The sequence below is a fragment of the Sapientia aquatica genome (assembly GCF_004358105.1).
GTDB classification, from domain to species: Bacteria; Pseudomonadota; Gammaproteobacteria; order Burkholderiales; family Burkholderiaceae_D; genus Solimicrobium; species Solimicrobium aquaticum.
The window spans coordinates 1-57,671 of sequence record NZ_SMYL01000014.1; the positions used below are offsets into that span (position 1 = coordinate 1).

Genomic DNA, 57,671 nt, shown 5'->3' on the forward strand with positions numbered 1-57,671 from the left:
CCGTCCATGGCTCTTGCATCCCCAGCAACGCCTGATACAAATCTTTGCTTTCCATCGCGCTCTCCGTTGGCTAAACCTGCGCGATAGCGTACTCTTAACCCACAGAAAAGTCTGAAGAACCAAAAATATTATCCGCCGCACCCGGATCAGCACCTTGGCCATTGTTTTCACAGCAGTTCACGTAGTTGATATTGGATGACTGTACGTTGTTGCGGGATAAGGTGGCGTAGTTATAACCATACGATTGCGAGTTCGCTTTAACACCGTCGTAAATGCGGGTGTATTCAAAATGGTTGTCATCGTTCAGATTGAAATCCAACTTAACCAAATAACGCAAGGTATCCGAACTACTTTGCCCCCATCCGCCCGGAGAAGTCGGATTCGCCGAAGTCGATCCCACATAACCTGAGCTGGAATGAGTATCTTGCACAGCGCCGAACAAAAACAATTTATCTTTAATCAGCGGGCCACCCAGATAAGCGGCCGATAAGTGCGAATCGGATGTGTTCGATTGGTTGTAGCGATACAGCTTGCCATCGGTGAGTGGATTGGCGCCGGTATTGGGGTAGTAAGTATCTAATGGCTTAGCCCGCAGCGATTCTGGCGTGTATTCGTATTTAGCACCAACTTCCCAGGTATTGGTTCCGCTCTTGGTTGTGATGTTCGAGACGCCACCGGTCGAATTACCAAATTCTGCGCCATAGCCGCCAGTTAAAATCTGGGCATTTTGAATCGCGCCAAAAGGCAAATCGGTAAAGCCGATTCCTGAGCGTCCATTCACTACCGGAAAGCCATTGATGTAATAAGCATTTTCCGACGCGCCAGCGCCACCAAAACTTGGCGCCGCCGAATAATTTCCGACCGAGGCATTCGTGCCGGGAGCCAGCAAAATAATGCTCCCTGTGCTTTGCCCCATCGGCAAATTATCCAATTGTTTGGCAGTAAACACCGCGCCATTATTGGTCGTCGAAACGTCCACTCCACGCGGCTTACTGGTAATTACAACGGTCTGAACTTTGTCCTTATTTTCAACGAATGAGGCTTCGACACCGCTACCAATGACCGCTTCCACTTCTAGCGTGGTTTCTTCTTTATCCGCATTCATTAGCCGGACTTTGTAGTGCCCCGGCGGCATTGAGGTAGCTTGGTATTTACCGGATGCGTCAGGCGTGATTTTACGTTCAGTACCAGTTCCCAAATTCTCTAAAATCACCGAATACTGGGACGCTGTCGAGACTGGAACTTGCCCATAAATCGTTCCGGTCGTATTCGATTGGGCGTAGCTAACAGTGGGCATTAGACTAACAAAAGCTGCCGTGCCAAAGACGACCGAAATAGCATGCGCTACGATATTCTTTTTAAATCCATTCGCTGTTTTCATCGTACTCTTTCATAAAATGTGAACGCCCTGCATCGCAAGCGCGTTATCACCACATCAAAAAATAAGTAAAAAGATCCCCCGCCAAGTGGAATAGAAATTTTTTCTATCTTGACTTGAACTAGGTCTAGATCGGTGAAGTAAAACGTGACTGCTGGCTGGGGTGGTATTCGGATAAAACACCGCAGCCAACATCGTTGGGTTGAGCGATTAGCTAGGCAACTCTTTCATTGATATCTCCCTTAAATTTTATTTTTGCTTGTAATGTGTCATGCACTGAATCATTTTTGATGATTGCTATCATCGATAAACCAACTGCTATTTTCTTCGACTACGCACTCGGTAAAGTGAAGCGCAACTCGACCAAGTGCTAAACCAACTTCGTTCATCATTTAACGCTATCGCCTTTAAATCCAATTAAGGACGCATTAGCCCAATTGGCGCAAACCGCTTTGCTGGACTTATCGAACGTCACTGTTTTAAGACTTAATGCGGTGATGCCGCGCACATCCAATTCTGGCTTCACAACAGCCGGCGCTTTGATTTCGCCACTGCTAAATAACAATTTACCGTCGCCCCACACTTGGAAAATCAAGCCACCCGCATCACGGCAGGCATCATCAATACCAACATCCGCACGGAAGGTTTGCCAATCGCCAGCCAACTTAAAGTCCGCTTGACTTGCCCCCATAACACCTATCCCTTTATGAAAGCGCAAACCGTTCATTTGCATTAAGTTTTCAGCGTTCGTTGGTTTAACTGGCTTCATAATTTTGGCGTGATCTTTGGCAAGCCCAGCCGACTTTGATAAGGCATCAGACAAATACACTTGTTGCTTGGCGCGATCCGGTTGTGGATATTCCAGGACATGAAATTCGGAAATCGTAATCGGCGAGACTGCGCTAGTTTGTTGTCCGTTATAAGCCGCATTGGCGCTCGAAACCGAGGACGCGGCTAACACCATAGGATCAATCGCGTTACCGTCATCGTCTTGATCCCAAGTGCTTAACACACGGAAGCGGAACAGGCGACCGGCTTTGGCAGGGAACTCGACTTTTTGCAGTTCTTCTTGCTTTTTAAGACTGCCTTTAAAGACTGGCGTACCCCAATCACCGTTGTTATCGCTCAGATACACTTCCACATCACGCGCTTGACCGTAGGCCCAATTTTTGTCGTTGCGCGGCGCGATCTCAAATCCGCTAATCATGCGTCGTTCACCCAAGGCCAAGGTAAATTCATGCGGACCGGTTTTTTGCGATTGATCCCGTACCGAGCGGAACCAGGTATCTGGCTTGCCATCGAAGGCGTTTTCCAACGGATGACCAGGTTCCTCTGCGGGGCGATTAAGCACAGTAATATTATCGGCTGGAATTGTATTGCCTAATTCTGGCGCGGCTGGATAGCCTGCCGTGGCGACGCTTCGGTCCGCTGCAGCACCGCTAAACGTAACGCTAAATTGGCGCTCAGTGGCGACATTCACTTTGGCAGTTTTAATGTGCAGCAAGCCGTATTTTTCAGCCGCATCAAAATACCAACCGGCAGCAGTTTGATCGAATTCTGCTTTGCTACTTAGTTGCGCCAAGGTCTGTTTATCCAAGCTAACCGAATCCGGCTTTGCTCGGCTATGCACTTGTAATTGATAAACGCGCTCAGCATCCATGCCTTTAAAGCTGCCTTGTGTCGCACCCAGCGTAATTAAGGTGGTGCGCGATGTTTTGGCTGCATCAACAGATTCATCCACGCTGATTGTTTGTTGGCTAAAACTACCCTTCTGATAGTCGCGTGTAACGCCGTCATCTTCGTACAAGTTAAAGTCCGAATGGCCTTGGGTTGGATAAATATCCAAGGTCAACACGTCTTTAGCAACCTGTCCGTCATACAACGCGGTCGGGTACATGGGAATAATTGCGCCAGCGCGCACTAGCACGGGCAATCTATCTAAGCTAACTTGGTAGTCGATCACTTTGCCTGAAGCTGGCGCATCCACCACGCGCCCATCCCAATAATCTATCCATTGCCCTTGCGGCAAATAAATGCCCTTACGCCAGCCTTTACTTGCCACTTGGCTGCGGAAAACCGGCGCCACTAAGAAATCTTTGCCTAAGAAAAATTGGTATTTAAAGGCTTCGTTATTGGCATTTGGATCGCTCGGATGATCCCACATCAGACCACGCACAATCGGCGCGCCGGTGTCTTCTGCCACTTTGGCGTAGGTGTACATATAAGGCATCAAGCGCATTTTGAGCTTGAGGTAATCGCGGTTGATACTGCGGTACGGCTCATCAAACCACCACGGATGTTTGCGCTCGTTTTTAGACCAGCCCGACATGCCCATCAACACCGGGGTGAACGTTTTCCATTGCAAATCGCGGGTGTAGGTTTCTGGGCTACCGCCAAAAATCCCATCCACATCACCGGTCGCATACGCTTGCCCTGATAAGCCTGAACCAATTAAGGTCGGAATATGCCAACGAATATAATCCCAGCTACCCGATTGATCGCCAGTCCACGTCACCGCGTAACGCTGCGTGCCAGCCCAACCCATTACCGTCCACACAAAAGGACGTGAATCGGAATTATCTAAAATACCCTGTGCGGCGGCCATGTTAGCGTCGAGCGAAAACTGGTAACCCTGCCCAGTCCATGCCACATCCAATTTTTGCGCCCGCGTGCCAGCTTGACCTACTTCCCACGCAATTTTGTCGGTGCCGCTTTCGGTCCATAAGCCAGTATGGAAACCGTATTTTTTTAAACCGGCGACCACATCTGGCAAATCGCTATAGCCGCATCCATAACCATCGTTCGGCAAAATCCAGCCACCGGGCATATCGTATTGACGGTATTTGGCGGCGACCGATTGGATGACGTCCGGTGTTTTACCCGTTGGGCCATCAGTCCAGCCAGTTGGCACGGTACCGGGCTTTTTAATATTGTCGCCATCGTTGTAGCAATCGGCGTCACCATATTCGTAGGCCCAACGCGGCAACATACGCGCGCGACCAGTTAAGTCGGTGTAACTGGCCAACACTTCTTTGATACTGTCGCCCACGAAGTAATAGGCGTCAAAGCGGTTTTCAATATGGCTGGTCGTGATGTAATCGTCGGAGCGGAAATCGTAGCTACCGTTGCTCCACGTATTGCGTAATACGCCATAGCCTTTGCTGCTCATGTAAAAAGGCGCGGGGCTTGGGCGGTCGCCTTCTTCCCAGCCGCCGGAATAAGACACTTCGAGCATTTTCCCTTTAAAGGCATACGCACCGTTTTGCTGACCGCCTCCAAAAAATACCTCGTCGGCCGAACTGCTCAACGATTGGAAGCTCGCTTTTTCGCTCAATTCCAAAGGTTGGGTTTCTTGCCATAACTGAGTTTTATTGTCGGCTTTGTACAAGGCCAAACGTAGCGGTTTCTTATAAATACGCAAGGCCATGCCACTGGTTTGCAGCAATTGATAGTCGCTGTGATCGCTTAACTGGTATTCGACTTTGGCATACGAATGCGGCACTACAATGGGCGCAGCTTTATCGCCCGACTCTATTAACTTCCCACCTACGCCAGCCCACACACGCAACAAATCTGGCTTCAACAAACTTAACTGCACCACGTTAGCGCTATCAGTCGTCAACTGAATTTGGCTAATTGCTTGGGCGGATAGTGCCTCGATCTTTTTGAGGTTACCAATCGGTGCGGCATGCGCTGATTGCGCGGCAAAACTGGCGCAGATTAAGGCCGCGATCAACGTTTTGCGTAACGATGAACTAACAGGTGAGTAGGAAGGTGCGGGCATTGGTGTCTCTTTTAATTAAACAGTGTGATGCGCTGGTCTAGGTTGAAATTGCTCTTGGTCGTTTGTTTTGGCGCGCTTTGCCTTAACGAAAACCAAGCAACATTTGCAGCATTTTTTTGACTGTAACTTTGTTGAATTTTTTATGACAGCGATTTTTATTGCAATGAGTCATCAAAAATTATTTAACGAATCAAGCCCGCCCTAGGCGAACTGAGGCGATTAACTCTTGACCTCATCCAACAACCATTGATGGAAAGCCTGAAAAGCCGGATTTTCCACCATGTCTGTTGCATAAATGAGAAAGTAATTCAGGCGCAGCGGGCTATCTAGATGAAACGGGCGCATCAAACGACCCGCCGCAATGTCGTATTCCACCAACAACGATTGCCCCAATGCGATTCCATGTCCGTCAATGGCGGCCTGCATTGCCATCAATGCCAAGGTAAATAACGGACCTTGCCGCGCATTGTTGTGCGCCACACCTAGCGCCGCGAACCACGCTTCCCAGCTCGGATAATCCGCATCGTTCATCGAGCGTATTTCGTGCAACAAGGTGTAGCGACTCAGGTCGGTGGGCGACTTTAAGTTCATGCCCAATTGCGGACTGCAGACCGGAAAGACTTCGGTACTGATAAACGATTCGATCTTGAAATCGGCAAATTGAGTGCGGCGAAAATCAATCGAAATATCGCAATTGGAATAATTACGGTCCTGTTCCGACACAATTTCCACCCGAATATGCGGATGCTTATTAATAAAGCGGTACAAGCGTGGCACTAACCATTTGGAGCCAAACGAGGGCGGCACGCCTACGCGCAATAAAACGTTATTCCCATTAAGCAGCATGTCGGTGGCTTGTTGAAAAATCTTAAAGCCTTCTTTGATGCGCGGAAAATACAACTCGCCCGCTTCCGTTAACGACAGCACATTGTTTTTCCGTTGGAACAGCTCTATCCCTAACTCGTCTTCGAGCAGCTTAATTTGATGACTCACCGCCGCGTTAGTGACGTGGAGTTCTTCGGCGGCACGAGTGAAATTGAGCCGCCTTGCAGCGACTTCAAATACTCGGAGCGAATTGAGCGAAGGCAGACGTCGGGCCATAGAAATCTCATCAAAAAATTGTAAGATATCAGAATCTCATTTAATAAAACTTAATGAGAAGTAAAATTTTACTCGCGGTCGGTGCCAACAAATTCAGGCATGATGTGCGCCATAGCACTCAATTAACGAATTTGTATTTTTTATATTACTTATCCGTGGATGACGCTAATGCAGCGGCGCATGAAGTATTGACCAACAACTTTCCTATATTTTTATTTAATGACGCCTAAAAATATAATCACTAGCAAGTCCCACATCGCTACATTAAGCTTCTAAAAAATTCATGGAGATGCGCCTCATCAACTCTTATTTGCGGAATACCTAGCCAACTTATCGGCACCTAAGCCCCTTAGCAATTCACAAACAACGATAAACAGAGACAGCGCAGCGCATCACCCAACAAAGCAACCATCAACGACTAACTATGACTTACATCCTAACTATCGACACCGGCACAACTAACACTCGCGTTAGCTTGTGGAACAACGCAACCGTCATTGCCCATTCGGCCAATGAGGTCGGCGTGCGCGATACCGCCATGAGCGGCAGTAAAGACAAACTAGAACAAGGTGTTAGGAAAACGATTTTAGATACGTTAGCCAAAGCCAACGTGACCGAAGACGAGATCGATTTGGTCTTGGGCTCGGGCATGATTAGCTCCAACGTTGGCCTATTCGAGCTACCCCATATTCCGGCCCCGGCTGGGCTGCAACAACTAGCACGTGGCATGGTCGCGGTTACCATTCCGACGGTGTTTTCCAAACCGATTTATCTCGTTCCTGGTGTGCGTAATGTGGTTGAAAATATTGGCCTACATAATTGCGAAGCAATGGACATGATGCGCGGTGAAGAAGTCGAAGTCATGGGCGTGATCGATCAACTCGGCATCACTGGCCCGGCAATGCTCATCATGCCCGGTTCACATTCTAAATTTGTCTGCATCGACGAAAAAAATAACATCCTTGGCTGCGTCACCACCTTGGCTGGTGAGCTGTTATATGTGATTACCCACAACACGATTTTGGCGAAATCATTGGACTCCGATTTTGCCGAATTCATTAATCCAGAAATGCTCTTGGCCGGCGCACAATCCGCGCAAACCATCGGCTTGGGTCGCACCTGCTTTAATGTACGCACCCTAGATCAATTCACCATTTATCAACGCAATGACCGCGCCAACTTCTTATTGGGCGCGATCTTAGGGGCCGATTTATTGACCCTGAAAAACAGCACAGCCATCAAGATGATGCCCGGCACGCCCGTCATTATTTGCGGCAAGCCGATAATGAAAGAAGCCTTGGCCTTGTTGATTAAAAACGATGACTACTTCTCCGGCAAAGTCACTGTGGTATCCAACGAAATGCAAGAACATTTGGCAGGCTACGGCGCGATCAAAGTCGCCACAGCTCGTGGATTGATTAAATAACGATCCGTGCATTCTGATAAAAATAAAACGCCCCATCGGAGACCACATGCCAGCCACGTTCAACAAAAATTCTGTCGCACGACTCGGAACACAATTCGTCGTCGCCCTCGCAGTTAGCTCGCTATATTTCAGTAGCGCCAGCGCCGAAACCGTGCGCATCGCCGTCGCGCATTACAGCGATCAAACCCTGCCTTATTTTCAGAAAATGGCAGCTGATTTTAATAAAGCGAATCCAACGATCACGATTAAAGTGGAAGAAATTAATTGGGATAATTTGCAGCAAAAACTGCAGACCGATATCGGCGGCGGCACCAATCCCGATTTATCGATAGTTGGCACCCGTTGGCTGCTCGATTTGGTCAAAGACGATGTACTAGAACCGCTGGACGGGCAAATGTCGCCAGCCTTTAAAGATAAATTTATCGGTAATTTTCTCAACGCGGGCAAGATTCAAAATCACTATTACGGCTTGCCAATCGCTGCCTCCGCACGCGGCCTGTTTTATAACAAAGCGCTGTTAAAAGACGCTGGCTTCCCAAACGGCCCGCAAACTTGGGACGATGTGTTTGCCGCGTCAAAAAAAATCAAAGCTAGTGGCAAATATGGCTTCGGCATTCAAGGCAAAGAAATCGAAACCGAAGTCTATTGGTTTTACAGTTTATGGGCGCAAGGCGGCGAAGTGCTCGATGCCAATGGCAAAGCGGTGTTTGATTCCAGCGCCGGAATTAAAGCCGCCACCATCTATAAAGACCTCATCGATCAAGGCCTAACCCAACCGGGCGTAACCAGTTACAGCCGTGAAGACGTGCAAAATTTATTCAAACAAGGCCGCCTAGGAATGGTAATCACCGCGCCTTTCTTAGTTAAACAAATCCAAAAAGAAAATCCTAGTTTGCAATTTGGCGTCGCCGCAGTACCGCGCGGCGTAGCTAGTGCGACCTTTGCCACCACCGATTCGTTAGTGATGTTTAAGAACTCCAAAGTAAAATCTGCGGCATGGAAATTTGCCGACTATTTATTCAGCAAAGCGCCGCGCGTCGCATTCACAAAAGGCGAAGGGGCGCTGCCGACCACCAAAGAAGAAGCCGCCGATCCTGCTTTTGCCGATCCGGTGACGCAAACTTTTATCGGCTTTTTACCAACAGCCAAATTCCCGCCTATCGTCGCGGGTTGGGAAGATTTATCCAAGTCGTTAAGTAATGCTCTGCAAGCGATTTATTTAGGCAAGGCCAAACCAGACGCAGCGCTGAAAGCCGCAGCAGCTAAAGCTAACCAAGCACTCAAAAAATAAGCGATGCCTAGCTCCCATTCCTCGTCGCGCTTTTCGCCTTGGCTTTTGATTTTGCCCAGCTTTGTGTTGGCCTTATTTATTGTTAGCTATCCGTTTTTTACCATTGTGTATCAGTCGCTGCATGACGTATCGCGTTTTGGCGTGGTACGTGAGTTTACCGGCACGGCTAACTTTGTGACGATTTTTACCGATCCGGTGTTTATGCAAACCTTGTATCGCACCTTGATTTGGACCGCCTGTGTCGTAGGCGGAACGATAGTCGTGGCGGTGCCAACTTCGTTAATTTTGTCGCAGGATTTTTATGGGCGCGGTATCGCTCGCGCCATCAGCATGTTGCCGTGGTCGATTTCCTTAACCATGACCGCCATTATTTGGCGCTGGGCCTTCAATACGGAATTTGGGATGATTAATTTGGGCTTGATGCAGCTTGGACTTATTCAAGAACCGGTGCAATGGCTGGCTGATCCTGAGTTGGCTTTTCCGGTCGAAATTTTGATTGGGGTTTTGGTCTCGGTGCCTTTTACTGTCACGATTTTTTTAGGTGGCTTATCGTCGGTGCCGCACGACATTTACGAAGCGGCGCGTATCGAAGGTGCAACCAACTGGCAGCAGTTCACCAAAATCACCTTGCCGTTGCTGCGCCCTTTTATCAATATCGCGCTGGTGTTAAATGTGATTTACGTTTTTAACTCGTTCCCAATTATTTGGGTAATGACCCAAGGTGGGCCGGACAATGGTACGCATATTTTGGTGACGTATTTATACGAATTAGCTTTCCGTCTTGGTCGCCCCGGCGAAGCAGCAGCGGTGTCCTTGGTGATGCTGGTGATGTTGTTTGCCTTTACCGCGATGTATATGCGGCTACAAGGCAAGGAGGAGGAACATGCCTAACGCTATCGCGCAGAACGCCGAGAAAACAGCCAAAATTCGGCGCAGCATTATTTGCTGGCTTGCGCTGTCACCACTCATCGTTGTGGTGTTGTTTCCCTTCGTTGTGATGTTGCTGACCGCGCTGAAGCCGCAAGCGGAAGTATTGAGTTACCCAACTCATTGGTTACCCAGTTATTTTGCGTGGCAAAATTTTGGCGATATGTGGGAGGCAACGCAGTTTGGCACGGCGTTAAAAAACAGCTTACTTCTCAGCTCGCTTTCGACTGTGTGTGGCGTGGCAATTAGTATTCCGGCGGCTTATGCGCTGGCACGCTTTCCATTTAAGGGCAAAGGATTGTATCGCCGCTTTTTACTCGCCACGCAAATGCTCTCACCTATTTTGTTGGTGATTGGTTTATTTAAATTGGCGGCTAGCATTCCTTATGGCTATGGCAATTTGGTCGATTCACACATTGGCGTGATAGCGACTTATACCGCGTTAAATACCGCGTTTTCGGTTTGGATGTTGCAGTCTTACTTCAGCACGATTGCACGCGATATGGAAGAAGCGGCGTGGCTGGAAGGTTGCGGTCGGGTGCGCGCGGTGTACCAGATTTTTCTGCCCTTGGCGCTTCCTGCAATTGTGGTCACCGCTATTTTTGCTTTCATCAATGCGTGGAATGAATTCGCGGTGGTGTACACCTTAATCCGCTCGCCAGAGAACAAACCACTTACGGTGCAAATCGTTGATTTAGTCGCGGGACGCTATTCGGTGGAATGGCATCAAGTGATGGCAGCAGCCTTGTTGGCCACCTTGCCGGTTGCGCTGCTGTTTTCGTGGTTACAAAAATATTTTGTGCAAGGGCTGTCTAGCGGCGGCGTTAAATAATATCTCCCTTTTTTAAAGAGTCTCGTCATGAGTAAACAAATTACCCGTTTTGGCAATATCCCCTCTGGCGCTGGCGGTCAGCGTCTGCCTTTTTCGCCTGCAGTACGCGCTGGTGACTTTGTATTCTGCTCTGGACAAGTCGCCATGAAAGAAAACGGCGAAGTCGAAGATGGCGGCATCGAAGCGCAAACACGCCGCACGTTTGAGAACGTAAAAAAAGTATTAAAGCTTGCCGATTGCACTTTAGAAGACGTTGTGAAAGTCACCGTTTGGCTAGACGACACGCGCGACTTTTGGACCTTCAATCGAATCTATATGGAATATTTTGGCGAAAATCCACCAGCCCGATCCTGCGTGCAATCAGCCATGATGGTGGATTGCAAAATTGAGATTGAAGTTACCGCCTATAAACCGCTCTAAGCTAATTAATTACTCGCCATGACCAAACCATATCGCTCACTGTACACCTACGCTTGGGACGTGCTCGACATCGGTGTGAATGCCTTTGTCGAACAGGCGTTAAGCCTGGGTATTAGCGATGTTTCGTTGGCGACGAGTTATCACGCCGGCAAATTCATTCGCCCACACGCTAAGCATGCGCCCAAAGTTATTTTTCCTGAGGATGGCGTGGTGTATTTTGATCCACAGCTGACTAGATATGGCGCAATCAAACCTCAAGCGCATAGCGACGCTGCGCTACGCCAAGTATTGCCAGATTTGATCGCCGATGGTCGGCTGCGCGTGCATGGCTGGACGGTGTTATTGCACAATAGTCGTCTTGGCAGCCAATATCCTCAATATTGCACGCACAACGTGTTCGGCGATGCTTATGTGTATAGCGTGTGTCCGATGCAAACAGCGGTGGCTGAATATGCGGTTGCATTATGCGCTGATTTAACTGCTCAACATCCGCTAGCAAGCATCATCTTAGAAACGCCGGGCTGGTTGCCGTTCGCACATGGATATCACCACGAGTTTGCACAGCTTGCCATGAGTCCCGCGATGGATAAGGCGCTTGGATTGTGTTTTTGCCGTGCGTGCCAAGCACAAGCGCAATCTCTGGGAATTGAAGTCGATGCCTTACAACGGCGGCTGCAACATCTCATCACCGACTTGTTCAATTCAGCGCCGAACAACGAGCAAACTCAGCAAGCCATTGAACTCGCATTTGAACAAGACCGCGATTTAATCGCCTACGTCAAAATGCGCCAGCAGTGTGTGACTGACTTGGTCAAAAGCATTCGCGCAGCAATTCCGACCAGCACCAAACTTGCTGTGATTCCTAGCGTGCAGCGTCCCAGTTCTTTGTGTTGGACTGAAGGCAGCGACTTAACTGCGCTGCTTAGCGAAGGCGCAGCCGACTATTTAGAAATTCCGTTTTATGAAGCCAATGCCGAATTAGTTCGCAACGACGCGGCATTTTGTTTGGCGCACGCCACGTCAGTCAACCAGCTGCGCGGCATCTTGCGCCCAGGTTTTCCTGATCTCAATAATGGCGCGGAGTTAGCCGATGCCTTGATCGGATTACAGCAAGCGGGTTTAACTGATTTTGCGTTCTACAACTACGGATTATTACCGCGCCAACAGCTCACGCACATGGCGAACTGTCTCAATCTTTTGAAAGCACCGACATGAAAAGAAACGTCTTAATTACCGGCGCTTGCGGTGGAATCGGGCGCGTATTGTGCCAACGTTTTATCGCGGCGGGCGACTTTGTGTATGCGCAAGATATCAATCGCGAACAATTGACAGAATTGGTCGCGGAGTTCAACGCCAGCGCACGCGTTTGCGCTGCAGTTGTGGCTGATCTCACCGATGCCAGCAGCTTCAATTCGGCCTTGGCAAAAGTGGTCGCGCAACATGGCACGGTCGATGTGCTGGTCGCCAATGCTGGCGCGGCACAGGCTTTAACGCTCAAGAGCACGACCGAGGATAGCTGGAAGCAAGACATGGATTTAAACCTCAACGGCACCTTCCACAGCGTTGAAGCGGTGCGTGCGGCAATGCAGGCCAAAGGCAAAGGCAACATCGTCATCATCGGATCGGTGAATGGTTTGTCCTCTTTTGGTCATCCGGCATACAGCGTTGCTAAAGCGGGATTAATTAGCTACACCAAAGCATTGGCGATGGAATTTGGCAAGTTTGGTATCCGCGCCAACATCGTTTGCCCGGGTACGGTAAAAACCCAAGCTTGGCAAGCGCGCGTTGACAAAAATCCGCAGGTTTTTGAGGAACTCAAAAAATGGTATCCGCTGGGCGACTTCGCCACCCCCAACGATATCGCTGATGCCGTGTTGTTCTTAGCTTCCGATGCAGCGCGAGTAATTACCGGCGTGGTGTTGCCAGTCGATGGCGGTTTGATGGCTGGTAATCGCGTGTTTGCGGCTGAGCTGACACAAGACGATATTTAATCCGTAATCCATCTCAAAAAATTAGTAAGGAAGTGCAATGGCGTCGGTGCAACTCAAACAAATTTATAAACAATACGAGCAAACTCCAGTCTTGCATGGCATCGACTTGCAGATCGAAGACGGTGAATTTATCGTTCTGGTCGGCCCATCTGGCTGCGGTAAAAGCACGCTCATGCGCATGGTAGCTGGCTTGGAAGATATTAGCGGCGGCGACTTTTATATTGACGGTGCACGCGCGAATGAACTGCCGCCGCAACAACGCAATATCGCAATGGTATTCCAGAGCTACGCGCTCTATCCGCATTTAACCGTGTATGAAAATATCGCGTTTGGCCCGCGCTTGCGCAAAGAACCGGAATCCAGCTTTAAACCGCGTATTGAAGCGGCAGCGGCCATGTTGAACCTAACTCCGTATTTGCAACGCCTACCAAAAGCGCTCTCTGGTGGACAACGGCAACGGGTTGCAATGGGGCGTGCTGTGGTGCGCGAGCCAGCGTTATTCTTATTTGACGAACCGCTATCGAACCTAGACGCTAAGCTGCGGGTGCAAATGCGGGCTGAAATCAAAGCGCTGCATCAACGTTTAAAAAATACCGTGATTTACGTCACGCATGATCAAATCGAGGCAATCACAATGGGCGACCGTATCGTCGTGATGAATGGTGGAAAAATTGAACAAGTCGGCAAACCGTTAGACATTTATGATCGTCCGGCTAATATCTTTGTCGCTAGTTTTATTGGCTCACCGAGCATGAATTTTATTGAAGGCACCGTGCAGCTCAAAGACAATAAAGAACTGCTCGTGACTGAACAAGGAATTGAAATTGAATTGCCGCTGTGCGAGCTGATCTTGGGTCAACAAATCACCATTGGAATTCGTCCTGAGCACATTGCACTGAGCAACCAATTGGAGAGCGGCATTGAACTCAGTTTGGATTTGATCGAACCCACTGGCGCAGAGACTTATTTATACGGAAAAATAGACCGCTTCGCTTGTTGCATCGCATTGCGTGAACGGCAAAACCTAGCGCCGCAAGACAAGATCAACGTGCAACTACCAAAACAGCACCTGCACATTTTTGATACCGTCAGCACACTGCGACTCAATTAATCGCACTAATTAAATCATTACGTAAAAAAGATTATGCTGAATTTAACTTCCCTCGCCGAGCAAATCCTGCCCACCGGCACTAAAGGCTTAGCGCTTAAGGCGCCAATCAAACAAACCGACATCGGCGCGCAGAACTGGAATGTTCTTAATGGCGATACCAGCTTTCCGGTTGCGGTATTGAAGCAAAGCGCTCTGCAACACAATGTGGAGTGGATGAAGCGATTTTGCGAAGCTAAAAATATCGTCTTGGCGCCGCACGGCAAAACCACGATGAGCCCGCAGATTTTCGACATGCAGTTAAGCAATGGCGCTTGGGGCATGACCTTGGCGACGGTGACTCAATTACATATCGCACATCGATTTGGCGTAAAGCGCGTATTGATCGCCAACCAATTGATTAATTTGGCCGACATTAAATCGGCGCTGCATTTGCTCAAGACTGATCCTGATTTTACTTTTTACGCAATCACCGACAATCTCGATAACGTCCAAACTTTAGCAAAAGCAGCCAAGGAAGAAGGACTTACGCGCCCGCTTCCACTAATGGTCGAGTTGGGCTTTAACGGCGGACGCACCGGATGCCGCAGCATTGCCCAAGCGATGACATTGGCACGCGCAATCCATGCCAGCCCCTATTTAAGCTTGGCGGGCATCGAAGGTTACGAAGGATTATTGGTTGGTAAAAATCGCACTGAAGATTTAATCAACGTGCATAACTTCATCCAGCAATTACGCGAGCTCACTAAACAAGCCGATCAAGAGCAGCTATTTGACGGCGGCTCGATTCTATTATCCGCGGGCGGGAGCGCCTACTTTGATTTGGTCGCCAATGGTTTCGCGGACGATCAACATTGGTCGCGTCCCTTGATTTCCATTCTGCGTAGCGGTTGCTATGTCACACACGATCATGGCTTTTACCATGGTTTGGTCGTCGAGATGCAAGATAGAGAGCCAGTCGGCTTGCTACCGGCATTAGAGGTCTGGAGTATGGTGCAATCGCGGCCAGAACCGGATTTGGCGATTCTAACGATGGGTAAGCGCGATGCGTCGTATGACATTGATTTGCCGCTGCCGATTTTTACCCACAAGCTTGGTTCGGGTGTGCAGCCAACGCCGCTACCGTCTGGTTTTAAGATCGAAAAAATGAACGACCAACATGCGTACTTACGTATTCCCAAAGACAGTGCTTTGTGCACTGAACTCAAGGTGGGCGATTTGGTTGCTTGCGGTATTTCGCACCCGTGCACGACCTTCGATAAATGGGCGCTGATGTTGATTGCCAACGACAACTACCAAGTTGTTTCCGCCATCAATACCTTTTTTTAAAGTTGAGCCAGCTCACTATGCAATTCGATATCGTCATCAGAAACGCCACCGTCATCGACGGCACTGGCAGCCCTGCCTATTTGGCTGATCTGGGTATTAGTAACAAGAAAATCGCCGCCTTGGCGCAGCCACAATCTAAATCGATCAACGGCGCTGTGATTATCGACGCAACCGGCTTAGTAGTGAGTCCAGGATTTATCGACGTACACACCCACGATGATCGGGAGCTAATCGATCATCCCGCCATGCTACCTAAATTGACACAAGGCGTGACCACGGTCATTACCGGTAATTGCGGCATCAGCTTAGCCCCGTGGAAAGCAGATCGCGAAGTGCCCGCGCCCTTAAATTTAATCGGCCAGCAAACCGACTATCGCTATGCCAGCGTCGCAGACTATTCGGCAGCAGTGCGCGCCGCCCAACCGGCGATTAATGTGGGCATGTTGATCGGCCATTCCACATTGCGCGTGAACGCGGTTAACGAGTTAACTCGCGGAGCCAATGAAGCTGAAATCGAAGCGATGCAAGCGCTGCTCGAAGAAGGCATGCAAGCCGGAGCGCTAGGATTTAGTTCCGGCTTGTTTTACCAAACCAGCAAAGCTGCCGATAATAACGAAGTCATCGCATTAGCCAAAGTCGCCGCGCAAGCAGGTGGCGTGTACACATCGCATATTCGCGATGAATACAACGGCGTGATGGCATCGTTAGCCGAAGCCTGCGACGCCGGTGTCGCTGCCAACTTGCCAGTAATCTTATCGCACCATAAATGCGCTGGCCCCGCCAATTGGGGCCGCACGACAGAGACGCTGGCCTATATCGAACAACGCCGCACACAACAAGCATTAGGGCTTGACGCCTATCCCTACACGGCAGGCTCGACCGTGCTCGACCCTGCTTATGTCGATGGCATCATCCGCATCATGGTGAGTTTTTCTAAACCGTTCCCTGACATGGCGGGGCGCGATTTAGCCGACATTGCTGCTGTGTGGAAGGTAGACCAACAAGAAGCAGCACGCCGTTTGCATCCGGCTGGCGCGGTGTATTTTCAAATGCGCGAAGACGATGTGCAGCGCGTATTGAGCTACCCGCACACGATGATAGGCTCGGACGGATTACCGCACGATAGCCATCCGCACCCGCGTTTATGGGGCGCATTCCCGCGCGTGCTTGGTCATTATTGCCGCGACGAGCGTTTGTTTAACTTAGCAGATGCGGTACACAAAATGACGGGACTGTCGGCGAAAAATTTTGGCATCAAAAAGCGCGGTCAAATTGATTTGGGTTACTGGGCGGACTTAGTTATTTTTGATCCTACTACTATCTCAGATCAGGCCACTTTTGCCCAACCTAAAGTGGCGGCTAAAGGCATACATTGGGTGCTGGTCAATGGTGAAATTGCGCTAGATAATTCCGGCCCAACCAAGACACGCAACGGACAAGTTTTGCATCGTCAAAACGATTAATTTATTTCGTTCTCACAAATTCTCAATTCCTATGACAAGCGCACCTTCACTCGCCTCCTATTTATCCCCCATCCCCTTGGTGGCAATTCTGCGCGGCATCCAAACGCACGAATGCCAAGCGATTGTCGATGTGCTATACGAGAGCGGTTTGCGTTGCATCGAGATTCCATTAAATTCACCGGACGCGATTCGCAGTATTGAAGTGCTGGCTAAAACGATGCCAGCCGATTGTTTATTAGGCGCGGGTACGGTTTTAACTTTAGGCGCACTCAACGACGTCGCAAACGCGGGCGGTAAGTTAATCGTGATGCCGCATTGCGACCCAGAGCTAATCACCCATAGCGCGGCTTCTGGCTTGTATTCGATTCCGGGTGTGGCGACAGTGAGCGAAGCATTCAGCGCATTAAAACACGGGGCGAATGCGCTCAAATTATTTCCGGCTGATTCGGTTTCACCAACTGCGTTAAAAAACTGGCGCACGGTTTTACCGAAAGAGACTATTTGCCTGCCAGTCGGCGGAATCAGTCCCGACAATATGGACGCTTACTTTCAAGCGGGAGCCAATGGATTCGGCTTGGGCGCAGCCCTGTATCAGGCCGGAATGAGTGCAGAGCAAGTTAAGTACAACGCGCAACGATTTATTGCTAACTTGCCCCACACAAGGAATTAAAAAATACCCATCATTTTTTGAGCGTTGCGCCGATTTCCTTAATCCGTCGCTCGCCAATCGCCAGCCGCTCGTCCGAGGAATGCACTGAGTAGTAACCCATCGCTAGCTCTTGCGGCGCTTTGACTGCCGAGGCGACCAAAAAGCCTACATTGGTAGCGGCTTTAAATTCCAGCGCGCCGTTGCCTTCTTCGAATACCGCCAACTCGCGCTCAAGCTGTTCGCCGTTGACCACAAGCTGCCCCGCTTGCGCGAAAGTCCATGCGATGTTGTGTTGACTGACGGGTTGGTAAGTCCATTTGTCGCCGGCTTGCAATTCAACCCACAAATAACACACATCAAACGGCGCGGCGATTTGACTCACTAAGTTGTGATATTGGCCCATTAACAACGTCACCGGACCAGCAGTCGGAACGTTCGTCGGTTGCAAAAATTGCGCGCTCGGCTCGGCCAATTCGTGCGAGGGCGGCAAAGCAAACCACGTTTGAAAACCTTGCATCTGCGTGCCATTAAGGGGTCGGGCTTTATGCCAAATTCCACCACCTGTCATCACCCATTCAACGCCGCGCTGCTTGACTAAATCAACCTGCCCGCTAGAAGTGGTGTGCTCCATATCAAACGTCAGTGGAAAGGTCAGCGTGGCAATACCGGAATGCGGATGAAAGCCGAAATTAGGCCCATCACCAACCGCATCCACATAATCCAAAAAAATAAACGGCTTGAGCAATTGCCCCAAATCGCCGGGACTCATCAGCCGCGTAATTGGGCCGTGACGATTTCCAGCGGTACGCGCAACGATTTTTCGTGGACTGGTCATGGAAGTCTCCTGGGTTGTGTAGCGGCAATTTTACCAACATTAGATCGATTGGATTAATCTGAATCCAAATTGTGTTGCTGCCCAAAGCGATTGAATTTGGCTGACTGAATTATGTTGAACCCTACCCGCGTTGCGTTGCTCACTTCGCGCAGCGATCGACAACCATTCCCGTGACAAGGCAATGACAGAATCAATTTAGCAGCAGATTATGACCCGTAACTTGGTTGCAAATCCCCTAGCACCGATCTAGTGTTTTGGATTTAGGCGACTACAATACCCTCCGTATTACCGAATTAATTCGGCACCCATCGCATCCAAACAGACCGCAATGAAATCACACCAAAACCATGCTTCGCAGTTATCCAGCACACTAAAAGTAACAGCACAACTAGCCGTTGCCTTAACGATTACGAGCGTGAACCAATACGCCATCGCAACGGGCGATGCGATGGCTGGCGATCCGGCGGCGGGCAAAGCCTTGTTCAACAGCTTAGGTTGCGCGTCCTGCCACGCAATCGGCCCCGGCGCGCGGGCGGGATTTGGCCCTCAGCTTAACGGAGTGATAGGACGGGTTGCTGGCAGCACCGTGGACTACCAAAGCCGCTATTCTGCCGCCATGAAAAAATCCGGCATCGTTTGGTCTGAGCAAACTCTAACGAAATTCATCAACTCACCAAACGACCTCGTACCGGGCACAAATATGCGGTTTTGGGGACTGAGCAATGAAACCAAACTCGCCAATTTACTCGCCTATTTAAAAACCTTCCCCGCCAACCCCAAATAGCGCCCAACAATTCCAACTCAACATGACCGCTTTATGACAAAGCGCATGCTATCCCCATTATTTTTTGCTTTTATGAGGGAATGCGAATAAGGTTACAAAAAGTGTCTTTAAGCAACATTGGTTGACCATATAATAAGCGGCGCAATTGCCACATGACCACAACCAATATCAATTAAACCCCTCAGGGAGACACGCATGACCACGCCGACTAGCTACGATTCAAAGACCATTTTCTACCACTGGATTAGCGTTCTGCTGATTTTGACGCTCTGGATACTAGGCCAAAATATCGACAACTTCGCCAAAGGCGACCCGCGCGTTATCGCGCGCAGCATCCACATTACCTTAGGCGTACTACTCAGCGTGGTGTACGTTTTACGCATTAAATGGAAATTTACCGCCGCGCAAAAGCTACCCCAAGCCACCCCCGGCACCGCAGGAAAGCTCGCCATCGGCGTGCATCATTTGCTGTACTTAATCCTTGGCTTGATTTTGATTCTCGGCATTGCAGCGGTATGGATTCGTGGCGATAACATTTTTAATTTATTCCGCGTTCCAGCGTTCCCAACCACGGACAAAGAATTACGCGAAACCGTGACTGATATCCACGGATTATTGGCGAATGCCTTGCTGGTGTTAGCAGCAGGACATGCGTTGATGGCGATATGGCATCAGGTGATTTTGAAAGACGGTGTTTTGAAACGGGTGTGGCCGTCTTTGAAATAAATGTTGGTTCAGTGGCGCGGGCAACAGAGCGATTTGCTTAGTCCGACCCGCGCCACTGTAGTTTGCCTGCACTTACATTTGCTGAACTGAATTTGCCGACGTCATGAATGGGCGCAGTATTTACAACGTCGCCCACGCCAACCAAACCGATCGAGATTTTGACACACCGCAGCCAGTCAAATCCGCCCTGTAATCCGCAATAACATCACGCTACTCGCCACCAACAAGCCACTCAGTAAATAAATAGCGAGATCCATACTGCCAGTCGCCATTTTGATTTGACCGATGACATACGGACTGACGATTCCACTGGTAATGCCTACGCTACTGATTAATGCCACGCCGCTGGCGGCCATGTTGTTGGATAGGTGGGACGTGGGGATGGCCCAGAATATCGGTAACGCTGCAAAGATCAGTGTTGTTGCCACCGACAGCAGCGCCATCGTCAACACAAAGTTGGCGGGGTGGGTTGTTAATAGCACTAGCGCTGCTGCACCACCCAGCGCGCAGCAAACAAAATGGCCTACCCGTTCATTCTGGCGATCAGAGCGACGCGAAATCGCAATGATGCCAATGATAGCCAGCGCATTAGGAATGACTGAATAAAGACTAATCGACACCACATTCGTGACACCAAAATCACGGATCATGGCGGGCATCCAAAAGCTCAACGTGAGCGATGCGCAGGTTAGGGAAAAATAGACAAACGCAAATAAATACACCCGCATCGTCGTAAGCAAGGCCAGCAAGGTCGGCGTATCTATCTGAGCCGAACCAACATTATCAATGGCAAGGTTGTCGGCAATGCGCTGCTTCTCGGCCTGATTCAACCATTGGGCGTCGTGCGGTTTATCGTCCAAATAAAAATAAGCAATGAGCGCCAACATAATCGCTGGCGAGCCTTCGATTAAAAACATCCATTGCCAACCAAACATACCCAAAACGCCGCCCATGCTTTGCATGATCCAACCCGACACCAAGCCGCCGAGCACGCCAGCGACTGCCACCCCAGCAAAAAAAACCGCAAGCACCGCAGCGCGTCGGGTGGGTGGAAACCAATAAGTGAGGTACAACACAATGCCAGGGAAAAATCCGGCTTCAAACACACCCAGCAAGAATCGCAGCGCATAAAAATCAGTAGCGTTCCTCACAAACATCATGCCAACCGAAACCAAGCCCCATAACAACATAATGCGGACAAAGGTTTTGCGGGCACCGATTTTTTCTAGCAGCAAATTGCTTGGCACCTCAAACAGCACATAGCCAATATAAAAAACCGCTGCGCCGATGCCATACATCGCATCGCTAAATCCTAAATCAGTCTTCATCTGCAATTGTGCGAAGCCGATATTGATGCGATCTAAAAATGAAACCACGTAACAGACAAATAAAAACGGAATGATGCGTAGGGCGATTTTTCGATACAGCTTATTATCGAATTCGCTGTCTTTAATGAGCGCCGAAGTGGCATTGGGGATGGGAATCGATTGTTCAATCATGGCAGTCTCGCGTCATGTTTTTTGTTGGATGATGTTTAGCGCGCCCGCACCGACGTCGGCGCGCGCTAACTGCTTTGGTTCAGCAATCACGCACGGCTTCCCATGCGGATTATTTTGCTGCGCATCGACCGGCATCCTAACCCTGTGCCAGTTGCGGAACACGCGGATTCACCTCCTCCCAATTTGGGCGGTTTGCTTTTTTTGGATGCCTCCGATCATTTGGTCGCGCAACGCTATGACGCGAGCGACGGCAGCTTTTATTTGATTCGACCAGACCAGCATGTTTGTGCGCGCTGGCGTCAGGTGAATTTGGCGCTGATCGAACAAGCGCTACTCCGAGCCTGCGGCATTAATCATTCCGTTTAGCTGACGCAGAAATGCTGCGTCGCCCTCATCTCTTTTAGTAACGTCAACGCATCGAAAGGACAATCATGTCGATTAATACCGCCGCCAATATCACCAATCACGATTTATTTTATGACTGGCTAATTCAATGCCACCGTGATTTAAGTGACGCCCAAAGTCAGGCGTTGAATGCGCGCCTGATTTTGATTCTTGCTAACCACATCGGTGATCTAGCAACACTTCTGGACGCTATGAGCACTGCGCGGGAATCCGATAGGTCCGGCTAGGCCTACCAACGTACCTAAATATACAAAGAGGTATTCCATCCAGATTGGACATTGATAGCTGTTATGGATCAGTTTACGGTGGCTACCCAATGAGTGACCCACCAATAAAACTAACCCTGTACTTGCGACGAAGAGCGTTATGGCAGTCAAAGAGCATGTAAAAAAGCCGCCTACTACCGCGCTGACTGCCATGACTAAAAACCATATTGACTTAATGAACGAATAGCGAACTTGCCCGACAACCACACTCAAATTAGATCTCGATTGAACCCGGTGAGCGAGCAGATTTTCATGACTATTTTGCATAAAGGACTCCATTCTGTAAGAGGGAAATTCGCATTGCTATTTCATTTAATTTGATTCAGATTATTGATGTAGCGAATACCGAAAATTTTCAATAATGCTGCTCTGAATGCCTTACAAATTGGATAAAAAATCTGTGCGCCAAACCTAGTTCTGAATACGTAATAGTTGATCGTGTTGAATGCTCCAGAGGCTGAACTCAAAAGCGTCAACATGTGAATTGCGTCTGGCCCATAATAAATCGCGCCATCAAACTTAAGAACCATACCCTGATCGATATCCAATCCAGCTGCGGTAATTTCAGCTAACAATTGGCTTGGTCGACGTGCGTCAACCAAATGCAACTCGCCTACTGCTGCACGAATACGAATATATTTGCTATACATTTTGCAGACGGGACATTCACCGTCATACACTAGCCAAACGTCTTTCGCAGATGAATTTTGGTTATCCATGCGTGATCCTTTTGATTCAAGAGTTAAGTGGCGCGTTTGGTGGTATAATACATCGTATTTAACTAATTAGCTAAATAAAATGAAGATCGATAAAATATTTGAAGCTTTAGCATCAAATCCACGCCGTAAAATTTTGGCCTACTTGTCCGAATCGTCTATGACCGCAGGAGAAATTGCTGAACGGTTTGAGATGACAAAACCGTCGCTTTCTAAGCATTTGAAGATTCTAGAAAGTGCTGATTTGATCAAGAGTGAGAAAAAAGGGCAATTCGTCCACTACAGCTTAGCGGATGATAATTTGATTGGGACGCTCCATAGTTGCTTAGCCACAGTGTGCCCAGTTGGAGGGCCATTAGTTAGGGAAAGCGCTGCAAAAGCGAAGAAAAATGCAGAAAGAACTTAGCTATTAGTGAACACGGCTACATCAATAAAACTTCAAATGCCAAACATTTTTTCCACTTAAGTTGGATTTCTGCCTATTAACCTAGGGTCGAAAGTCGGTTTCCGGTTGAAATAAATTTTGGCAAGCATAAACCTAATAATGCACCAATCAGATGGGCCTGCCAGGCGATGTTCACCCCAACAGGAAGACTAGAAAAAACTGACTGCGTATTAGTGATGTCGATCCAAGTTTTTAGTATCGCTAACCCACTAACTAGAGTGACGACAATCTTCATGCTACTGCTTTCTCTCCAAAAGACGCTGCCAGCATAAACACCAATTGCCGTTAAAACTCCAGATGATCCCCTGTAAATGATCAATTCAGGAAAAGCTATTAGTAACGATAGCGAAATAAATGTTGCGGATAAAAATACAAAAAATAAAAAATATCTCCGCGACGTCGTTGACTCGACTGTTCGGCTGACTAAATACATTGAACTAATATCGATGATGGCATGCTGGGCAGAAAAATGAACCAGATGACCGGTCCAAATCCGCCAAAATTCCCCTCCCAAAATAGCTCGCCGGTCAAATTCTAATGTTGCACAATACGTCTCCGGTGCTATCGCTAGTGCAACGCAGGCTAACGCCAAAAATACGGAAGCTGGAAGAGATTTAAGCACGATGAGATTTGATTTGGAAAAGCACCGCAAGCGCCATCGCAATCAATAAGCTCAACCAACCCCAATCTCCACCGCTGCGATAGCCTGGCTTATTTTCAACCCTAATTGAAGAGTCTGTTTTGATGCGCTCCCGGAACTTATCAAGTTCATTTTGCAACTGAGGGATTAGATTATCAACGGCCTGATTGAAGCCTTCCAATCGACCTATCCGAGAACTCTCGCTGAACCCAGACATCGACGCGCTACCTTTGATCTGGCTTGTTCCTGGCGCTCTAAATAAAAGCTTTCGGCTTTTAACATCAAAAACAGAAGCGTCGAGTAGAGTTTGAATATCGTATTTATCGCCATGTACAACGTAAGCGCCAATAATGGTCCAATAGAGAACCGATAATTCATTAGAATCGTTGAACTGGACTTGGTCATAAGAAAGTAACGCAACCACCTCGACGTTGAACATTCGAGCAACCTGATCAAGATTCTCAAATCCACCTTTAGCGCGCAGATATTGAGTCGGAATAATTTCTATGGTTGAGATGAATTGTTGATTCCCAAATGCTGCCTTTACACGCTCAAGCAGACGACTTTTATCAGCTTCACTCGGCCCACTACCCCAACCAGCGCCCGGAACAAAAGCCACGCCAACGCGAACCGGTGGACGGAGATAAGTCACTGAAGGCTGCATTTGAGGTGCGGTTTTGGCATCCGGATATAGATAATCGACAATGCTTCCCGTCTGTTTCACTTCACCATGTGTCACCATTGATGCACAACCGACCAAAACGAACACGGCCATGCTAATCAACATTAAATAGAGTCTCTTCATCATGCCCCCATAGGGTAAATAGCCAATTAGTTCGAATGAAATTTCAACATAACTCACATTACAACCTAATTCACCATATCTAATACTCCGTTTGTAGCGAGGTAATAAGCATCCGCCGACCTTCCAAAAATACTTTGAATCACGTCGTCCGTCTTTTGCATATCTTGGCCACGTTCTATATAGAATGCCTTACAGGGTTCCTTATCATCAAAACTAGAGTAGAGAACTGGAATTTGTGCCGGTGGATTAACTAGGACCTGATGATGGTGACCTGAAAAAATAATTCCAACAATTTTTGTTCCAGAAATTGAGTGAATATTCCACTTGGAAGGCATGAATGAACTAAGAGCGAGAACAACGTTTAGTCCTGGCTTACTAACCGTTACCTCGTATTGCGATTGCGGCTCAATGCTCGCACCAGAACCCAAACTCATCATATATTCTCGGGAATAAAAATTGCCCCGTGCCTGCTTACCATCATGATCACCGCCGGCCAACAATTGAAAAGTTCGTGGAAGCCTACTTTTAAATGCGCTGCAGGCATCAATAATATTTAGCGTTGGCTTATTTTGACTAGTCGATTGCTGTTGCTCTAAAGGGAGCTGATCGCCCAGCTTTTGCGGATTTTGAAAATTCGCTATCGGTTGACTATTCGAACATGCAGCAAGCAAGCGCTTGTTGTTGGTTTCAAGCTTTGGAGTATCTGGAGAATCGTTGTAAAGTGTGCCCACAATTGGATTGCCGACAAAATCATAGCGGACCACCACAGTGGAGTGTGAAGTGGCATTCGCACAATCAAAAAAAGAGACAGAAATCGCATTAAATGAAGGTTTTCCAAATACTGTGACCGCAGGATCAAAGACTGCCTTTTGCTTGAACTGAATCATATTGTTTTTGACGAATCGTTGACTTAGGTCTTCAAATAGCTTTGGTGACGGTGTGGGTGAATCCATGGGATTCCAATTCCCATTTATTGAAATGTCAGGAACAGCAACACCCTGATCTCGCCAAACACAAAGTGATTTAAACATGCCAATAGGGTAGTCGATAGATGAAGTATTACCGATTACCTGGATAACACGATTTCTATCCGCTGTTAATACTACATTTCCAGCTTCATCCAGAAAATCGACTATGAGCGACTTATAGATTCCATCCTCGCAGTGCACTTCCGCATGATATTGCATCGATTTATAGCCGACATTATCAAAAAATTTGATCTCTTTGCTCTCTTGTCGCAACACCATAGTCGGATACATTTCATTCAGATTGATTGAAAGATAGTCGAGTGACGCGCCACTCTCAGGATCTCCCAACTTAATCCATAGTTGAGGTCTGTTATTGGGCGGATAAGGGGTTGCCACGGTTGCAGCGTTCTCCACATTGCCCTGTGCTGTGATTTGATCACTGACTACATCCCCCAGTCCAGCCTGTCGAATTTGTACCGTAGAGTGTCCGTGCTTAGCTATCAGCCCATAAATACCTAATGCTGCCATTAGCAAAACTACCCACACTACCCATTCTGATGCGACCGAAAATTGGCCTTTTGTTTGGGGCAAGATTTCGCCCTTGGAAAGCGCTGCATCAAGCTCTACATCTTGCGTTTGCTTCGCGGAAGCAATAAAAACTTCTTGGTCTGGCGCCTCAATTTCCTGCGCTGGCAAATCAAATTGTGTTGACGCATCACTTTGAGTCGCCATGGATGGCAGGGGAGCATTCGATTCAATGCCTGTTTTACTTATCGCGGGAGGCACAGGCGCAAACCAAGCCACGCCCATGAATACTATTCCAGCGGCAATCATCGCGAAGATATTGCCAAGTTGCCCTAAAGATCCAAAATCAAATAATACTAATTTAACTGCAGCCAAAACCAGCAAGAGCGCGCCAGCGGTCCACATCACTCTCGATCTGGCCTGAGTTGCCCACCAAGCTATCCCTGCGCCAAAAATCGCCCACATCAATGACACCATTCCAGGCAAGTTCATTTTACTTACATCAGCCACCGTCAGGTAGGCACTATTAGGACCAAAACCACGAAGTAACATTGCTTGAAGTACTAATGCAGTACAAAATACCGTCACCGCTCCGCGAGCAGCCGGAAATAGTGATTCAAATTTACTGGAGTTATAAATAGAGAGAAGTAAGAATCCTAGTGCCAGCAATTCGAAACAAATTGGCCATGGTCCCCGTTGAATATAAAGCAAAGTGACTAAAATCAAGGCTACAGCAACAGCCCTAAAATGAAATGTGCGAACTGTTGACGCCCAAATCGAGCTTGGTTGAATACACAATTTAGCCCAATATGCGGCGACAAACATCGCAAGTACAACAACAGTACCGCAGAAAAATTCCGTATCGATTTTAAAATCAATATTAGCCCTAATCGCCCACGACACGATAAGCAGCGGAAATACGATCAACACAAAAGATACGGCTTGATCACGCTTGTTATCCAGCGTTCTACGTCCAACTCTCCAAACAAAAATCAATACGACGACAGGAACAAAAATCAGAAAAGCTAGCGAGCAATAAGCATCTGCACGGAGTGATGCCCAAGTACCTGTAACCAAAATTGCGAGAGTTAACAAATTAACCCATCCAGCACGTACCGCAATTTTCGGGATAACAAATGCCAGTAATAACGTTGCCATAAGTAGGGATCCAAAGATCCATTGCGGCAGCATTTCAATGTTTAACCTTACTAACTCATGCAGTATTGCCAGCCCAGCCCAACCAACTGCCGCGATACTGAGCAACCCCGATAACCCTATTTTCCTACGTCGTGCGATTTCGCCTGCCATACCTAACAGTGCGGCAGCCAAAATCCGATTCCCAAAAAGACTATTCAAAAATACGTGGTCTGACGATAACTTTACGATTGAGTTACTAACATGCACCAAGCCTAAAAGTAAGATTATTCCGCAAAGAACTTCTTCCGTAGATTTTGAAAATTTCAACCGTGTAGCGCATGCGAATAGTGCGACCGAAACTGCTATACCAACCAAATCCCATGGTATATCGGTTAGGCGACACAAAATTGCGCCGAAAATAAACAAGACAGCGACTACGCAATGCCTAAACACCCCAACTCGCTTGAAAATGATCAAATATAACGCTGCAGCTAGCCAAATTGCTCCTAATCCGAAAAGGCCAATTGATCCGTCGCTATGCATATCGGGTGATATTTGCAAAGTAAGGCAAAGCGACACTAGGGGGAGAAGAATGAAATAGCCAAGATCGAAACGAATAATCCAGGTGGATTGTGTATGACTTTGCTCAATGATCGGCATAAAAACGTGGATCAATACCAAACCCAATAGCAACGGTTGCATTTGCTGAAAATACTCAGGTTGATAAAACTTGCAAGTCCAACCAAAAAACATTGCGCCAGCCAAGGTGAACAAAAAACTCAAATGTATTAAAGATCGCCAACCTCTGAAGCTAACCATGAAACTGGTCACCAAACTTACCGCAATGTAGTAGCCAAATACCGACAAGGGATCCGGATTACCAATTGCAAAGGCGGGCGCTACATACGCGCCCGCCATTGCCAATATGCCTATCGACATTGCGTTTCTAGACAAGGCAAAAAATGCGGCACCGGTCGCGACAATAGCAAGCAAGCTTAATGCGCTCACATCGCTAATGTAATTAAAGAATCCATAAGCACTGTAAGCTGTCAAATATGCGACGCCAAATGCCGCCCCAGCAAACGCTAATTGAATCGCTCTTCGATCAGGTTTATTTTTTAAACTTGCCGACACACCAGCAAGTAACAAAGACATAAAAAAACCACTGGCTAATTTATGTTGCGGTGGAAAATCAAGATTAATCAACGCATAACGTAGTAGTGCTCCCACTCCCAAAATTAATAGCAACCCGCCAACCTTGGCCGGCCAATTTCCGGTGATCATCCATTTCCACAATCCAAAATTAGTGATGCCAATTTTGGAGTCACTTGAACGCTCTTCGGTAAGCATAATGAATGCAAAAAGTGCTGCAATCGATAAAGTAAAAATCAATGATGTCATAGGATTGCCATTCCATTTAAGGTTGGTACACGACTAAATTAAGGTTGAATTAATTGTCAAAAACCACTAGTTTTTTTAGCGCTTAAAATTTTCACGCCAGTGGCTTTCATAAAGTAAAACTACGCACTCCCGCAGTTGCTCAGGTTGTATCTGATCAGATTGCATCGCTTCTCCAATCTTTAATTCAACGATGTTAAATAGCCCGCGCCGAAATGGCTTGGTCATGGCAATCCTTTCGCCCTTAACTAATTCGATGCGACTAAAGAAAGAGCCCCATAAATTAACAAGTGCCATTGGCACTACTGGTGGAATATTGCCGTTCGCCTTTGCCAACTCAAGGATTTTCATAATCCCCCCCTTAAATTGCTGAACCTGACCATCTCGTGTCAATCCTCCTTCCGGGAAAATAGCCAATAAGTCGCCGTCTTTAATTACCTGTGCTGCGCGTTCAAACGCCTGTTGATAGATCTCGGGATCTTCTGTCTGCGGCGCAATGGGAATTGCTTTCCCTAACCGAAAAATCGCACCTAGTAATGGTACTTTGAAGATACGATAATCCATCAAAAAATAGATCGGCCTCGGGCTCGCAGCCATTAATAAGATAGCATCAACGAAACTAACATGATTACAAACCAAAACTGCTGAACCTTCCACTGGAATATTGTCGTCACCGCGCACCTTAAAGCGGTATACGATATGCGACAAAACCCAAGCGACAAAGCGCAATAGATATTCCGGCACCAATAGGAAAATATAAGTGGCGACAATTGCATTAGCGATTGCGACTAACAAAAAAATCTGTGGAATCGTTGCTCCAAATTTGAGCAATAAACCAGCGATGATCGAACTGGCGATCATGAATAACGCATTCAATATGTTGTTGGCTGCAATAATTCGCGCGCGATGGCTAGGCTGGGAACGCAACTGAATGAGTGAATACATCGGCACGCTATAAAGGCCTGCAAATAAACTCAACAAACCGAGATCTGCCATCACTCGCCAGTTCTGCGATTGAAATAAAAACATCCGCGCAGTCATCGTTTCCGCGACTGGCAAATTTCGTGAAGCGAAAAACAAATCTAATGCAAACAGACTCATACCTATAGCGCCAAGCGGCACCAGACCAATTTCAACGTGACGACGACTAAAGACCTCACATAGCAAAGAGCCCGCTGCAATTCCGATGGAAAACACAACCAACAATAAGGAAGCGACCTCTTCATTACCATGTAAGACATCTTTTGCAAAACTCGGGAACTGACTTAAAAAAACCGCCCCAAAGAACCACATCCAACTAATCCCTAATAACGAACGAAAAACGACTAAATTGCTATGAGCCATTCTCAGATTACGCCAAGTTTCGGTAAATGGATTCCAATTAATTTTCAACCCTGGATCTGTTGCTGGAACTAACGGAATCACCTGAGCTGTTATCCGCCCAAGTAGAGCGATCACAAGGCAAGCAATCGCGACATGAGTATGCCCAATCTTTGGAGTGGCGACTAGTAATCCACCCGCGATATTGCCCATTAAAATAGCGACAAAGGTACCCATCTCTATTACGCCATTACCACCAGTCAGCTCACGCTCATTCAATACTTGAGGAAGATAAGCAAACTTCACTGGACCAAATAAAGTTGAATGTACGCCCATCAGAAAAATACAGAACAGCAGCAAAATCACGTTGCTGTTCACAAATCCATAAGCGGCAATCGACATGACTACAATTTCAAAATTTTTAATAAAACGGATGATCGTCGTTTTTTCGAATTTATCGGTTACCTGGCCGCTGGTTGCAGATAGCAGCAAATAAGGAAGAATAAATAATGCGCCAATCACCAAGCCAGCTACCGCCGGCTGTAGCCAAGAGACTTGCAATTGATAGGTCACCAAAACAGTGAAGGCAAATTTGAATAGATTATCGTTAGCTGCCCCCCGCAAACTGAGTCCAAAAGAATGGTGAAAACCGGCGTTGTACTAGTAAGGCAAACTGATTAGGGTGAACATTTGGTTGCGGAAGAGTGTGCCTTGCTGTGTCTGGACATACTGTCTCAGCGGACGATTTCATTGTTAGCCCTTTGGTCTCATTTATATTGTCGCGACAATATACCTGCAAACAACCAAATAACAAAAAATTTCTGTACTATTTATAAATAACGATACCGTCGGTATCATTTTATAAGACTAAAAGGACTGCCATGACTACGACTGCTGCCTTGATAGATGCTATAAAAGCTGAGCTAAAAGCTGCTCATATTACTTACGCGGAATTAGCGGAAAAATTAGGTATGGCGGAGTCGAGCATAAAAAGGATGCTAGCCAAACGTGATATGGCGTTATCGAAAATAGACTCAATTTGTACCGTTCTCAAGATCGACTTCGCTGATTTGGCGCGGCGCGTTTCGGAGTCACAGGTGTTGCTGGCAGAATTGACACTGGCGCAGGAAAAAACTGTTGTCTCTGACAAAAAAATGCTGCTTGTCGCAATCTGTGTATTGAGTCAGTGGTCGGCTGAACAAATTACTGCACATTACAAGTTCACCGACATGGAAGTGATTAAGTATCTGACACTGTTGGATCGAATCGGCATTATAGAGCTGCGCACTCTTAACCGCTACAGCCTAAAACTAGCCAAAACGTTTCGCTGGCGGCCACACGGTCCGGTGATGAATTTTTTCCGTGAAAACGCCTTACTAGACTACTTTAAAGGGGGGTTCGACGGGGAATCCGAATCCCTACTATTAGTGCATGGCACCATAAGCAAAAGTATGGCTCCCTCTTTCGTGGAGCGCATACAACGTGTCGCACAAGACTTCGCCCAACAACATCAAACCGATCAAAAACTAGCGAAACAACACACCAAGGGCTACAGCCTGTTGCTATCGATGCGCTCCTGGGACTATGAGGTATTTGAACAATATCGACGGTAAAAATTTGATGGATTTAAATCAAAGTATCTCGTAGCGATACTTTCAATCTTATTTAAAACTACTTCATTGAATCAAGTTTCATTCGACGTTTTTTATAGTCAGACTAACGCCATTTACTGACCTGGAAAACACTCATGAAACGCTATCTCACGATACTACCTGTTGCAATCGTTCTATTAATTGGCAGTCTTTTTCTCTTACATGGCCCAATTTTACAGTTTGCGCATTATCATGAATTTGCAGATCATTCTGTATTTTTTGGTGTGCCGCATGCTGCCGATGTCTTCTCAAATATAGGATTCTTCTTCGTGGCAATTTGGGGTTTATGGACACTCTGGCCGATGCGCAACCACCCGGCGCTGATTTCGGGCTGGCCTGGGTACAGACTATTTTTATTCGGCCTACTATTCACGTCAATTGGTTCCAGTTTTTATCATCTAGACCCAGACAACGCCCGTCTGATATCGGACCGTCTTCCAATCGCAATTGCTTGCGCGGGCTTGCTAGCAGGTGTGAGATCAGAGACAAAACTAAATATTAATGGCTCGCTCAACGCTACGTCACTATTTTTATTCGCAATTTTTAGCGTGATCTGGTGGTTTGTAACTGATCGAAATGGAGTAGGTGATTTACGACCTTATTTATTCTTACAAGGCCTGCCGATCATCCTAGTACCCCTATGGCAGAAAATTTATAACGCACCGAGCAAAGATCGGATCGCATTCGCAGTTGCACTTTTAATCTATGTACTGGCAAAGATAGCTGAAGTTAACGATTATCAAATTCTAAGCGTTACAACGGTCATTAGCGGTCATACGTTAAAACATCTGTTAGCTGCTGGCGCTGCAGCGCTTATAGTTGGGCGATTAATCGCGAGGGTCCAATTCAACTGTAATAAGGAACCGAGATAATCGAACAATCGTCACCATCAGCACCCACTTGAACCTTGCTTTTGTCCCAATACTTTCAATATAAACGATAGCTTATTCTGGATTCCAGGTATCCCAACCGGATGCTTTTTGCGGACGCGTTCCAGTAATTTCTCGTAAGGCAATCGCCTTATTAAAGGGGCAAGTTGAACCATCTCTTGCAAAGTTAAAGCTAACTGGGCCACATCTACAGAATTCTTTAGTTCTGACCACCACGGTTCTGGCAAACCGGCTAAGTTTATGTTACTCAACGGGAATTCGATCAAGCCCACGGGGGTTCGAGCCACTTCTCGTTTGGTGCCGCCGCATGGAAATCGCTCGCGAACCCATTCCCTTAACTTCGCAAAGCCAGGATAGCCGAGCATCTTCGTCGTATACGCAATGCAGCGTCCATGATTGGCGTAATGATTTAGGACGGCATTCTTTTGATCTTCTGAGTACTTTTTCTTTGGTCGAAAGTACCCTTCCTTTAAACCGCCCCGCTCTTAGAATTCGTAATGCCAAGCTTGCAATGAATTCTTGGTCGCGTACCCAGGCCCTAGCAGGCTGATCGATATTAAATTGCTGCTGTAGCCGATTTGGCGAAGGAATCATGGAAGCCCAGCTTTGGATCGTGGCCGACGATAGCGCCTCCGGAACAGTTGTTAGTATCCTCAAACCCCAAACACCTGTTAAATGTACTGCAAAACTTATTCTCTAAAGTGAGCTTAAAGCAATTCGATCTCTTAGGAATTTGGAGTTGAATTCAATCAAATCCCAGTGTGTTACTACAATTGCAATATCACGGATAGGTGGATTTGAACCACCGACCCCAGCATTATGAGAGTGCAACGTTTCAAAATTTATTTATATTAATCAGTTGCTTACAATGCTTGCCAAAGCACTTAGCCAATGTCACACAAGGGCATCAAATTTGATTGCTCTTAGGTGACGGCACAATTTAGACACAGCAATCTCTTTCGATGCTTATTGTTGCTGACCACACAAGACATGTTGTTGATAGCATTCAAAAAGAGCTTCATTTTCTTTATAAAAGTCGACGTCTGATATTTAGAGTCGCCCAGAAAAGCCCATATTTCTCCAATTTATGCAAAAGAACAACGTAATCCGAAATGGAATTATAAGAAATTAGAATTTAAAGACAAAATTTCGTAATCAAATACTTGAAATATTATTTAAATGCTGTACTATTCATGTATTGACACAGGGAGGGGATATGAATTTCAAAAAAACAAAGCATGTTGCAGCACGACAATCGCAGCGCGGTATCACATCATCCATGGTTGATTATGTGGCTATCAATGGAATAGAGGAAAACGACAAAATCATCTTGGGACGTAAAGAAGTGTTGCAGTTACTTGCGGCCATTAAAGATGAGGAGCGTTTATTGATGAAAATTTTGGATAAGGGTGGTGTAGTTGTCGTTGCTGAAGGTGACTCCATCATTACGACTTATAACCGTAGCTCCCGTCGCAGCCGTGCCGCGCGTAGCCATTAATAACTGAAGAAATAGAAAACATTATGAACGATAAAATTTTGCTGCAACTCATGGATATTTTCCGAAACGAAGCAGATTTGAATTCAAATAAAGGGGCGATTTTTTCGCTATTGTTCCTTGCATGGCATAAGGCATCAGAGACTCCAAATTGTCCAGCAAACTTGCAGATGAAAAATTGCCAAGCCATTAGTCCAGATGATTTGGTTGAAACGATGAATAGGTTGAACTCAGTGACGAGTGATGCAGCATTTGCGATTAATCTTGAAGACTTAGCTCGTCTGAAGCAGCTTACGGTTAGCGCGGCCATTAGTAAGTGTCTAAGCATGAGTAAATCAGGTTTACTTGATGAGTATGATCCTACAGATGCAGTTCATTCATTCAACTCACTTGAACTTCCATATCCTGAAGATGTGTGCGACCTTTTGGTCGATTTAGCAGGCAATATTGCGAATGAAGAGGTCTATCTGCCGTGGGAATCAAATGGTCAGCTCACTGGGCGAATCCTAAAGAAAAAAGCGAAAGCGATGGTGGAGGCAAAATGGCACAGTCCTGTTCCGATCCTTGTCTCGTCGATCCTTTCGGGGGGGGACCAGTTTCATTATGCGTACAATGATCCACTCACAAATCCGCATTATGTGAAGAATGGCCAATTACGCATTTTTACCACAACAATTGCGCGCCTTCCATTTGGCGCCAGTTCACGTATAGAATACTTTGAGCATGATTTGTTTGATCGATTTAAAGAAAAGACGCGATCAATTGATTTGCTGTTAGCTCGACATATTCTGGCGCAAACAAAAGGACGTGCGATATTGACGGCAATGAATTCGCTCTTGTTCAGCTCGGGGGCAGAACGTAGCTTTCGTGAAGATTTGCTCAATCGCCAGCAAATTGAAGCTGTGATTGCGATGCCACCTCGCTTGCTCAATGACACTGCGATTCCTTTTGCTATCTTAATTTTGAACAATGAAAAGCGATGCGAGACAGTTCGTTTTGTTAATGCTGATACGCCACGATTTGCGGAAGCAATATCTCGCACAAAATCGAGGCTAATTAATTTGGATGCCTTAGTTGAAACCATACTGAATACATCCGAATGTAGTGACGCACGGAATGTAAGTACACAAGAAATACTTGCCAATGATGCACAATTACAAGTGGGGCGCTATGTACTTGGTGCCACGGAGCAGAAAGTTGCTCGTTTGCTGGAGACAACGGAGGTAAGGCCGCTAGATGAGATAGCTATGCTGGTTAAGCCCATGGCGAATAGCAATTCAGAAAACGGGATTTCTATTTATGAAATAGGCGCGGCTGATCTTCCAGATTACGGCTTCATTGGCAATCCCAAAAAACAACTTCAAATAGAATTTAAAGCAGAAAAAATGAAAGGTCAGTTTCTGCGTCCCAATGACATAGTGTTGATCATCAAGGGCAACCTCGGGAAGGTTGGGATTGTGCCGGATGGTATACCACCGCCTGGCGCGAATGGCTGGATAGCAGGTCAATCATCTGCTGTTATTAGGGTAACCGACACGAGTCAAATAGATCCTCGGGCGTTGTTCATGTTACTAAGATCTCAATTGGGGAAGGAACTGGTCAAATCGTTAGCTTCCGGATCTGCGATTCCTTTTGTTCAGCTACGCGAGCTAAAGAATCTCCGCATCCCTGTCCCATCAAAAGAAGAAAGTGATGACGCCATCAAAATTTTGCAAGAAGAAGATTTGCTGCAACATAAGATAAATGAACTTCTACGTCAGCAGGTCTCCCTTTCTGAGAATTGCTGGTCACTCGATAGTATGGAAATTGAAAAATGAGAACCAGTATCTAGCGTAATTCACGAATAAACGATGCAAATGATCGGACGTGGTGTGTATACCCATTTCTGCTAACTCAACTCAAAGTTCAGAAAAGGAAATCATGAAAAATGCAATAGAAAAAATTCATGCTGCAGCACGTGAGTGTCCCATCGGCGGATTGGACGAAAATATTTTCTTGGATTCAGATATCTGTTTTTTCTTGCTTGGAAGACAGAAAGCTAGTTTTAAGGGGTTTTGTGATGTGCCACTCTCAGCCGTTGCATGCATGGTGAGGAATGATTGGTATAAAGAGAAGGCTAAGACGTGGCGTGAAGCTACCTTTTGCTTGCATGGAGATGGCTGGGGTGAAAAAGTTTTTGAGTATTTTGAAGGGGATTTTCTTGAGAAGAGTTTTCCAGCACCTTCATGTCTTTACCATCTAAAATTGCAATCAGTAGGCGGATTGGTTAGCTGTGCAAATGGCACGCATCGACTTGTCGCAGCAAAGGCGTGGCTATTACATACACAGGGGGAGTCTGCAGTATTAAAACAAGCCAGTCTTGAGCGTTTCGAAATTGATCCGTTAATCGAAAAATTGTTATACATGGCGGTTAATAACAATGAGGAAATTGCAATATCATTCGTCGAACCAGATGAACGCGAATATCTTCGAATTGATAATCAATTTTTGCGTTTTTATTTGCGGATTGGTAAAGATAAATTTTTTGTGCGAACTGAAGAAAATATCTATCCTCTTGCCAACAAATTCCACTTTTCAGATATCTCGGCCTCAATGAGGTCTGGAATGAAATGTTATGGACGTAAAAACTGGAAAGTGGTTCCTACGTCGATAGTGTGTAAGGCCTTAAATAAGAGTTGGTGACTTAGATGAGGCTTACTGTTGGTAGATATTTTGCTAAACCATATTTTATTAATAAAGAAGCGATTTTCAATTGAATAAAGAACAACTCAAAAAACTAGAAGCCGACCTCTGGCGCGCAGCCGATGCTTTGCGCGCTAATTCGGATTTAAAAGCCAGCGAATACTCCACGCCTGTGCTCGGCCTTATTTTCCTTAAATTTGCTGACAACAAATACAAGCAATACGAAGCCGAAATTCTTGCTGAATATCAGCAGCACAAAGGCAAGCGCACCGAAAAGCCGATTTCTGATATTGCCATCGAGAAGTGTGGTTTCTATTTGCCAGATCATGCACGATACGACTACTTACTCAGCCTGCCAGAAGAAAAAGACATCGCCAAAGCATTGAAGCACGCCATGCAGCAGATCGAAGAACACAAGCCAGAGCTGGCAGGTGTGCTGCCGGAAGATGAATATTTTCGTCTCACCCGCTCAGAACAAAACAAAGGCATGCCCAAGCAACTGCTGAAAATTTTTGCCGATATCCCGGCTGATATCACAGGCGATATGTTCGGGCAGATTTACGAATACTTCCTCGGCGAATTTGCCATGAGCGAAGGCCAAGGCGGCGGTGAATTTTTTACACCGCGCTCGGTAGTGCGCCTGATGGTAGAAATCATCGAACCACACGGTGGTCGCGTTTTTGATCCTGCATGTGGTTCGGCGGGTATGTTTGTCCAGTCTGCCCAATTTGTCGAGCAACACCGCAGTGATGCAAACAATCGGACCAGTGGAGACATCTATGTCTGCGGCCAGGAAAAAACGCTGGAAACCGTCAAGCTCGCCAAGATGAATCTGGCAGTCAACGGTCTGCGCGGCGAGATCAAGCAAGCCAATACCTATACAGAAGATCCGCACGATAGCTTCGGCCAGTTCGATTATGTACTCGCCAATCCTCCTTTTAACGTGGATGAGGTCAGTCTAGCTGCGGTTGAAAAAGACCCACGCTTTAATACTTACGGCATCCCTCGCAATAAGACCAAGGTTGGCAAGGCAGAACAGGGAAGAGAAACCGTCCCCAATGCCAACTACCTGTGGATCAATTTGTTTGCCACCTCACTCAAATCAAATGGCCGTGCTGCGTTGGTCATGGCAAACTCCGCATCAGATGCACGCCATTCTGAAGCCGATATTCGTAAAAGCCTGATCGAGAACAACCTGATCTATGGCATGCTCACGCTGCCATCCAATATGTTCTATACCGTCACGTTGCCAGCGACGCTGTGGTTCTTCGATAAAGCCAAGCAAGATGACAAAATCCTCTTCATCGATGCGCGCAATGTTTTCACCCAGATCGACCGTGCCCATCGTGAATTCACCGAAGAGCAAGTCCAGAACATCGCCATCATCAGCAAACTACACAAAGGCAATCGCCGCGCCTTCGTTGACCTGATCGACCGCTACTTTGCTGCTGGTCTGACCAAGCTGATCGAAAATGAAAAACATATCGAGTCCATATCCACGCAACTGCTAGAGGTGCTCGATAGTGCCGATGGCAAACAAGCCGTCAAAGATTTAGCTAATCAATGGAAGACACTCACAAGTTTGCAGGATCAATGCCAGAGCTATGTCGCCGTGCATGGCAAAGAAACGGATATCAATAGCAAAAACAAAGCACAAAACAAACTACGCGCAATATTTGATCCCTTCTTCATCGCTTTGCATGATGGCTTGAAGGCTTTAGACAAGATCGTGCGCCAGCATGAAAAGCAGCAAGCCGAGCTTGCCAAAGCAGAAGGCAAACGTGGCAGTGTAGACCGGAAAACCAAGACGCTAAAAACAGCATTGGAAGCATTGCATCTTGAAGTGAAAACAGCGGAGAGCTGGTTTAAGCATATTCATTGGTTGCAAGAGCGGTTTCCGCAAGCGGCATATGAAGATGTCATTGGGCTGTGCAAATTGGCTTCACCGGACGAAGTGAAAGAGCAGGATTATTCATTGAATCCGGGGCGGTATGTTGGCGTGGTTATTGAGGAAGATGGCAAAACAGAGGAAGAATTTTTGGCTGATTTAATTGCCATGAATGACGAACTCAATCAACTTAATAGCGATGCATGTCAGATCGAAACCATAATAAATTGCAATATTCTTCAAGTGACAGGGGAGATATGACTCAAGTATTTCTTACTGTTGCGAAGCTAATTGCAGACAAAGAAGCTAGTCTTCAGACAGGCCCGTTCGGGACACAATTAAGGGCAAGCGATTATGTGGAGCAAGGCATCCCAGTTATAAATGTACGAAATATTGGATTTGGCACGATTCGCGATGGAGACTTGGAATATCTCGGTGAAGCAATGGCCGAAAAACTGCATCAACATCGCTTAAAGATCAACGATATCGTTTTTGGGCGAAAAGGCGCAGTTGAACGACATGTTCTTATAGATAAGAACGCAGAGGGTTGGATTCAAGGATCAGACTGTCTTCGGCTGCGAATTGATAGCAGTCGAGTTAACAATAAATATCTGTCTTACTATTTCACTACATCAGCACATAAAGATTGGATGCAAGCTTTGTGTTCATTCGGTGCAACGATGAGTTCATTGAATCAAGATATTGTTAAGCGAATCAATTTCCCGTTACCTCCTATAAAAGTACAAGAGAAAATTGCAGCGATTCTTTCAACTTATGATGATCTGATCGAAAACAACCAGCGCCGTATTGTATTGTTGGAAAAGATGGCTGAGGAAATCTACCGCGAGTGGTTTGTGCGTATGCGCTTTCCTGGGTATGAGCTTTCTAAATTTGAGAAAGGCATACCAGAAGGATGGGAGGTTTCATCTCTAGGAGCCATCGCAAATTTCAATATGGGGCAGAGTCCTAGTTCAGAGTTTTACAATGAAACTGGCAATGGACTACCTTTTAATCAAGGCGTTGGAACTTACGGAGATAGATTTCCTAAGAAGGCTACATTCTGTAGTGTATCCGGGAGAAATGCCAAGCAAGGCGACATACTTTTTAGCGTGCGTGCACCAGTTGGTAGGTTAAATATTGCTGATTGCGAAATGATTATTGGCCGAGGTTTAGCAGCCCTTAGTCACAAGAAAAAATTAAATTCGTATTTGTTTTATCTTTTGAAAACCGTATTTTCGGATGAAGATATTATTGGCAATGGATCGATTTTTAACTCAGTAGGTAAAGACGAATTAAATCGTTTTCCAATATTGCAGCCTTTAGAATTATTAGAAAAGAAATTTGATGATATCGCTTCGAAAATTGATGAACAAATTTCTACACTAATTCGCGCTAACGAAAATTTGAAAAAGACCAGAGATATGCTTTTACCACGGCTGATCTCTGGCAAACTTTCGGTCGAATCTCTCGACATCCAATTCCCACCCAGCATGCAAGAAGCCGCCTAGCCACAAGGACAGCCCATGGCCAACTTTATCTCCGAAGACCAGATCGAACAGCGTTTGCTGAAAGAGTTGCAAGAAAAGTTTGGTTTTGCACTGCTCAATTGTCATACCGTTCTGGCTGACGATATCAATGATCAATCGGGGCGAAGTAATAAGCGCGATGTGATTTTTGCCGACCGTTTAAAAGCCGCTGCTGTGCGTTTGAATCCGCACATTCCTGAAGTGGTGATTGATGATGCCGTGGCAGGTTTTTGCGACCGTCGTAGTGCCAAGACCTTGATTGCGGCTAACCGTGAGCTGGATGGTTTGATCCGTGGCGGTATCGCGGTGGAATATGAAAATGCCCAAGGCAAAAAAGAGCAAGAGCGTGTGCGCTTAATCGACTTTAATCCAACACAGTCTGCCAGCAGTCAAAACGAATACCTCGCGGTATCGCAACTCTGGATCAAGGGCGAGCATGGTTATCGCCGACCAGATGTGCTGCTGTATGTGAATGGAATTCCTTTGGTGTTTATTGAATTAAAAAACTCCAGCGTCAAACTGCGTACAGCTTTTGACGACAACCTGACGACCTATAAAAAAGAAATCCCACAACTTTTTTTGACCAATGCATTTTGTATTTTTTCAAATGCCATTGAAACGCGGGTGGGCAGTATCACGTCGCAATGGGAACATTTTTTTACCTGGCTGCGTGTTGAGGATGAAAAGGAAAAAATCAACCGCGAAAAAATTGCGCACGACCAAACCAGCCTAGAGTTTGCAATTGCAGGTTTATGCGCGCCAGATAAGCTGCTCGATTATGTCGAGAACTTCATTCTCTACTTTAAAGAAACCAGCAAGATCATTGCGCAGAATCATCAGTTTATTGGGGTGAATAATGCGATAGAGAAATTTGCGCATCGGCGTGATTTGCAAGGCCGCTTGGGTGTGTTTTGGCATACGCAGGGTTCGGGTAAGAGCTTTTCGATGATCTTTTATGCCCGCAAAATATTCCGCAAGATGACGGGCAATTTCACCTTTGTGGTAGTGACGGATCGTGATGATCTGGATGGACAGATTTATCGCAACTTTTTAAATACGGAGACAGTCCAAAAGCACGAAGCAGCGCAACCGAAAAACAGTGAAGAGCTGCGCAAATTTCTCGGTCAGAACAAGCGCACCGTATTTACCTTGATTCAGAAATTCCGTTACGACAAAGGGCGTACCTATCCGGTGCTGTCCGAGCGTGATGACATCATCGTGATTGTCGATGAAGCACACCGCACACAATACGCATCACTGGCAGAAAATATGCGCGCTGGTTTACCTAATGCGAATTTCTTAGCCTTTACCGGGACACCGCTGCTGGGTAAGGAACGCAAAACCAACAAATGGTTTGGTGATTACGTATCCGAATACAACTTTCAACAATCGATGGATGATGGCGCAACCGTGCCGTTGTTCTACCAAAAGCGTGTGCCAAGTGTGCTGATCCAGAACGAGGATTTGAGTGAAGAGTTTTATGAAATTTTGGATGACGAAAATCTGGATGAGAAGCAGGCAGAAAAGCTAGAAGGAAAATTTGCGAAAGAAGTTGAAGTCATAAAACGTGACGACCGATTGGAGACGATTGCCAAGGATATCGTGGCGCATTTTCCCAATCGTGGCTATCTCGGCAAAGGCATGATGATTGCCATTGATAAGTTCACTGCGGTGCGTATGTATGACAAAGTGCAGCGTTTGTGGAAGGAAGAGATTAAGCAATTGGTGGGGCAAATCGCCAAAGCAACCAATCCTTTAGAAAAATCACGTTTAAAAAAACGACGTGATTATATGAATACGGTGCAAATGGCTGTTGTCATCAGCGAAGAAGCGGGCGAAGAAGATAAATTCAAAAAACAAAAGCTCGATGTCAAACCGCACCGTGACCGCATGACCAAGCTGGATGGGCAAGGCCATGATATTGAATACAACTTCAAAGACCCGGAAGATCCATTGCAATTGGTATTTGTATGCGCCATGTGGTTGACTGGCTTTGATGCACCAACGGTTTCTACGCTGTACCTAGATAAACCGATGAAAGATCACACGCTGATGCAAACCATCGCTCGCGCTAATCGGGTAACAAGTTGGCAGATCAATGGAGTATCCAAATTGAATGGTGAAGTAGTCGATTACTACAATGTCTTTCGCAATATGAAAAAGGCGTTGAAAGATTATGCGCAAGGGCTTGAAGGACAAGACGAAGAGCCGCCAGTGCAAGAGAAGACTGTACTTTTTAAACTGTTGGATGATGCGATAGAGCAGGGCTTAAATTTTTGCAGTGAAAGAGATGTGCGCTTAGATACCTTGCTGGCGGGTGACGATGTGTTTACCAAGCTAGGGAGATTTAACGAATTTGCTAATACCCTGCTTGGTAATGAAGAGTGGCGTAAGGGTTTTATGGTTTACCAAAATACGATTTCATCTTTATATGAAGCGTGTAAGCCAGAGGTATTGAGCCGTGGTAAAGGTCGAATCGTCGCTGCATTTGAATATCTGCGCGGTGTGCTTGATAGTATTGTCGAGCAGGTAGATATTGATTCTGTTAGTCAGCGTATTGCCGAATTGCTGGATGAGAGTGTGGTCGTAGATGGCGATCAGTATCCTAAACAAAAGCAAGATTTGGCAAATTATGCCGTCATCCACCAAGGTAAAACTTGGGATCTCAGCAAAATTGATTTTGATAAGTTAAGGGATGAATTTTCGGTTACTGCGTATAAAAATATCGAGATCGCTGATCTGCGTGCTTTTGTTGAGCACAAATTGCAGTTGATGTTGGCACAAAATGCGACCCGCTCTGACTTCGCCCAGCGTTTGCAGCAAATCATTGATAAATATAACGCGGGTGGTACTACTGTCGAAAATTATTATGAAGACCTAATGAACTTCACTGCTGATATGAAGAGCGAGGATGAGCGACATATCCGTGAAGGCTTAACTGAAGACGAACTTGAATTATTTGACCTGCTGAAAAAAGATGGTTTGACGAAGGCCGAAGAGCAGAAGGTGAAGCTGGCAGCCAAATCGCTGCTACATCGCTTGCTTGAGGAACAGCCAAAAGTATTGATTCAAGATTGGTTTAAAGACAGTCAAAGCCAAAAAATTGCTCGTAGTGCTGTTGAGATAGTTCTCAACAACAATCTGCCTGATAGTTATGACAGAGTCTTGTTCCGCGAAAAATGTGATGATGTTTTTGAGCTGATGCTTGATTATGCCCAGCAAGGGAAGAAGTGGGCGGCGCATGGTGCTGTGCATTAATTTTAACCTTAAATTTTCAAAAGCCTCCTAGGGGCAGCTACGCCCCCCCCCGCCGTATGGCGTCCCCCTCAATGCTGCAAGGCTTCGCCCTGCATCAATCAAAAATCAAAAGCGGTTTGGCATGGCGCGAAACCGGTTGTTGGTTGTCCGATCACTGGTGCCGCAAATTTAGCAAGCACATGCCCAATCGCACCGGTCTGCGTGGGTGCTTCGCCCCATACTCCGATATTAGTTTAAGGTTAAACGCCTACGGGGTTTTTAACCACCAATCAGTAGTTGCATCTAGATTTTTTATGGAATCAGAATCTATACCAAGTTGAAGTAGTTCGCCCTGAAATCGGTCGATTGCAATCCAGATCAATTCAGTAAACTCAGGATTATTAGGCAAACTTTCTTTTGTCCAATTTATGAGAATCTGAATGGCAAACTTGACTTCACTTTCCTTATTGGCTTGAGAGTAAAAGGATGTTTTTCGAATAAAAACGAGAAGCAAAAAAGCGCTGATTAGTCCAGAATCTCCACCGAGCTCAACAGCATCTTGGCCATGTCCTATTTCTAAGAGTAATGCATCTGTTGCTAGCGCGGCTGCAATTAAATCCATTAACCATATTTGAAAAAACTGAGTGGTATGAATCTTGAAGTGATTTCCAGTCCATAACATGGACTCTAGAATGCTCGCTGGCTCGAGCGAGCAATAGTGATTGAGCACCAGATCAGGTGGTACTAATTCTTTAGATGTAAACGGTACTAAATACCAACCCATACGGCGCTGTTGATTTGGGCCTTCTCCTTTGGCACGTGGAGCCCAAGTGTTTGCAATGGCCATCAATAATTGCATCGATTCATTTTGTCTTGGTTCCGTAGAGGCCCATAGATCAATGGCATAAAAAAGTGTATGCGCTGGGTGCTCTTTGTTTCTAGAAAACCCCGGCTTTAACCACCTCATTGTTCCAGGAAATATTTTTTCAATTAGCTCTATTTTGCTAAGTTCTGGTTGTACTTTCCCACTCCACCAGTCAGTCCAGCGTCCGGAAGAAACGAACTCTTTACCATCTGATGGGAAGTGTTGTTCGACAATTTTGCGATCGCCATCATTTATCAAAACTTCCATTGCTCGCTTTTGTAAAGCAGAGTTGATTCGATGAGCCATTGGCTCTTCAAATGATTCATCAGGAAACAATTCTTTTTTAATTGCGCGCGTCCATGCTCGAAGCCGCAACTCAACTGTTGGCATTCTCATCTCTTTTCTTCTACGTGCCATGCGTTCTCCGTATATCCCAGAAAAATTTCTCTAATTTGTGGATAAAGGTGCTTCCTCCGAATGCGTATCGTAGCTACATGCGCTCAGCAGTCAGTCAAGCATCAGTGATTATGAGTATAGAGGTTAATCCCTTTATAGCCATTTTTTGTGAAATCAAAAGCAGAGGAACTACACACCGGACGCAATCCGGTGAATAGCTCCAAAGCCCCGCCAGTCATGGCTTAGCGGTGAATACGGGGCTGTCTACCAAGCGCATACAAAACGAAACAATTCAATTCATTCAAGGAGTTAGATATGACCACTAAAATTCTGACGGTGCGCATTCCATCGCCGCTTTATGCAGCGATTTGCCAACAAGCTGCGGAGACAGGCGTACCCGTTTCCGCATACGTTCGGCGCATGGTTGAGCAAGAGCATCAGGCACAGCAAGTTACCGAGCTGCGCAATGAACTACTGTCCAAACTGGATAGCTTGGCTACACCTGCTGTTGCTGCACCGTCGCCTATGCAAGACGAATTGCTACTCTTGGCACGAGGAATTGCAGCGCACCTTAATCCACAGCTGGTTGCTCAGGTGCGTGCCCGCTTACAACAACAGCAGGGAGCGTAACATGAGAATTACACTTTCTGTTCTTGGCTGGGCGCTACTGGTTGCTATCTTACTTTCTTTAGGATTCTGGATCTGGGATATCACCCATCAATTCCAGTTCGATCATCCGTGGACGGAGTTGCCTGATGCGCTATGGCATACCTTTCATTATCCTGCACTTCGTATGATTGCTGTCTGGGCGCTGCTCAAAGGTTTTGTGCCAGTTGGTTTATCTTTGTATTTGCTTGATCGGTTAGATGCGCGTGACCGCACACAGCGCGTGGTGCGTGGTGCTCGCATCGTGCCGGGAAAGGAGCTGCCTAACATCACAAGGAAAAAGCCGCGCCAAGGTGAACCGGCGCAAGTAACAGTAGCGAATGTGTCCATTCCATATAGCTGCGAGACAAGTCACCTCTTGCTTGCAGGTTCGACCAGCACTGGCAAAAGTACGGCCGTTGATGAACTACTAGAAAGCATCATGGCACGTGGTGATCGTGCCATCATCATTGATCCCAATGGACATGCGCTGTCACGCTTTGCAAAAAAAGGTGATGTTGTGCTCAACCCCTTCGATACACGCTCGCCTGGTTGGGGCATTTTTAATGAATTCAGAAAACCATTCGACTTTGACCGTATTGCTAAAAGCATCGTGCCCGACACCAGCGACACGAGCGCACAGCAATGGCACGGTTATGCGCAACAATTACTCGCCGAGACAACACGCGCACTCACCCAAACAGGAGAGAACACTACCGAGCGCTTACTGCACTGGCTCATTCAAGCACCGGCTGCTGACTTGAAAACCCTCTTAGCTGGTTCAGCCGCATCAGGATTATTTGAACCTGGCGCCGAACGTGCGCTCGCATCGACACGCTTTATCCTATCACACCATGTTGGCTCATTCCAGCACTTACAACCCGGCGATTTCTCTTTGCGCACTTGGTTGGAATCAGGCACAGGAAGCCTGTACCTGACTTGGCGTGAAGATATGCTCTCCACCTTAAAGCCCTTGATCAGTGGCTGGGTAGATATCCTCATTGCCAGTGTCTTGACTTTGCCTGATGATAATCCACAGCCGTTGTGGCTGATGCTTGATGAATTAGCCAGCCTAGAGCGCTTAAGCAGTTTGGAAGCTGGTTTAACCAAGGGCAGAAAACATGGCTTACGCGTGGTGGCTGGTTTGCAATCGGTAGCGCAGCTCGATGCCATTTATGGCCAAAATCATGCAAAAACATTGCGTAGTTGCTTCCGTAATATGCTGGCACTGGGTTGTGCCAACTCGGACCCTGATACAGCCAAAGTGATTTCAGATGGTCTGGGCCAATCTGAAATTGAGCGCATCCAAACCACTCACAACCAAAATAAAAACGGCGCTAGTACATCTACCCATCGGGAGCGCCGGATTGAAGCGGCGGTATTGCCTTCAGAACTGATGTCCTTGCCACCCTTACAGGGTTATTTGAAATTGGCCGGTGACTATCCAATTGGAAAAATACGTTTAGTTCCAAAAGACCGTCCAGCACTCTATGTGCCTTTTAAGGAGCGCTAAGATGTTAAGTCTATCGAATGTGGGCAATGGCCAAGTCGCTGCCAGTTATTATGAATCAGCAGATGATTATTACACCAGTGGCCACAGCCCCAGCCGCTGGTGGGGCGATGGTGCAGCGCATTTAGGTTTGCAAGGTGGCGTGGATGCGAAAGTCTTTGCAGAGCTCTTAGATGGGCAATTGCCAACAGGTGAAATGCTGCACCATGCAGCAAGCGGTCGGCGAGGTGGTACCGATGGGACATTTAGTGCCCCGAAATCCGTTTCCATGCAAGCCTTGGTTGGAGGTGATCGGCGTATCATCGAAGCGCACCATCTAGCGGTGGAGCGCGCTCTCGCGTATGCGCAAACGCTGGCAGCATGCCGTGTGACGGCCGATGGCATTGCAAGAAATGAAGCGACCGGCAATCTTGTGGTCGCGTGTTTTGCTCATGATTTAAGCCGAGCCTGTGACCCACAATTGCACACCCATTGCGTGATGGTCAATGCCACACGCCGCAGCGATGGGCAATGGCGTGCGATGGATAACCAGCAAATTTACCGCAATAAAATGCTCTTGGGTGCGCTCTACCGTGCAGAGTTGGCGCGCGAATTGCAAGGTTTAGGTTATGGCATTCGCCTCACGCATGATGATGGCCGTTTTGAATTGGCGCACATCACCGAACATCAAGTGAAAGCCTTCAGTCAGCGCAGCAATGCCATTGAAGCGTATTTGAAAGAGCATCATGGCTTAGAACGCGCAGAAGCCAGCGCTTGGGACAAGAAGCTGATTGCTGTGATTACGCGCGATAAGAAGACAGCGGTGGATCGTGCTTATTTGCGTGATGAATGGCAGAGCTTGAGTGAACAGAATGGTATTGATTACAAGGGGACTACTGTTCCTGCACATGATATGTGCAGGGATTTGAACGAACTCTTGGACCAGGCGCTGCGCCATATCGGCGAGCGCCAGGCTGCCTTTAGTCAACAAACTTTGATGCAGGCGATGCTAGAGCGTTGCGTGGGCACGGCCAATCTGGCTGAGATTGAAGTGGCACTTCAAGATGCCGTCAAGTGCAGGCGACTGATTCGGGATGGCAACAAGCTTACCACCCCAGCCGCGCAGCAAATCGAGCGCGCCATCTTGGACATCGAAGCGCGCGGGCGTGGCAAGCTCAGTGCAATCTATACCGGCGAGCGTCATGCACTTCGTGAAAACCTAGCCCACCTGTCGGACGGCCAATGCGAAGCAGCGCTTGGGATACTGCTCACCCACAACCAGGTGATTGGGATTCAGGGGCGTGCAGGTGTCGGCAAGACCACGCTCTTACAGGTTGCTGCACAGGAGGTTCGTGCGCAAGGCTACACGGTGAAGGGGTTAGCGCCTAGCGCCAGCGCTGCGCGTGAATTGATCGGAGCCGGTATCGAAGCGGAAACGCTGGCAGCCTTCATGCATCGAGAAAACAAAGGCTTACATGACAAAACACTCTTGATCGTTGATGAAGCTGGCATGGCTTCATCGCGCCAGTTACATGCGGTGCTTGATGCGGTTGAGAAGACGGGCTGTCGCGTAGTACTCGTAGGCGACACGGCACAATTGCAAGCGGTGGAAGCTGGCAAACCATTTGCCCAGCTTCAGGCCCACGGCATGCATACGGCGGTGGTAGGCCAAATCCAGCGCCAAAAAAATCCACTCTTGAAAAAAGCGGTGGAGCTCGCCGTAGATGGTCAAGTGGCGATGGCGGTAGAAGTGCTGGACAAACACATCCTGCAAATTGCACAAGCCAATGAACGCTTTGAGTGCATTGCAAATGATTACATCAATTTGCCGGTAAAGGAGCGTGTTTTAACAAGGGTGATCGCTGGTACACGTTCCGCCAGAAATGAAATCAACCAGCGTATCCATGACAAGTTGGGACTTAAGGGGCAAAGGCAGGAAGTGACTATCTTAGAGCGGAAGGATCACACTGAGATGCAAGCGAGGTCGATTCTAAGCTACCAGGTGGGCGATGTCGTGCTGGCTGATAGTGACTACCCATCCCTTTGTTTAAAGCGCGGCGAGTCAGCTACTGTCGTTGAGCGGCTTGACAGTGCACTAGTGATCGAGCGGGCAGATGGTGGACGCAGTATGTGGCAACCAGCGTTAGTCACCAAGCTTTCGGGGTATGTGCCGGTTAAACGATCGTTGGTGGTGGGCGATAAAGTGCGCATCACCGCAAACGATCGCACACGCGGCTTGATCAATGGTGACTTAGCTGAAGTAGTGGCGATGGATTCTAAGCTGCACAGCTTAACTTTGAGTATGGAGGACGGGCGGCAAGTGAGTTTGGATAGCCGACGTCCCATGATACTTGATTACGGCTACTGTTCGACGGTATATGGCAGTCAAGGCCAGACATGTGATCGGATCATGATCGAAGCCGATGGTCACAGTACTACCGCCAATGAAAACATGTTCTATGTTGCAATCAGTCGGGCGCGATATACGGTAAAGATATACACCGATGACCGTGAATTATTGCCATTAGCGATGAGCCGTGAAATTGAAAAAGAAGCTGCATTAGATGTACGAGTCGCTTGCCTGGAAATATAAAAAATAGAGTGGTGATTTATTTTCGTATGCGTACGCTAGATCTTTCCGAAGCAGCTGAATTTCTAAAAATGCACCCTGAAGAAGTACGCAGGCGTGCAAAGTTGGGGCAATTGCCCGGAGCTAAACCTGGAAAATCGTGGGTGTTTCTTGAAAACGATCTTGCCGAATATGTACGTTCACACTATGCTTATCCACGGCAAGCGTTGCAAGTGACGCCGACAAAGGAGGAAAAGCCATGTCACTTATTAAACGTGGTAACACCTGGTGGATTGATTTCACCACACCGGCAGGAGAGCGAATTAGACGTTCTGCTGCAACAAAAAGTAGGGCTGAGGCGCAAGAACTGCACGACAAGTTAAAAGCAGAATCATGGCGAGTACAGAAACTTGGTGATAAACCAAAGCGAACTTGGGATGATGCTGCTTACAAATGGCTGATGGAAACTCAGTACAAAAAGTCGCATCTTGATGACGTTTCAAGAGTTGCTTGGTTCCAGCAGCATTTTAGAGGCAAGTTGCTTGACGATATGACGCGGGATCTAATCGCACAGGTGGCGGAAATAAAGGCGAAGGAAACAAGTCCCTCAACAGCAAATCGTTTCCTTGCATTAGTTCGAGCAATCTTACGTAAAGCAGCATTTGATTGGGATTGGATCGATAAACCGCCAGTTATTAAGCTATATCGTGTGCAGAAAACGCGGATTCGCTATTTGACTCCTGTTCAGGCAAACATACTTTTGAATGAATTGCCTGAGCACTTGGCGGATATGACAAAGTTTTCTCTGGCGACGGGATTAAGAAAAGCAAACGTCACCAAGCTGGAATGGTCGCAGGTGGATATCGCGCGTCGGGTAGCGTGGATTCATGGCGATCAGGCAAAAGGGGGGAAGCCGATTCATGTCACACTGAATGCAACGGCACTTGAGGTATTGACTAAGCAAATTGGTAAACACGTAACATCGGTGTTCACTTATAAAGGTAAATCAATTACTCAAGTGAATACCAAAGCGTGGCGGGCAGCTCTAAAACGTGCAGGTATTGAAAATTTTCGCTGGCATGATTTGCGACACACTTGGGCAAGCTGGCTTACCCAGCAAGGTGTTCCGCTAAACGTGATACAGGAAATGGGGGCGTGGGAATCGCCGGAGATGGTGAGGCGGTATGCTCATTTAGCTCCTGAGCAGTTCGTGACACATGCACGAGTGGTGGACGATCTTCTCAGCGGCACAAATTCGGCACAGTCCTAGAACCAAAAAGGGCTCACATCGCTGTAAGCCCTTGAATTCTGGTGGTGATAGGTGGACTTGAATAAGTGTTGTAACCCTTATCAAATATAGGTTTCCATTTTTAAAAAAAATTTTATGGCCCAAAATCCGGTCTCAAAAAAATCTACTGTTTTAACTTATATATATCGTTTAAATTCGGGGCGTCAACCGCGAGTGATTGCTAACTCGTTGTTGCATCTAAATCACAATGCGTATTGATTTTAGTAAAAAGATAATATCTGCCATTTAAATAATATCTTGCCATTTATGTATTAATGAAATGCCTAACTGGGGCTTTCTTCACATCCAATTCAAGTCCAATTCTCGTATTTTTCACCCGCGTTGCAGCTCACAGCATTTCCACTAAAACGGCGCTAAAACGACTCAATCTGACGACCCGGCAGTTGACACCCTATGCACTGAAACGTCTAAGCGACCCAAACAAAAAAGTATGGAGGTTAAAAACCTCAAAAATAGACAAGCCTCATTGAAATTGAATTAAATGTTACCCATAGACAATGCCAATTCTTATCCGCGATTTATAAAAGAGATTGATCAACATTTCAACTTTTCTAATGTAATTTCCGCTGTCAAATTCATCTCTGATGTGAAAATCAATGAGATATACCAAATCGAACGAAAATTTTTAGGGCAAATTGAACTTGGATCCCGTTTTCTAAAGGAAAACAGTTTCCACTGCAAATATCCTTGTAAAAAAAGAAACTAACCATTAGGATGTCGATTACAGCATTGAAACCGGAATGGCGATCACAAAAAGGTAATTCATGCGATTCAAAAAATCTGACCAACTTTTTCTTTACCACATACGTGATGCGGCAACATCCGGTGGAATTGGCTACGACGGCTACGTCGGTATTACTGACAATCCTAAACGGCGCAAGAGAGAGCATTTTGCTGCTCTGGCTAACGGAACGCATTCAAATGCGAAGTTACAGACTGCATACAATAAATCACCTGCCAGTTTTCAATTCTGGATTGCCACTTCTGGGAACAAAGAAAGCATCGAAGCACGCGAACTGCGTATTCTGGTGAACGTGACCGACGATTCTGGTGATCGTGACCGATGCGCCTAAAATGGTGTTACGCGGTTAAATTGTAATGTCATCGGTCACGATGGATCCATGTTTTTCTCCTTTTTGCTGTTTTTTTGTTTATTTACGCGCATCGAATCACCCGTCAGCGTGAACCGGTGATTTTTCTGCATGATGCGATCCAAGATGGCATCGGCAATCGTGGCATCACCTAACCAGGCATGCCAATGTTCAACCGGTAATTGGCTGGTAATGATGGTTGCCTTGCTGGCGGCACGGTCATCAATGATTTCCAACAGGTCGGAACGGGTCATGCTGTCGATGCCTCCCATGCCCCAGTCATCCAATATCAATACGTCTGTCTTGGCCAGTTGCAGCAGCCATTTACTGAAGACACCGCTGCCGTGCCGGATACGAAGCTCTTCCTGCAGACGGGGTACTCGCTGGTAGACAGAAGAGTAGCCGCGTCTACAGGCATATTGCGCCAAGGCGCAGGCCAGCCAAGATTTGCCTGCGCCGGTCGGACCGGTAATGAGAACGCAATGCCCGGCACTGACCCAGTCCCCGAGTGCCAGACTCATTACTTCGCTGCGGTTTATGCCTCGACCTGTCTTGCTGTCCAGTTCTTCAATACATGCCTGTCCATATTTCAAGCGTGCGTTTTTAAGTAGTCGCTGTAAATGGCGGTCGTTCCGGCAATTGACTTCCCGGTCAACCAGCATTGCCAGACGCTCTTCGAAACTCATGGCTGTCATGCCGGGTTGGATCAATTGTTCTTCTAACGCGCTGGCTAAACCGGCGAGTTTTAATGTGCGTAATTGGGTTAACGTCGTTTGTATCATTATCTTGTCCTTGTTATTGGTAGTAGTCTGAACCGCGCAGGTGAGCATGGTCTGGGCTAACCCATTCCTTTGCGGTCACGGTATGCTGGTCACGATTATTCTTCAGGATATTGCGTACGTGCCGGTACTGGCACGCACCAATCTGCAATGCCACAGCACAGCCAGCCTCCAGTCGTTCCTTGCCATAGTGCTTGGCCAGTGACAGCAATCCGAGGCTGGTGCGGTAGCCATGTTCTGGATGTTTATTCTCAGCCATGATCCGGGTGACCGCTTCGGCTGTGGCTGGTCCGATGGTTTGGCCCCAGTGAATGAATCGCTCTGGTGTCCATTGCTGGTGCGCCCGATGGGCGGTGGGCATGTGATCATCGATGGTGCTGAATCCGCCCACGCTGGCATTGCGCGGATGACTGGCGACCCGTTCGCCACGATGCAACAGCTGAATCATCGTCTTGGTCATGCGCGCTTCCAGAACCTGACCGACCAGTGCATGCGGCACGCTGTAACGATGCCGCTCAATATCGACGTGGTAGTCGACATGCACTTTAACGGTTTTAAACCACGCGATTTCATAAGGCTGGGTGGGTAATGCCATCAAGGCTGGTGCATCGATGGAAGTGAATGTGCTGGCGCGACTGCCTGGCAGTTTCTGAAACAACTTCTGATTCAGCCGGGTCAGCAAGGGAATGATTGCTGCATTCACTTCGTGTACGTTGGCAAAGGTGTGATGACGCAACCGCGCCATGATCCAGCGTTCGACAATTTGCACGGCGGATTCTGCTTTGGCTTTGTCCTGAGGGTGATAGGGACGCGCTGGTAAAATCGACGTGTTGTAATGCCGGGCGAAATCCAGCACGGTGTCGTTGGCACGAGGCTCATAACGATCGGCATTGGCAATCATTGCCTTGGGATTGTCGGGAACAATCAGCTGTGGCACGCCACCGTAAAACTGTAATGCACGGGCGGTGCCGTTAAGCCAATCAACCATCGTTTCCCGTTCCGTGGCATAGGCGAAGGTGTAACTGGATGCGCCCATGGCGGCGACAAAGATGTGAGCGCGTGTGCCATCCGTGAGCAGAATCGTCGGCCCGGCAAAGTCGATAAACAACTTCTCACCAGCACGGTGAATTTGCCGCATGGAGCGTTTGAGCAGTTTTGCAAACCGGTTGTACTTGTCGCAGTATTGGGAATACGCATAGGTCTGCTGATCTGCATGATCTGCACAGTACTCTTCCCAGAGCAGCGCCAGGGTCATGCCCTTGCGACGTAATTCCTGATGCACCCGACCGAAATCGGGCTGAACGTGATTGATGGGTTTCTTGCCAGGTCCTGCCAAACGGTGCTGCAGTTGCGTTTCGTCGGCCTCCTGCACTTGGCTCAACGTCAATCCGGCAGCCGAAGCTAACCCGACATATTTGGTGACTACGCCTTTGGAAATGCCGAGTGCCGCAGCAATTTGTTCATGCGACAGCCTGGCATCCAGCTTCAATCGCAATATCTCTTTTATCTTACGCATACTGATCCTTGGTGCAGGCACGGTATCTCCAAAAACTGGAGATCGTACCTGTTCTCATATCAAATGCGTAACACCATTATTCTGTAGTACACCGGCATTCTGGTATCGTGACCAGTGATTCTGGCATCGTGACCGCTGATTCTGGAATTGCCTGAAATCGGTCACGATAAACCAGAACGGGCGGTCACGTTCAATCGGAATGGCCGGTCACGATACCAGAATGACCGGTCACGTTGGACCAGAATACCCACGAACGGCTATTTGTTCCAAAAACTAACCATTTATTAAACAGGCAAACAGGCGGAGGACCTCGACGCGGCATGGCGAAACAAGAAGCATGGCGGTTGATATCCGGGAACAAAAAATCCGAATCAAAGTCAACCGACGGAACGCAATCTAAGGAAGGGGCGCAGTTCCAGGCAAATGAAAATTCTGACCCTAAAGGAAATACTAAAACAAAATCGAAATCAAGCTCCGCTGGTGGCACAGCAGGTACAGGCGCATCTGGTTTTGCTGTGGTCGCCGATATCGCAGCAGGCGCGGCGGTGGTAGCAGCCACAGTTGTGAGCGGCATAGGCACCGCATATGTAATCAATAAACACGTACTAAACGACGATGAGTCTTTGGAACAAGGCGAGCGAGATGCGCGAAAATCGGGTCGTGTCGGATCCTACGTTGGAGGTGGTGCTGGTGCCACTGCGGCCATAGCGATGGTATGCGTAACGGGTGAAATCGGACTAGGTGTCACTGGCGTCACGACCGGACTAGCTTCGATAGGCGCGGTAGTTGGTGGCGGAGCGACAATTGGCGCTGGAATAGCCTTAGCAGTACCTGCACTTGCAGCTTGTGCCGTTGCAGGATTTGGCTACGGGGGTTACAAACTCTATCAAAGATATTTTGGATGATCGGGGGGAGCAATTTTAGTTATCACCCAATCCAACGAAATACCTGATTAGATAAATCTGATTTTTTTAATAGCGCAATTAAATATTGATAACTAATTTTTCATATGACAAACCTATCGTATAACCCATTTGGAAAAGGTCTTTCAGCCGAACTTGGACCATCGGGGAAAAAATCAAAAATCTTGAGTTTTAAGCGACAAGGCGGATTACTAGTGAATTCAGAAATGCAGGCTCTTCAGATTTTGAGTTCATTTAGGCCGACATCGCAATATCTCATTTTTCCTCAAGTGCACCTATTACAAACATTTGATGTGGACCAAAAAAAACTAGACGAAGAATTTAAAAAAAGGGCAGTAGCAAGCCCATTTAAAGAGTCAATAGCAGAAAAAGTTGCGAAAAAATGGAAATTTGAAATGGGATGGAAGTCAGTCGATTTTTTGGTTTGTTCTACTCAAAATTCACGAGTATTGGGCGGTATTGAAATAGACGATCCTACCCACGCCGAAGATCCCGCCAGACAAGCATGCGATCTGGTAAAGAACATAATTTTTGCATCACTAGATGTACCTCTACTCCGTTTCACCAATGCTCAAATTGCAGAATTGCATTCGGAAGGATTTGGATCTAACCATTCCGCATCATTTTCAGCCTATTTACAATCAGCAACCGCCGCATGGGATGCCACAAAAAAAATATTAACGGACTAAGTGACGGTCGGGATTTTTTATCTACCGAAATAAGAATACCAAAAATAGGCACACCTTCAAGATATTGGAAACGTGGATGAACAAAACAATGAAAAGTACGAATGCTAAATCGAATACTTTTCTGTCAATTCAAGAAGCAGCAACGGCTCTATCGATGCGTTTCAAGAAAGTGGTAATCGAAGCAGATATTCTCAAACTTGCGTTAGATAAAAAAATAAAAATCTCTGTAGAACTGACTAGTCCTATTAAAGCCGTTCGGGGGAAAATTGTCGATCAGTTCAATACAGAATGGGTTTTAGACCATAGGCCATCGAGTAATAATAAACTTCCACCAGAATTAGAAAGGGGCAATCCTGCATGCCCCCCTTCTCTTGAACAACAATGGGAGTGTGCACATCCAGAACTGCTGCATGAATACTACCCAATTTTACAAAGTACCAAAATTAACGAAGATATTTATTTGAATTTTGAAACTGATACGGAAGAACTTTTGGGATTCTTTTCTTTACCTATGCTCGGCGGTGAAAAAGAAGATATTGAACACAAATATAATCTTCTTACAGATAGGCCAACAGATGCGTTGAAAAATAGTGAAGCTTGTTACATCGAAGATGAGTGCGGCAAAATTTTTAAGATTCTAATTCACAAAAGCGAATACGAATTTTCAGAAGAAACCAGCGAGCTTCAAGAAATCAAGAAAAAAATAAAGGAGCAAAAAATTCAAAGACCTGAAGCACAACAACTATTAGCCACCCATAAATCAAAATTCCAGAATTTTTATCAAGACGCTGCAGAAAAATATGAGCAAGTACGATTTACAAAACTTGCTGAACGAGAAAAATACGAAACGGCGTTATCCTTACCAATAAATAGTCAAATCGTAATTAAAAATGAGGAAATCGAAAGATTTTCTGGTATGGAGACTATTAAATTCACAGATGACGTCACCGAGGTATTTTCTAATTCTGAAATCACACTATTAGTTATTTTCAATGCGCTTTTAAAATTTAAAAACTATGATTACAAAAAAAGGGGTCAATCGAAAATAATCGAAATTGATACCAAGCCTTTCATCAATCCAGTCGGCAAAGAAACCATCAGACTAAAATTTGTGAAGATTTCAACTGCATTAAAGAGCGGGCAAATAAGAGAAGCACACTATGAATCAGTGGATGCTCAAAATAAAAATATTAAGGAAATCGAGACCCTAGCAAAATCAAAGCTCAAGGAAAACGGAAAGCAGCTGGAACGAAGAGAGCGAAATATTTACTTAACTATGATTGCTGGTCTATGTAATGACACTAAATTGAATTATTTAGAGAATACTACGATCGAAATTGTTTCGAACCTCCCAGACATTAAAATAAATCGAATACTCAGCGACGAAATCAGAATAATATTTAATGAAATTCGAGAAGTAGTAAGGCACAAAGAAAAAGAAAAATAACCGGGATGTCGTGAATTTTGTGTAAACGGCGGTTGGTTTAAACATTCGGCATACGGTCGCCGAACTGTACGCATTCACCGGCTTCACGGTCGGCGTGGTCGGCGCGATTCCTTACGTGCTGGTCAACCTGTTTCGCGCGCAAGTGCGTTTCTCGGGTGTTTCGTTCTCTTACAACCTCGCCTACGCGATTTTCGGCGGGCTGACGCCCGTCGTGCTGCCGCTGCTGCTGAAGGCCAACCCGCTGGCGCCGGCCTACTATGTTGCGGGAATTTGCCTGCTGGGCATGGTGACGGCGTTGTTCGTCAAGGCAAACAAGGCCGGCGCAGGGAAACTGATTTAACGGTTGTCGTTAATTAATTCAAGCAATGCCTCATGCACAGCAAGTTCGACGAATGTCTCGCAAAACAGAAACATA

Annotated in this window: 45 protein-coding genes and 2 pseudogenes; 34 read left to right on the forward strand and 13 right to left on the reverse strand. The window is 46.8% G+C overall.

Translation table 11 applies throughout. The features are described from left to right. Positions 1-94: 94 nt before the first annotated feature. The 3 genes from E2I14_RS17375 to gcvA all read right to left on the reverse strand — a co-directional run bounded on the left by E2I14_RS17375 (position 95) and on the right by gcvA (position 6,263). Positions 95-1,381: a TonB-dependent receptor gene (locus tag E2I14_RS17375; protein WP_133330886.1), complete on the reverse strand. Its 1,287-nt coding sequence runs from the start codon at positions 1,379-1,381 to the stop codon at positions 95-97. A gap of 385 nt (positions 1,382-1,766) precedes the next feature. After that, positions 1,767-5,162 (reverse strand): TIM-barrel domain-containing protein, encoded by a 3,396-nt coding sequence (locus E2I14_RS17380; RefSeq protein ID WP_133330888.1) that lies wholly within the window; start codon positions 5,160-5,162, stop codon positions 1,767-1,769. 219 nt (positions 5,163-5,381) lie between these two features. Continuing rightward, positions 5,382-6,263: a transcriptional regulator GcvA gene (gene gcvA / locus E2I14_RS17385; RefSeq protein WP_133330890.1), complete on the reverse strand. Its 882-nt coding sequence runs from the start codon at positions 6,261-6,263 to the stop codon at positions 5,382-5,384. Positions 6,264-6,687: 424 nt separating this feature from the next. Between gcvA and E2I14_RS17390 the strand changes: the two genes are divergently transcribed. From E2I14_RS17390 to E2I14_RS17440, 11 genes are read left to right on the forward strand one after another with little or no spacing between them, the layout of a single operon-like run. Further along, positions 6,688-7,689 carry a 2-dehydro-3-deoxygalactonokinase gene (locus E2I14_RS17390; protein WP_133330892.1) on the forward strand — a complete coding sequence of 334 codons (1,002 nt, stop codon included), beginning with the start codon at positions 6,688-6,690 and terminating at the stop codon, positions 7,687-7,689. A gap of 46 nt (positions 7,690-7,735) precedes the next feature. Continuing rightward, the gene (locus tag E2I14_RS17395) at positions 7,736-8,980 is read left to right on the forward strand and encodes an ABC transporter substrate-binding protein (RefSeq protein WP_133330894.1); all 1,245 of its coding nucleotides are present in this window, start codon (positions 7,736-7,738) and stop codon (positions 8,978-8,980) included. 3 nt (positions 8,981-8,983) lie between these two features. Beyond that, positions 8,984-9,871, forward strand: coding sequence for a carbohydrate ABC transporter permease (locus E2I14_RS17400; RefSeq protein WP_133330896.1), 888 nt, complete (start codon positions 8,984-8,986; stop codon positions 9,869-9,871). After that, positions 9,864-10,739, forward strand: coding sequence for a carbohydrate ABC transporter permease (locus tag E2I14_RS17405; RefSeq protein ID WP_133330898.1), 876 nt, complete (start codon positions 9,864-9,866; stop codon positions 10,737-10,739). Before E2I14_RS17400 ends, E2I14_RS17405 begins: the two co-directional genes overlap by 8 nt. Positions 10,740-10,766: 27 nt before the next feature. Continuing rightward, complete coding sequence (locus E2I14_RS17410; protein WP_133330900.1) at positions 10,767-11,159, forward strand: RidA family protein; 393 nt, start codon at positions 10,767-10,769, stop codon at positions 11,157-11,159. Between the two features lie 18 nt (positions 11,160-11,177). Next, positions 11,178-12,374: a hypothetical protein gene (locus E2I14_RS17415; protein ID WP_133330902.1), complete on the forward strand. Its 1,197-nt coding sequence runs from the start codon at positions 11,178-11,180 to the stop codon at positions 12,372-12,374. After that, the gene (locus E2I14_RS17420) at positions 12,371-13,150 is read left to right on the forward strand and encodes an SDR family oxidoreductase (RefSeq protein WP_133330904.1); all 780 of its coding nucleotides are present in this window, start codon (positions 12,371-12,373) and stop codon (positions 13,148-13,150) included. The genes E2I14_RS17415 and E2I14_RS17420 overlap by 4 nt, the downstream gene beginning before the upstream one ends. Before the next feature lie 37 nt (positions 13,151-13,187). Beyond that, positions 13,188-14,261 (forward strand): ABC transporter ATP-binding protein, encoded by a 1,074-nt coding sequence (locus tag E2I14_RS17425; protein WP_133330906.1) that lies wholly within the window; start codon positions 13,188-13,190, stop codon positions 14,259-14,261. A gap of 33 nt (positions 14,262-14,294) precedes the next feature. Beyond that, entirely contained in the window at positions 14,295-15,587 is a 1,293-nt protein-coding gene (locus E2I14_RS17430; RefSeq protein WP_133330908.1) for an amino acid deaminase, read from the forward strand. A gap of 17 nt (positions 15,588-15,604) precedes the next feature. Beyond that, positions 15,605-17,050: an N-acyl-D-amino-acid deacylase family protein gene (locus E2I14_RS17435; protein WP_133330910.1), complete on the forward strand. Its 1,446-nt coding sequence runs from the start codon at positions 15,605-15,607 to the stop codon at positions 17,048-17,050. A 31-nt stretch (positions 17,051-17,081) separates the two neighbouring features. Then, positions 17,082-17,720, forward strand: coding sequence for a 2-dehydro-3-deoxy-6-phosphogalactonate aldolase (locus E2I14_RS17440; protein WP_133330912.1), 639 nt, complete (start codon positions 17,082-17,084; stop codon positions 17,718-17,720). A gap of 10 nt (positions 17,721-17,730) precedes the next feature. Here E2I14_RS17440 and E2I14_RS17445 read toward each other — a convergent pair whose 3' ends face one another. Then, a complete protein-coding gene (locus E2I14_RS17445; protein ID WP_133330914.1) occupies positions 17,731-18,534 on the reverse strand; it encodes a pirin family protein in 804 nt (267 codons plus the stop codon). 328 nt (positions 18,535-18,862) lie between these two features. Here E2I14_RS17445 and E2I14_RS17450 point away from each other — a divergent pair, with 328 nt between their 5' ends. Next, positions 18,863-19,318, forward strand: a complete 456-nt coding sequence (locus E2I14_RS17450; RefSeq protein WP_406675719.1) for a c-type cytochrome — start codon at positions 18,863-18,865, stop codon at positions 19,316-19,318. A 195-nt stretch (positions 19,319-19,513) separates the two neighbouring features. Next, positions 19,514-20,044: a cytochrome b gene (locus tag E2I14_RS17455; protein ID WP_133330916.1), complete on the forward strand. Its 531-nt coding sequence runs from the start codon at positions 19,514-19,516 to the stop codon at positions 20,042-20,044. 176 nt (positions 20,045-20,220) lie between these two features. On the opposite strand, the gene E2I14_RS17460 is transcribed toward E2I14_RS17455, so the two are convergent. Beyond that, a complete protein-coding gene (locus E2I14_RS17460) occupies positions 20,221-21,543 on the reverse strand; it encodes an MFS transporter (protein ID WP_133330918.1) in 1,323 nt (440 codons plus the stop codon). A 102-nt stretch (positions 21,544-21,645) separates the two neighbouring features. Here E2I14_RS17460 and E2I14_RS17465 point away from each other — a divergent pair, with 102 nt between their 5' ends. Further along, positions 21,646-21,909, forward strand: coding sequence for a hypothetical protein (locus E2I14_RS17465; RefSeq protein WP_133330920.1), 264 nt, complete (start codon positions 21,646-21,648; stop codon positions 21,907-21,909). A 65-nt stretch (positions 21,910-21,974) separates the two neighbouring features. Beyond that, complete coding sequence (locus E2I14_RS17470) at positions 21,975-22,175, forward strand: DUF2783 domain-containing protein (protein ID WP_133330922.1); 201 nt, start codon at positions 21,975-21,977, stop codon at positions 22,173-22,175. 347 nt (positions 22,176-22,522) lie between these two features. On the opposite strand, the gene E2I14_RS17475 is transcribed toward E2I14_RS17470, so the two are convergent. Continuing rightward, positions 22,523-22,933, reverse strand: a complete 411-nt coding sequence (locus E2I14_RS17475; RefSeq protein ID WP_133330924.1) for a DCC1-like thiol-disulfide oxidoreductase family protein — start codon at positions 22,931-22,933, stop codon at positions 22,523-22,525. Positions 22,934-23,012: 79 nt separating this feature from the next. Between E2I14_RS17475 and E2I14_RS17480 the strand changes: the two genes are divergently transcribed. Beyond that, positions 23,013-23,336 carry a metalloregulator ArsR/SmtB family transcription factor gene (locus tag E2I14_RS17480; protein WP_133330926.1) on the forward strand — a complete coding sequence of 108 codons (324 nt, stop codon included), beginning with the start codon at positions 23,013-23,015 and terminating at the stop codon, positions 23,334-23,336. Between the two features lie 76 nt (positions 23,337-23,412). Here the strand turns inward: E2I14_RS17480 and rrtA are convergent, their stop codons facing one another. The 4 genes and pseudogenes from rrtA to E2I14_RS17500 all read right to left on the reverse strand — a co-directional run bounded on the left by rrtA (position 23,413) and on the right by E2I14_RS17500 (position 30,919). Further along, on the reverse strand, positions 23,413-23,997 hold the full coding sequence (gene rrtA, locus E2I14_RS17485) for a rhombosortase (RefSeq protein WP_165967884.1): 585 nt from the start codon (positions 23,995-23,997) through the stop codon (positions 23,413-23,415). Next, entirely contained in the window at positions 23,990-24,802 is an 813-nt protein-coding gene (gene rhlP / locus E2I14_RS17490) for a rhombotarget lipoprotein (protein WP_227544780.1), read from the reverse strand. Before rhlP ends, rrtA begins: the two co-directional genes overlap by 8 nt. Before the next feature lie 83 nt (positions 24,803-24,885). Further along, entirely contained in the window at positions 24,886-28,851 is a 3,966-nt protein-coding gene (locus E2I14_RS17495; protein ID WP_133330932.1) for a DUF2339 domain-containing protein, read from the reverse strand. A 75-nt stretch (positions 28,852-28,926) separates the two neighbouring features. Continuing rightward, positions 28,927-30,919 (reverse strand): annotated as a pseudogene (locus E2I14_RS17500) (MFS transporter). A gap of 130 nt (positions 30,920-31,049) precedes the next feature. On the opposite strand from E2I14_RS17500, the gene E2I14_RS17505 reads away from it, so the two are divergent. The 8 genes from E2I14_RS17505 (at position 31,050) to E2I14_RS17540 (ending at position 43,559) form a co-directional block, all read left to right on the forward strand. Continuing rightward, a complete protein-coding gene (locus E2I14_RS17505; protein WP_133330934.1) occupies positions 31,050-31,781 on the forward strand; it encodes a helix-turn-helix domain-containing protein in 732 nt (243 codons plus the stop codon). A gap of 134 nt (positions 31,782-31,915) precedes the next feature. Continuing rightward, positions 31,916-32,692 (forward strand): hypothetical protein, encoded by a 777-nt coding sequence (locus E2I14_RS17510; RefSeq protein WP_133330936.1) that lies wholly within the window; start codon positions 31,916-31,918, stop codon positions 32,690-32,692. Between the two features lie 1,234 nt (positions 32,693-33,926). Further along, entirely contained in the window at positions 33,927-34,208 is a 282-nt protein-coding gene (locus tag E2I14_RS17515; protein WP_133330938.1) for a DUF4258 domain-containing protein, read from the forward strand. Between the two features lie 23 nt (positions 34,209-34,231). Then, a complete protein-coding gene (locus E2I14_RS17520) occupies positions 34,232-36,022 on the forward strand; it encodes an N-6 DNA methylase (RefSeq protein ID WP_133330940.1) in 1,791 nt (596 codons plus the stop codon). A gap of 103 nt (positions 36,023-36,125) precedes the next feature. Next, the gene (locus tag E2I14_RS17525; protein ID WP_133330942.1) at positions 36,126-36,887 is read left to right on the forward strand and encodes a hypothetical protein; all 762 of its coding nucleotides are present in this window, start codon (positions 36,126-36,128) and stop codon (positions 36,885-36,887) included. Positions 36,888-36,957: 70 nt separating this feature from the next. Next, entirely contained in the window at positions 36,958-39,036 is a 2,079-nt protein-coding gene (locus E2I14_RS17530; protein ID WP_133330944.1) for a type I restriction-modification system subunit M, read from the forward strand. Continuing rightward, on the forward strand, positions 39,033-40,283 hold the full coding sequence (locus E2I14_RS17535) for a restriction endonuclease subunit S (RefSeq protein ID WP_133330946.1): 1,251 nt from the start codon (positions 39,033-39,035) through the stop codon (positions 40,281-40,283). Before E2I14_RS17530 ends, E2I14_RS17535 begins: the two co-directional genes overlap by 4 nt. Before the next feature lie 15 nt (positions 40,284-40,298). Further along, the gene (locus tag E2I14_RS17540) at positions 40,299-43,559 is read left to right on the forward strand and encodes a type I restriction endonuclease subunit R (RefSeq protein WP_133330948.1); all 3,261 of its coding nucleotides are present in this window, start codon (positions 40,299-40,301) and stop codon (positions 43,557-43,559) included. Between the two features lie 247 nt (positions 43,560-43,806). Here E2I14_RS17540 and E2I14_RS17545 read toward each other — a convergent pair whose 3' ends face one another. Continuing rightward, positions 43,807-44,820, reverse strand: coding sequence for a hypothetical protein (locus tag E2I14_RS17545; protein ID WP_133330950.1), 1,014 nt, complete (start codon positions 44,818-44,820; stop codon positions 43,807-43,809). Positions 44,821-45,114: 294 nt separating this feature from the next. Here E2I14_RS17545 and E2I14_RS19375 point away from each other — a divergent pair, with 294 nt between their 5' ends. From E2I14_RS19375 to E2I14_RS17570, 6 genes are all read left to right on the forward strand, one after another. After that, positions 45,115-45,429 (forward strand): hypothetical protein, encoded by a 315-nt coding sequence (locus E2I14_RS19375; protein ID WP_165967885.1) that lies wholly within the window; start codon positions 45,115-45,117, stop codon positions 45,427-45,429. 1 nt (position 45,430) lies between these two features. Further along, positions 45,431-46,957 (forward strand): type IV secretion system DNA-binding domain-containing protein, encoded by a 1,527-nt coding sequence (locus E2I14_RS17550; RefSeq protein ID WP_165967886.1) that lies wholly within the window; start codon positions 45,431-45,433, stop codon positions 46,955-46,957. A 1-nt stretch (position 46,958) separates the two neighbouring features. Then, positions 46,959-49,526 carry a MobF family relaxase gene (mobF, locus tag E2I14_RS17555; RefSeq protein ID WP_165967887.1) on the forward strand — a complete coding sequence of 856 codons (2,568 nt, stop codon included), beginning with the start codon at positions 46,959-46,961 and terminating at the stop codon, positions 49,524-49,526. Positions 49,527-49,552: 26 nt separating this feature from the next. Next, entirely contained in the window at positions 49,553-49,885 is a 333-nt protein-coding gene (locus tag E2I14_RS19990) for a helix-turn-helix domain-containing protein (RefSeq protein ID WP_227544782.1), read from the forward strand. Further along, positions 49,771-50,772, forward strand: coding sequence for a tyrosine-type recombinase/integrase (locus tag E2I14_RS17565; RefSeq protein WP_227544785.1), 1,002 nt, complete (start codon positions 49,771-49,773; stop codon positions 50,770-50,772). Before E2I14_RS19990 ends, E2I14_RS17565 begins: the two co-directional genes overlap by 115 nt. An 803-nt stretch (positions 50,773-51,575) precedes the next feature. Continuing rightward, the gene (locus tag E2I14_RS17570) at positions 51,576-51,884 is read left to right on the forward strand and encodes a GIY-YIG nuclease family protein (protein WP_133330958.1); all 309 of its coding nucleotides are present in this window, start codon (positions 51,576-51,578) and stop codon (positions 51,882-51,884) included. 35 nt (positions 51,885-51,919) lie between these two features. Here the strand turns inward: E2I14_RS17570 and istB are convergent, their stop codons facing one another. Together istB and istA are read right to left on the reverse strand one after the other, a co-directional pair. Then, a complete protein-coding gene (istB, locus tag E2I14_RS17575) occupies positions 51,920-52,687 on the reverse strand; it encodes an IS21-like element helper ATPase IstB (protein ID WP_133330994.1) in 768 nt (255 codons plus the stop codon). A gap of 10 nt (positions 52,688-52,697) precedes the next feature. Continuing rightward, on the reverse strand, positions 52,698-54,218 hold the full coding sequence (gene istA, locus E2I14_RS17580) for an IS21 family transposase (protein WP_133330960.1): 1,521 nt from the start codon (positions 54,216-54,218) through the stop codon (positions 52,698-52,700). Positions 54,219-54,517: 299 nt separating this feature from the next. Here istA and E2I14_RS17585 point away from each other — a divergent pair, with 299 nt between their 5' ends. From E2I14_RS17585 to E2I14_RS17600, 4 genes and pseudogenes are all read left to right on the forward strand, one after another. After that, positions 54,518-55,102 (forward strand): hypothetical protein, encoded by a 585-nt coding sequence (locus E2I14_RS17585; protein ID WP_133330962.1) that lies wholly within the window; start codon positions 54,518-54,520, stop codon positions 55,100-55,102. A 104-nt stretch (positions 55,103-55,206) separates the two neighbouring features. Further along, the gene (locus E2I14_RS17590) at positions 55,207-55,809 is read left to right on the forward strand and encodes a DUF2726 domain-containing protein (RefSeq protein ID WP_133330964.1); all 603 of its coding nucleotides are present in this window, start codon (positions 55,207-55,209) and stop codon (positions 55,807-55,809) included. 76 nt (positions 55,810-55,885) lie between these two features. Next, positions 55,886-57,256 (forward strand): hypothetical protein, encoded by a 1,371-nt coding sequence (locus E2I14_RS17595; RefSeq protein WP_133330966.1) that lies wholly within the window; start codon positions 55,886-55,888, stop codon positions 57,254-57,256. A 64-nt stretch (positions 57,257-57,320) separates the two neighbouring features. Beyond that, a pseudogene (locus E2I14_RS17600) lies at positions 57,321-57,596 on the forward strand (MFS transporter); the annotation flags it as partial. Positions 57,597-57,671 lie beyond the last annotated feature (75 nt).

What these genes read in the sequence shown, in the direction of transcription:
- E2I14_RS17375 (WP_133330886.1), bottom strand. Translation starts at nt 1,381, where the DNA reads ATGAAAACAGCGAATGGATTTAAAAAGAATATCGTAGCGCATGCTATT.
- E2I14_RS17380 (WP_133330888.1), bottom strand. Translation starts at nt 5,162, where the DNA reads ATGCCCGCACCTTCCTACTCACCTGTTAGTTCATCGTTACGCAAAACG.
- gcvA (WP_133330890.1), bottom strand. Translation starts at nt 6,263, where the DNA reads ATGGCCCGACGTCTGCCTTCGCTCAATTCGCTCCGAGTATTTGAAGTC.
- E2I14_RS17390 (WP_133330892.1), top strand. Translation starts at nt 6,688, where the DNA reads ATGACTTACATCCTAACTATCGACACCGGCACAACTAACACTCGCGTT.
- E2I14_RS17395 (WP_133330894.1), top strand. Translation starts at nt 7,736, where the DNA reads ATGCCAGCCACGTTCAACAAAAATTCTGTCGCACGACTCGGAACACAA.
- E2I14_RS17400 (WP_133330896.1), top strand. Translation starts at nt 8,984, where the DNA reads ATGCCTAGCTCCCATTCCTCGTCGCGCTTTTCGCCTTGGCTTTTGATT.
- E2I14_RS17405 (WP_133330898.1), top strand. Translation starts at nt 9,864, where the DNA reads ATGCCTAACGCTATCGCGCAGAACGCCGAGAAAACAGCCAAAATTCGG.
- E2I14_RS17410 (WP_133330900.1), top strand. Translation starts at nt 10,767, where the DNA reads ATGAGTAAACAAATTACCCGTTTTGGCAATATCCCCTCTGGCGCTGGC.
- E2I14_RS17415 (WP_133330902.1), top strand. Translation starts at nt 11,178, where the DNA reads ATGACCAAACCATATCGCTCACTGTACACCTACGCTTGGGACGTGCTC.
- E2I14_RS17420 (WP_133330904.1), top strand. Translation starts at nt 12,371, where the DNA reads ATGAAAAGAAACGTCTTAATTACCGGCGCTTGCGGTGGAATCGGGCGC.
- E2I14_RS17425 (WP_133330906.1), top strand. Translation starts at nt 13,188, where the DNA reads ATGGCGTCGGTGCAACTCAAACAAATTTATAAACAATACGAGCAAACT.
- E2I14_RS17430 (WP_133330908.1), top strand. Translation starts at nt 14,295, where the DNA reads ATGCTGAATTTAACTTCCCTCGCCGAGCAAATCCTGCCCACCGGCACT.
- E2I14_RS17435 (WP_133330910.1), top strand. Translation starts at nt 15,605, where the DNA reads ATGCAATTCGATATCGTCATCAGAAACGCCACCGTCATCGACGGCACT.
- E2I14_RS17440 (WP_133330912.1), top strand. Translation starts at nt 17,082, where the DNA reads ATGACAAGCGCACCTTCACTCGCCTCCTATTTATCCCCCATCCCCTTG.
- E2I14_RS17445 (WP_133330914.1), bottom strand. Translation starts at nt 18,534, where the DNA reads ATGACCAGTCCACGAAAAATCGTTGCGCGTACCGCTGGAAATCGTCAC.
- E2I14_RS17450 (WP_406675719.1), top strand. Translation starts at nt 18,863, where the DNA reads ATGAAATCACACCAAAACCATGCTTCGCAGTTATCCAGCACACTAAAA.
- E2I14_RS17455 (WP_133330916.1), top strand. Translation starts at nt 19,514, where the DNA reads ATGACCACGCCGACTAGCTACGATTCAAAGACCATTTTCTACCACTGG.
- E2I14_RS17460 (WP_133330918.1), bottom strand. Translation starts at nt 21,543, where the DNA reads ATGATTGAACAATCGATTCCCATCCCCAATGCCACTTCGGCGCTCATT.
- E2I14_RS17465 (WP_133330920.1), top strand. Translation starts at nt 21,646, where the DNA reads ATGCGGATTATTTTGCTGCGCATCGACCGGCATCCTAACCCTGTGCCA.
- E2I14_RS17470 (WP_133330922.1), top strand. Translation starts at nt 21,975, where the DNA reads ATGTCGATTAATACCGCCGCCAATATCACCAATCACGATTTATTTTAT.
- E2I14_RS17475 (WP_133330924.1), bottom strand. Translation starts at nt 22,933, where the DNA reads ATGGATAACCAAAATTCATCTGCGAAAGACGTTTGGCTAGTGTATGAC.
- E2I14_RS17480 (WP_133330926.1), top strand. Translation starts at nt 23,013, where the DNA reads ATGAAGATCGATAAAATATTTGAAGCTTTAGCATCAAATCCACGCCGT.
- rhlP (WP_227544780.1), bottom strand. Translation starts at nt 24,802, where the DNA reads ATGTTGATTAGCATGGCCGTGTTCGTTTTGGTCGGTTGTGCATCAATG.
- E2I14_RS17495 (WP_133330932.1), bottom strand. Translation starts at nt 28,851, where the DNA reads ATGACATCATTGATTTTTACTTTATCGATTGCAGCACTTTTTGCATTC.
- E2I14_RS17505 (WP_133330934.1), top strand. Translation starts at nt 31,050, where the DNA reads ATGACTACGACTGCTGCCTTGATAGATGCTATAAAAGCTGAGCTAAAA.
- E2I14_RS17510 (WP_133330936.1), top strand. Translation starts at nt 31,916, where the DNA reads ATGAAACGCTATCTCACGATACTACCTGTTGCAATCGTTCTATTAATT.
- E2I14_RS17515 (WP_133330938.1), top strand. Translation starts at nt 33,927, where the DNA reads ATGAATTTCAAAAAAACAAAGCATGTTGCAGCACGACAATCGCAGCGC.
- E2I14_RS17520 (WP_133330940.1), top strand. Translation starts at nt 34,232, where the DNA reads ATGAACGATAAAATTTTGCTGCAACTCATGGATATTTTCCGAAACGAA.
- E2I14_RS17525 (WP_133330942.1), top strand. Translation starts at nt 36,126, where the DNA reads ATGAAAAATGCAATAGAAAAAATTCATGCTGCAGCACGTGAGTGTCCC.
- E2I14_RS17535 (WP_133330946.1), top strand. Translation starts at nt 39,033, where the DNA reads ATGACTCAAGTATTTCTTACTGTTGCGAAGCTAATTGCAGACAAAGAA.
- E2I14_RS17540 (WP_133330948.1), top strand. Translation starts at nt 40,299, where the DNA reads ATGGCCAACTTTATCTCCGAAGACCAGATCGAACAGCGTTTGCTGAAA.
- E2I14_RS17545 (WP_133330950.1), bottom strand. Translation starts at nt 44,820, where the DNA reads ATGGCACGTAGAAGAAAAGAGATGAGAATGCCAACAGTTGAGTTGCGG.
- E2I14_RS19375 (WP_165967885.1), top strand. Translation starts at nt 45,115, where the DNA reads ATGACCACTAAAATTCTGACGGTGCGCATTCCATCGCCGCTTTATGCA.
- E2I14_RS17550 (WP_165967886.1), top strand. Translation starts at nt 45,431, where the DNA reads ATGAGAATTACACTTTCTGTTCTTGGCTGGGCGCTACTGGTTGCTATC.
- mobF (WP_165967887.1), top strand. Translation starts at nt 46,959, where the DNA reads ATGTTAAGTCTATCGAATGTGGGCAATGGCCAAGTCGCTGCCAGTTAT.
- E2I14_RS19990 (WP_227544782.1), top strand. Translation starts at nt 49,553, where the DNA reads ATGCGTACGCTAGATCTTTCCGAAGCAGCTGAATTTCTAAAAATGCAC.
- E2I14_RS17570 (WP_133330958.1), top strand. Translation starts at nt 51,576, where the DNA reads ATGCGATTCAAAAAATCTGACCAACTTTTTCTTTACCACATACGTGAT.
- E2I14_RS17585 (WP_133330962.1), top strand. Translation starts at nt 54,518, where the DNA reads ATGGCGAAACAAGAAGCATGGCGGTTGATATCCGGGAACAAAAAATCC.
- E2I14_RS17590 (WP_133330964.1), top strand. Translation starts at nt 55,207, where the DNA reads ATGACAAACCTATCGTATAACCCATTTGGAAAAGGTCTTTCAGCCGAA.
- E2I14_RS17595 (WP_133330966.1), top strand. Translation starts at nt 55,886, where the DNA reads ATGAACAAAACAATGAAAAGTACGAATGCTAAATCGAATACTTTTCTG.